The organism is Streptococcus sp. Marseille-Q0941 (assembly GCF_943736975.1).
Taxonomy (GTDB): domain Bacteria; phylum Bacillota; class Bacilli; order Lactobacillales; family Streptococcaceae; genus Streptococcus.
Genome location: NZ_CALSFO010000002.1, coordinates 1 through 57,671, shown reverse-complemented (window position 1 = coordinate 57,671; position 57,671 = coordinate 1). Strand labels below are relative to the sequence as shown.

52 protein-coding genes, 1 other RNA gene, 1 pseudogene and 1 riboswitch (1 of these 55 running past the window's edge) are annotated in these 57,671 nt (G+C 39.6%); of the genes and pseudogenes, 16 read left to right on the top strand and 38 right to left on the bottom strand.

What is annotated here, in order from left to right; translation table 11 throughout:
- The 3 genes from NGI26_RS01100 to NGI26_RS01090 all read left to right on the top strand — a co-directional run.
- Positions 1–203, top strand: partial view of a hypothetical protein gene (locus NGI26_RS01100; RefSeq protein ID WP_251934918.1) — the 3' portion only. Its footprint begins 121 nt before the window's first position; the window shows 203 of its 324 coding nt (coding positions 122–324); its start codon lies beyond the left edge, outside the window; it ends in the stop codon at positions 201–203.
- A 30-nt stretch (positions 204–233) separates the two neighbouring features.
- Positions 234–773: a DUF3278 domain-containing protein gene (locus NGI26_RS01095; RefSeq protein WP_251934915.1), complete on the top strand. Its 540-nt coding sequence runs from the start codon at positions 234–236 to the stop codon at positions 771–773.
- A 158-nt stretch (positions 774–931) separates the two neighbouring features.
- Positions 932–1,219: a hypothetical protein gene (locus tag NGI26_RS01090; RefSeq protein WP_251934913.1), complete on the top strand. Its 288-nt coding sequence runs from the start codon at positions 932–934 to the stop codon at positions 1,217–1,219.
- A 167-nt stretch (positions 1,220–1,386) separates the two neighbouring features.
- Here NGI26_RS01090 and NGI26_RS01085 read toward each other — a convergent pair whose 3' ends face one another.
- The 6 genes and pseudogenes from NGI26_RS01085 to zapA form a co-directional block, all read right to left on the bottom strand.
- Complete coding sequence (locus NGI26_RS01085) at positions 1,387–2,283, bottom strand: TDT family transporter (protein ID WP_251934910.1); 897 nt, start codon at positions 2,281–2,283, stop codon at positions 1,387–1,389.
- Between the two features lie 117 nt (positions 2,284–2,400).
- Positions 2,401–2,508, bottom strand: a pseudogene (locus tag NGI26_RS09285) (carboxymuconolactone decarboxylase family protein); the annotation flags it as partial.
- A 30-nt stretch (positions 2,509–2,538) separates the two neighbouring features.
- Positions 2,539–2,748, bottom strand: coding sequence for an alanine:cation symporter family protein (locus tag NGI26_RS01075; protein ID WP_286009819.1), 210 nt, complete (start codon positions 2,746–2,748; stop codon positions 2,539–2,541).
- A 32-nt stretch (positions 2,749–2,780) separates the two neighbouring features.
- Entirely contained in the window at positions 2,781–5,117 is a 2,337-nt protein-coding gene (locus tag NGI26_RS01070) for an endonuclease MutS2 (protein WP_251934908.1), read from the bottom strand.
- 107 nt (positions 5,118–5,224) lie between these two features.
- Positions 5,225–5,773, bottom strand: coding sequence for a CvpA family protein (locus NGI26_RS01065; protein WP_251934906.1), 549 nt, complete (start codon positions 5,771–5,773; stop codon positions 5,225–5,227).
- Positions 5,770–6,072 carry a cell division protein ZapA gene (gene zapA, locus NGI26_RS01060; RefSeq protein WP_251934904.1) on the bottom strand — a complete coding sequence of 101 codons (303 nt, stop codon included), beginning with the start codon at positions 6,070–6,072 and terminating at the stop codon, positions 5,770–5,772. Before zapA ends, NGI26_RS01065 begins: the two co-directional genes overlap by 4 nt.
- A gap of 86 nt (positions 6,073–6,158) precedes the next feature.
- Here zapA and rnhC point away from each other — a divergent pair, with 86 nt between their 5' ends.
- The 3 genes from rnhC (at position 6,159) to recD2 (ending at position 10,115) form a co-directional block, all read left to right on the top strand.
- Positions 6,159–7,034, top strand: a complete 876-nt coding sequence (rnhC, locus tag NGI26_RS01055) for a ribonuclease HIII (RefSeq protein ID WP_251934902.1) — start codon at positions 6,159–6,161, stop codon at positions 7,032–7,034.
- A 9-nt stretch (positions 7,035–7,043) separates the two neighbouring features.
- Complete coding sequence (gene lepB, locus NGI26_RS01050) at positions 7,044–7,658, top strand: signal peptidase I (protein WP_251934900.1); 615 nt, start codon at positions 7,044–7,046, stop codon at positions 7,656–7,658.
- A 90-nt stretch (positions 7,659–7,748) separates the two neighbouring features.
- Entirely contained in the window at positions 7,749–10,115 is a 2,367-nt protein-coding gene (gene recD2, locus NGI26_RS01045; RefSeq protein WP_251934889.1) for an SF1B family DNA helicase RecD2, read from the top strand.
- Between the two features lie 47 nt (positions 10,116–10,162).
- Here recD2 and tig read toward each other — a convergent pair whose 3' ends face one another.
- The 16 genes from tig to NGI26_RS00965 form a co-directional block, all read right to left on the bottom strand.
- Positions 10,163–11,446: a trigger factor gene (gene tig / locus NGI26_RS01040; RefSeq protein WP_251934887.1), complete on the bottom strand. Its 1,284-nt coding sequence runs from the start codon at positions 11,444–11,446 to the stop codon at positions 10,163–10,165.
- Between the two features lie 112 nt (positions 11,447–11,558).
- On the bottom strand, positions 11,559–12,191 hold the full coding sequence (locus NGI26_RS01035) for a response regulator transcription factor (protein WP_251934884.1): 633 nt from the start codon (positions 12,189–12,191) through the stop codon (positions 11,559–11,561).
- Positions 12,192–12,205: 14 nt separating this feature from the next.
- Positions 12,206–13,195: an envelope stress sensor histidine kinase LiaS gene (locus tag NGI26_RS01030; RefSeq protein WP_251934882.1), complete on the bottom strand. Its 990-nt coding sequence runs from the start codon at positions 13,193–13,195 to the stop codon at positions 12,206–12,208.
- Complete coding sequence (liaF, locus tag NGI26_RS01025; protein WP_251934880.1) at positions 13,192–13,890, bottom strand: cell wall-active antibiotics response protein LiaF; 699 nt, start codon at positions 13,888–13,890, stop codon at positions 13,192–13,194. Before liaF ends, NGI26_RS01030 begins: the two co-directional genes overlap by 4 nt.
- A gap of 245 nt (positions 13,891–14,135) precedes the next feature.
- Complete coding sequence (fni, locus tag NGI26_RS01020; RefSeq protein ID WP_251934878.1) at positions 14,136–15,137, bottom strand: type 2 isopentenyl-diphosphate Delta-isomerase; 1,002 nt, start codon at positions 15,135–15,137, stop codon at positions 14,136–14,138.
- Positions 15,115–16,128, bottom strand: a complete 1,014-nt coding sequence (locus NGI26_RS01015; protein ID WP_251934876.1) for a phosphomevalonate kinase — start codon at positions 16,126–16,128, stop codon at positions 15,115–15,117. Before NGI26_RS01015 ends, fni begins: the two co-directional genes overlap by 23 nt.
- Positions 16,115–17,068 (bottom strand): diphosphomevalonate decarboxylase, encoded by a 954-nt coding sequence (gene mvaD, locus NGI26_RS01010; RefSeq protein ID WP_251934874.1) that lies wholly within the window; start codon positions 17,066–17,068, stop codon positions 16,115–16,117. The genes NGI26_RS01015 and mvaD overlap by 14 nt, the downstream gene beginning before the upstream one ends.
- The gene (gene mvk / locus NGI26_RS01005; protein WP_251934863.1) at positions 17,050–17,928 is read right to left on the bottom strand and encodes a mevalonate kinase; all 879 of its coding nucleotides are present in this window, start codon (positions 17,926–17,928) and stop codon (positions 17,050–17,052) included. Before mvk ends, mvaD begins: the two co-directional genes overlap by 19 nt.
- Before the next feature lie 122 nt (positions 17,929–18,050).
- Complete coding sequence (locus NGI26_RS01000) at positions 18,051–19,031, bottom strand: PspC-like choline-binding domain-containing protein (RefSeq protein WP_251934861.1); 981 nt, start codon at positions 19,029–19,031, stop codon at positions 18,051–18,053.
- Between the two features lie 98 nt (positions 19,032–19,129).
- Complete coding sequence (locus NGI26_RS00995) at positions 19,130–19,819, bottom strand: response regulator transcription factor (protein ID WP_251934859.1); 690 nt, start codon at positions 19,817–19,819, stop codon at positions 19,130–19,132.
- An 11-nt stretch (positions 19,820–19,830) separates the two neighbouring features.
- The gene (gnd, locus tag NGI26_RS00990) at positions 19,831–21,255 is read right to left on the bottom strand and encodes an NADP-dependent phosphogluconate dehydrogenase (RefSeq protein ID WP_251934857.1); all 1,425 of its coding nucleotides are present in this window, start codon (positions 21,253–21,255) and stop codon (positions 19,831–19,833) included.
- Between the two features lie 76 nt (positions 21,256–21,331).
- Complete coding sequence (gene mapZ, locus NGI26_RS00985; RefSeq protein ID WP_251935337.1) at positions 21,332–22,783, bottom strand: cell division site-positioning protein MapZ; 1,452 nt, start codon at positions 22,781–22,783, stop codon at positions 21,332–21,334.
- Positions 22,776–23,954, bottom strand: coding sequence for a THUMP domain-containing class I SAM-dependent RNA methyltransferase (locus tag NGI26_RS00980; protein ID WP_251934855.1), 1,179 nt, complete (start codon positions 23,952–23,954; stop codon positions 22,776–22,778). Before NGI26_RS00980 ends, mapZ begins: the two co-directional genes overlap by 8 nt.
- Positions 23,955–24,036: 82 nt before the next feature.
- Positions 24,037–24,418, bottom strand: an RNA gene (rnpB, locus tag NGI26_RS00975) — RNase P RNA component class B.
- Positions 24,419–24,436: 18 nt separating this feature from the next.
- Positions 24,437–24,772 carry a cell division regulator GpsB gene (gene gpsB, locus NGI26_RS00970; RefSeq protein ID WP_286009818.1) on the bottom strand — a complete coding sequence of 112 codons (336 nt, stop codon included), beginning with the start codon at positions 24,770–24,772 and terminating at the stop codon, positions 24,437–24,439.
- Positions 24,773–24,841: 69 nt separating this feature from the next.
- On the bottom strand, positions 24,842–25,369 hold the full coding sequence (locus NGI26_RS00965) for an SLOG family protein (RefSeq protein ID WP_251934851.1): 528 nt from the start codon (positions 25,367–25,369) through the stop codon (positions 24,842–24,844).
- Between the two features lie 67 nt (positions 25,370–25,436).
- On the opposite strand from NGI26_RS00965, the gene recU reads away from it, so the two are divergent.
- Positions 25,437–26,033 carry a Holliday junction resolvase RecU gene (gene recU, locus NGI26_RS00960; protein ID WP_251934849.1) on the top strand — a complete coding sequence of 199 codons (597 nt, stop codon included), beginning with the start codon at positions 25,437–25,439 and terminating at the stop codon, positions 26,031–26,033.
- Positions 26,030–28,165 carry a penicillin-binding protein PBP1A gene (gene pbp1a / locus NGI26_RS00955; RefSeq protein WP_251934847.1) on the top strand — a complete coding sequence of 712 codons (2,136 nt, stop codon included), beginning with the start codon at positions 26,030–26,032 and terminating at the stop codon, positions 28,163–28,165. The genes recU and pbp1a overlap by 4 nt, the downstream gene beginning before the upstream one ends.
- 79 nt (positions 28,166–28,244) lie before the next feature.
- Here the strand turns inward: pbp1a and NGI26_RS00950 are convergent, their stop codons facing one another.
- Positions 28,245–30,224 carry a peptide ABC transporter substrate-binding protein gene (locus NGI26_RS00950; protein ID WP_251934845.1) on the bottom strand — a complete coding sequence of 660 codons (1,980 nt, stop codon included), beginning with the start codon at positions 30,222–30,224 and terminating at the stop codon, positions 28,245–28,247.
- 204 nt (positions 30,225–30,428) lie between these two features.
- Here NGI26_RS00950 and NGI26_RS00945 point away from each other — a divergent pair, with 204 nt between their 5' ends.
- Positions 30,429–30,911 (top strand): S-ribosylhomocysteine lyase, encoded by a 483-nt coding sequence (locus tag NGI26_RS00945; protein WP_000032544.1) that lies wholly within the window; start codon positions 30,429–30,431, stop codon positions 30,909–30,911.
- A gap of 56 nt (positions 30,912–30,967) precedes the next feature.
- Here the strand turns inward: NGI26_RS00945 and NGI26_RS00940 are convergent, their stop codons facing one another.
- Positions 30,968–33,070 carry an AAA family ATPase gene (locus tag NGI26_RS00940; RefSeq protein ID WP_251934843.1) on the bottom strand — a complete coding sequence of 701 codons (2,103 nt, stop codon included), beginning with the start codon at positions 33,068–33,070 and terminating at the stop codon, positions 30,968–30,970.
- Positions 33,071–33,474: 404 nt separating this feature from the next.
- Positions 33,475–35,790 carry a formate C-acetyltransferase gene (gene pflB, locus NGI26_RS00935; RefSeq protein ID WP_251934841.1) on the bottom strand — a complete coding sequence of 772 codons (2,316 nt, stop codon included), beginning with the start codon at positions 35,788–35,790 and terminating at the stop codon, positions 33,475–33,477.
- Between the two features lie 238 nt (positions 35,791–36,028).
- Between pflB and dinB the strand changes: the two genes are divergently transcribed.
- The gene (gene dinB, locus NGI26_RS00930) at positions 36,029–37,090 is read left to right on the top strand and encodes a DNA polymerase IV (RefSeq protein WP_251934839.1); all 1,062 of its coding nucleotides are present in this window, start codon (positions 36,029–36,031) and stop codon (positions 37,088–37,090) included.
- A gap of 35 nt (positions 37,091–37,125) precedes the next feature.
- On the opposite strand, the gene NGI26_RS00925 is transcribed toward dinB, so the two are convergent.
- Together NGI26_RS00925 and NGI26_RS00920 are read right to left on the bottom strand one after the other, a co-directional pair.
- Positions 37,126–37,971: an undecaprenyl-diphosphate phosphatase gene (locus NGI26_RS00925; protein WP_251934829.1), complete on the bottom strand. Its 846-nt coding sequence runs from the start codon at positions 37,969–37,971 to the stop codon at positions 37,126–37,128.
- Positions 37,972–38,033: 62 nt separating this feature from the next.
- Complete coding sequence (locus tag NGI26_RS00920) at positions 38,034–39,929, bottom strand: DUF2207 domain-containing protein (RefSeq protein ID WP_251934826.1); 1,896 nt, start codon at positions 39,927–39,929, stop codon at positions 38,034–38,036.
- 130 nt (positions 39,930–40,059) lie between these two features.
- On the opposite strand from NGI26_RS00920, the gene NGI26_RS00915 reads away from it, so the two are divergent.
- Both NGI26_RS00915 and NGI26_RS00910 read left to right on the top strand, forming a co-directional pair.
- Positions 40,060–41,625, top strand: a complete 1,566-nt coding sequence (locus NGI26_RS00915; RefSeq protein WP_251934824.1) for an ABC transporter substrate-binding protein/permease — start codon at positions 40,060–40,062, stop codon at positions 41,623–41,625.
- On the top strand, positions 41,625–42,365 hold the full coding sequence (locus tag NGI26_RS00910) for an amino acid ABC transporter ATP-binding protein (protein ID WP_251934822.1): 741 nt from the start codon (positions 41,625–41,627) through the stop codon (positions 42,363–42,365). The genes NGI26_RS00915 and NGI26_RS00910 overlap by 1 nt, the downstream gene beginning before the upstream one ends.
- A gap of 83 nt (positions 42,366–42,448) precedes the next feature.
- On the opposite strand, the gene NGI26_RS00905 is transcribed toward NGI26_RS00910, so the two are convergent.
- The 11 genes from NGI26_RS00905 to NGI26_RS00855 form a co-directional block, all read right to left on the bottom strand.
- Positions 42,449–42,664: a capsule biosynthesis transcriptional regulator gene (locus tag NGI26_RS00905; RefSeq protein ID WP_004251963.1), complete on the bottom strand. Its 216-nt coding sequence runs from the start codon at positions 42,662–42,664 to the stop codon at positions 42,449–42,451.
- A 106-nt stretch (positions 42,665–42,770) separates the two neighbouring features.
- Positions 42,771–43,667, bottom strand: coding sequence for an SPFH domain-containing protein (locus NGI26_RS00900; RefSeq protein WP_178895385.1), 897 nt, complete (start codon positions 43,665–43,667; stop codon positions 42,771–42,773).
- An 82-nt stretch (positions 43,668–43,749) separates the two neighbouring features.
- A complete protein-coding gene (ilvA, locus tag NGI26_RS00895; RefSeq protein WP_251934820.1) occupies positions 43,750–45,000 on the bottom strand; it encodes a threonine ammonia-lyase IlvA in 1,251 nt (416 codons plus the stop codon).
- A 79-nt stretch (positions 45,001–45,079) separates the two neighbouring features.
- Positions 45,080–46,102, bottom strand: coding sequence for a ketol-acid reductoisomerase (ilvC, locus tag NGI26_RS00890; RefSeq protein WP_251934818.1), 1,023 nt, complete (start codon positions 46,100–46,102; stop codon positions 45,080–45,082).
- Between the two features lie 213 nt (positions 46,103–46,315).
- A complete protein-coding gene (gene ilvN, locus NGI26_RS00885; RefSeq protein WP_251934816.1) occupies positions 46,316–46,792 on the bottom strand; it encodes an acetolactate synthase small subunit in 477 nt (158 codons plus the stop codon).
- The gene (locus NGI26_RS00880; RefSeq protein WP_251934805.1) at positions 46,785–48,485 is read right to left on the bottom strand and encodes an acetolactate synthase large subunit; all 1,701 of its coding nucleotides are present in this window, start codon (positions 48,483–48,485) and stop codon (positions 46,785–46,787) included. Before NGI26_RS00880 ends, ilvN begins: the two co-directional genes overlap by 8 nt.
- A gap of 218 nt (positions 48,486–48,703) precedes the next feature.
- The gene (gene rplA / locus NGI26_RS00875; RefSeq protein ID WP_001085672.1) at positions 48,704–49,393 is read right to left on the bottom strand and encodes a 50S ribosomal protein L1; all 690 of its coding nucleotides are present in this window, start codon (positions 49,391–49,393) and stop codon (positions 48,704–48,706) included.
- A gap of 96 nt (positions 49,394–49,489) precedes the next feature.
- Entirely contained in the window at positions 49,490–49,915 is a 426-nt protein-coding gene (gene rplK, locus NGI26_RS00870; protein WP_081570960.1) for a 50S ribosomal protein L11, read from the bottom strand.
- Positions 49,916–50,175: 260 nt separating this feature from the next.
- Complete coding sequence (locus NGI26_RS00865) at positions 50,176–50,826, bottom strand: phosphatase PAP2 family protein (RefSeq protein ID WP_251934803.1); 651 nt, start codon at positions 50,824–50,826, stop codon at positions 50,176–50,178.
- Positions 50,816–51,379 carry an ECF transporter S component gene (locus NGI26_RS00860; protein ID WP_251934801.1) on the bottom strand — a complete coding sequence of 188 codons (564 nt, stop codon included), beginning with the start codon at positions 51,377–51,379 and terminating at the stop codon, positions 50,816–50,818. The genes NGI26_RS00865 and NGI26_RS00860 overlap by 11 nt, the downstream gene beginning before the upstream one ends.
- A 148-nt stretch (positions 51,380–51,527) precedes the next feature.
- Positions 51,528–51,745: riboswitch (FMN riboswitch) on the bottom strand.
- Between the two features lie 53 nt (positions 51,746–51,798).
- A complete protein-coding gene (locus tag NGI26_RS00855) occupies positions 51,799–52,302 on the bottom strand; it encodes a tRNA (cytidine(34)-2'-O)-methyltransferase (RefSeq protein WP_251934799.1) in 504 nt (167 codons plus the stop codon).
- Between the two features lie 423 nt (positions 52,303–52,725).
- On the opposite strand from NGI26_RS00855, the gene trkA reads away from it, so the two are divergent.
- The 4 genes from trkA (at position 52,726) to NGI26_RS00835 (ending at position 57,076) form a co-directional block, all read left to right on the top strand.
- Positions 52,726–54,075 carry a Trk system potassium transporter TrkA gene (gene trkA, locus NGI26_RS00850; protein ID WP_251934796.1) on the top strand — a complete coding sequence of 450 codons (1,350 nt, stop codon included), beginning with the start codon at positions 52,726–52,728 and terminating at the stop codon, positions 54,073–54,075.
- Positions 54,076–54,078: 3 nt separating this feature from the next.
- Entirely contained in the window at positions 54,079–55,518 is a 1,440-nt protein-coding gene (locus NGI26_RS00845; protein WP_251934794.1) for a TrkH family potassium uptake protein, read from the top strand.
- Positions 55,519–55,684: 166 nt separating this feature from the next.
- On the top strand, positions 55,685–56,311 hold the full coding sequence (locus NGI26_RS00840; protein WP_251934792.1) for a hypothetical protein: 627 nt from the start codon (positions 55,685–55,687) through the stop codon (positions 56,309–56,311).
- A 60-nt stretch (positions 56,312–56,371) separates the two neighbouring features.
- Positions 56,372–57,076 carry a CPBP family intramembrane glutamic endopeptidase gene (locus NGI26_RS00835; RefSeq protein WP_251934790.1) on the top strand — a complete coding sequence of 235 codons (705 nt, stop codon included), beginning with the start codon at positions 56,372–56,374 and terminating at the stop codon, positions 57,074–57,076.
- Positions 57,077–57,671 lie beyond the last annotated feature (595 nt).

Here is a 57,671-nt window from a genome sequence, read left to right as displayed (position 1 = left end):
CACTCAACAAAGGACTGATTTATCTAAAGATAGACTCCCAAAAAACTCGCATACTTAACTTGGCACTATGTTTTATGATTATATCCCTACCACAATTGACGGTCATTTTAAGCAATTGGAAATATTATTTACTATTAACTATCGCTACTCTTTCTTCTATCACTTATCTTTATTATCTCTATCAATTCGTAAAAGAAAACTAAGTAACATCGTTCATTTAGGAGAAATCATCCATGAAAAAAGAAGACTTAACAACTCGCTTACTTCGAAATTTCTTTCATATCCAAGGTCCCTTTGATGAATGCCGACAAGAGGTTATCTATAAGGCTTGCGCCCGTTCCATGGTCCAAATCTTTTACTCTTCCTTCTTTCTCTTCCTGTTCTATATTTTGTTCGGACGCTTTATAGAAATTGTTCGATCGGTTATTCCCTACCTCTATTTTGGACTCATTTTGTTCATAAGTATAAAAGCCCAAAGAGCTGTCAAAGAGCTTCATCTTGAAAAGGATGATAAATCAGAAATCATTTACAAAACCTACAGCAAACACCAAATAAAAGTTCGTAGTTGGTTGGTATTTATAAGTATTGAGATTGGCTTATTTGCTCTGTTGCTCTTTCATAAACTCTTCGTTCAACAGATGTCCCTTTCAACTTTCTTGGAAAACATCATCCAAACAGAGATAATGATCCCCTTACTGGTCTTTGGTCTTAGTATTGGAGCCATCTTTGGGACTATGGTCTACAGCTTTTTATCACTACATGAGGAGAAGTAAGAAACTGCATTGTTTTTTTGGAGTTTCGGCATATGTTGTGCCAGTAAGTGAAAGAAGAGTTAGAAAGACAGTTATAAATAAAATAAGTTTTTTATAGCATTTCTCCTTTATTTTTTGTATGATTATGTCAGAATATTTTAAAAATGAAAGGGTTTTCCATGGAAAATGATGTGTTTTTTGATTATTTTTTAAAATTACTTAAGTTTCATTTACGTGATAGGTGTAAGGATATTGGATTTATAGAGTTTTTCAAAGATGAAAATAATTGTTTTATTACTATAGAGGATTATGTTTTGGAATCATTTGTAATATTGTCAAATATTTTGAGTGAGAAGAGGATTGTGTTTTCTTGTGGAATTATTTATAGTAAGGGAGTAGTTACTGGAGTAGAAGTATATATGAGTGTATCAGAGTTAGAAAGATTAAATCATTTGTATAAGATATAGTTTTGAAGAATATTAAAGAACATAAGGGAAACTGTCTATGTAGGATGTGTGGAATTGATAGTATCAATGTTTCATAGTTTCAGAATTGTCTTATTTCGAATGGTTCCAAAATCTTCTCAAACCAAATACAAAAGAGCCCCTAACACTTCTCCGTGCTAGGGGTTCTTTTAGTTCTTTAAATATCTCACATATTCTACTAATACGTAGATAAGGATTGTTAAACAAATGATAATCTCTAACCAAACGAGGAGGTTGAGAAACGGAAACTGCAGAATGTCTTGGGCCATTTTCAATGATGTTGCTGTGATGATGGTTGGAAAGGTTAGGGCTGAGAAGGCTGGTTGGAAACCTTGTTTTAAAATCCTTGGCAAGCGACTAAGGACAAAGAAAAAGAAGGTCTGTGATGCAAGGATCATAACTAGTAAAATCCAACTAGGAAGACTGTATCCTCCTACTCTCACTAATGCTGCCAAAAGGAGAGAAAATGGAGCGCAATAAATTCCTTCTTGTCCCAGCAAAGCGAGCGGTAATGGATTTTTCCTTAAATCTTGATAAATTATAGGGTAAAGGATAAGGGTTAAGATAAAACCAAAAATCCAAGCTCCATAGGCAATCCCAACAATGCCCACCACGGGGTAGGTCAAGCTCGCTACTGCTATTCCTACATAAAGAACCGTCCAAGTTGGTGTTGCACTGGCCCTTTGTTTAACCAAGGCATAGTTCTTTGTAAAGTATAAGATGAGGTAAACATCTAGAAGAAAAGCAAACCACCAGAGAATCTGTGCAACAATGCTCATGTTCGGGGGTAAGATTCGTAATAAATACGTCGATAAGATCATCCCTGCCATAGGAAAGGTTGCCATTCCTGATAAAACAGGCGCTTTCTTCAACTCTTGCTTACTTTCTTGCCAATCGCTGAGATGACTGTATAAAAAATAAAACCATAAAATCAAGCCTGACATACTGAAGACCTGTGATAATAACGGAAAAATATCCAAGATGAGATTTCCTGCACCAGCCAATCCCAATAAGCAACCTGAAAAAGCCAAGGGGAGTTTTTTCATACCAACCTCCAATAATCATGTTATTATCAGTATAACATAAAAGCGCTTTAAAAATCATTCAAAAATAGAGGCTGAAAGGTTCAGACTCTATTCTTTTTCTATATTTTATGCATAAGGTTATAATTCTGGATTGATCGGTGTATTAGCAAGGTTATTGGCATAGTTACAGAGGGTTGCCAAACTGACACCAAGAACGACATCCAAGGCATTATCTTGCGAGTAAGCAAGTTCAAAAATTAAGGAATGAGGGCTCTCTTATGATTTACCAAAATACTTCTTCGTCTCAGCAATAACGACTGGAGAAAAGGCCAAGAGCGCAATCAAGTTTGGTAGTGCCATGAGGGCATTGACAATATCTGCAATAATCCAGACCATATCCAACTCGATGAAACCACCTAGTAAGACCATAGCAACAAAGACCACACCATAGAACCAGATAAAGCAGCACTTGTCAATTGTTTTCAGAAAATTTTATTGGAATTTTCATCTAGTTCAATTTATCCTTTAAAGGTAACGATAGTCGCTCCAGATCCTCCAGCATTTTGAGGTGCATAGCCAAAGCTCTTGACTTGCTTGTTTCTTTGGAGATATTTGGTTACTCCTTCACGGATGACTCCTGTACCAATACCGTGAATAATGTCAACTTGGGCCATGTTGTTGAGTAGGGCTTGGTCGATAAAGGCATCCAAGGCTTCCATAGCTTCCTCATAACGTTTGCCACGAAGATCAAGTCTAGCCTGCGGTGCTTTACCAGCAGCACGCTTGACCACATTAACTTGTTTTTTCTTGACTGGTGCTTCTTGCTGAGCCTGAACTAAGTCAAACTCTTTTTCTTCGAGTGTCATCTTGATTAAGCCAACTTGAGCTTCCCAACGACCATCCTTGAGCTGATTGGTCAAGGTCCCTCGTTGACCATAGCTTAAAACGATAATGTCATCCCCAACTTTTGGAGCTCGTTTCTTCTTAGCTTTTTGAAGAACCTTGTTTTTAGAAAGGTCAACTTTTTCAGGGGCTAATTTTTTGAGTTTAGCCTTGGCTTCAATAATCTCATGTGGTTTTAGTTGAGATTTGCTGTGAAGATTTTTAAGAATAGCATCACTCTCTGCCAGAGCCAATTCAACAATCTCAGCAGCTTGCTCACGCGCCTTATTGAGTTCTGTTTCCTTCTCACGATTGAGCTCATTGTAAAGTTTTTTAAGGGCACGATTCATCTTGAGGTTTTCTTGCTCGACTTGGCGAATATTTTCAAGACGTTTTCGACTTTCAAGGGTCTGCTCTTCCAATTGCTCAATAATCCGATTGACATCATTGTCTTGGTCGATCTGCTTGCTGGCATCGCCTACGATGACATCTGACAATCCTAGACGTTTAGCAATCTCAAAGGCGTTGCTTCGACCCGGTACTCCTTGCATAAAGCGATAGGTTGGACGCAGGCTAGCTGTATCAAACTCCATGCTGGCATTCTGAACATAAGCCGTTTCAATTCCATAGGCCTTGAGTTCAGGATAGTGAGTGGTTGCCATAGTCTTGACCTGACGCAAGCGCAAGTCTTCTAGGATAGACATGGCAAGGGCAGCTCCTTCCTGAGGATCTGTACCTGCTCCAAGCTCATCCAGTAGCAAGAGCGAATGTTGGTTGACTTTACCCAGAATATCAACAATATTGGTCATGTGACTAGAGAAGGTTGAGAGGCTTTGTTCGATGGATTGTTCATCTCCGATATCTGCAAAGACCTCCTCAAAAATTCCCACACGACTGCCCTTATCGGCTAGAATTGGCAGACCAGACTGAGCCATCAATTGCGTCAATCCTAAGGTTTTTAGCATGATGGTCTTACCACCCGTATTGGGACCAGTGATAACGATAGCTGTTAGTTCCTTACCAAAGTGTACATCATTTGCAACGGCATTTTGCACCAAGGGATGACGAACATGGAGAAGTTGAATCTCCTGTCCCTCAGAGACTTGAGGAACTACTGCACCTGTCTCTTGGATAAAACGGACCTTTGCTCGAATCAAGTCTAAATGTCCAATAATCCAGGCATCATTTGCTATTTCAGCTGCATGTGGTCGTACACGCTCAGAAAGCTCTTGAAGGATACGCATCATCTCATAGCGTTCGTCTGCACGAAGACTAGCAATTTCCTCACTCAGCTTGACCACTTCACGCGGTTCAATATAAACAGTGTTCCCACTGGCAGAAATATCATGAACGACACCGGAAATCTTGTTACGATAGGTGTTTTTGACAGGAAGAACCTGGCGACCATTTCTACTAGCGATAATGCCTTCTGTCAACATCTGTGCCTTTTGTTTGAGAAGATCCTGCAAGACGTCACGAACTTGGCTCTCACTATCATGGATTTTACGACGGATTCGTGCTAGTTCCTCACTAGCAAAATTCTCAATAAATCCAGCTTCATTGATGGCCTGGAGATTGCCCTGTAAATGTGGTAAATCATGGAGTTTCTCAAACCAGTTTGCCAGATGGTCTAAGCGAACATTTTCAAGATTATCATAGAAATTTTTCAGTTCACGGCTGGCAAATATGACACGTTTGAGAAGGAGAAATTCCTCGATATTGAGATCTGCACCCATCTCCAAACGTTTGCAGGTAGCAGCAATGTCTTTGGTGCTTGAGATACTGAAATGTGGATGCTCGACAAAGAGTTCTTGCATCTCCTTCATCTCAGTGAAAGCTTGCTGAATCTTGTCTCCTCTATCACTCGGAACAAGTTCTTTTAATTGCTCTAATCCTTGTTCCGTCAAAAGATGGGGCTCAAATAAAGTCTTGACCTTATTAAATTCTAACGTTTCTAGTATTTTTGTATTCATCTTATTTCCTTAGTAAAAAAGTTATGCTTTCCTGTTTTCACCTTTTTAAATCAAGCTCATACTTTTCGAAATTGTAAACAAAAGGCTAGGAATAATTCCCGCCCTTTTTATCCGATTATTTTTGTAACCCAAAGCTGTTTGATTAACCCAGTTGTGATTGGGATGCTTTGAATAATATGTCGAGCTACAAAGCTATTTTCAAGTGAATTTTGAACAATTTGTAATGGTACAGTCGCAAGGATCGTTAGCATCATTTGGAGAACAAACAAGGTTACTCCGACTGATAGCACACCTGCACCGATACGATAGTATTTCCCTTCAAGTATCTTGGTCGGCACTAGGTTTAGAAATAGACCAAGCAAGCGACCGATACAATAAAAGACTGTAAAGGCTAAGAGAAAACCAATTCCTGCATAAAAGACTTTATCCAGTTGGAAAAGCTGATTGGATGAGAAAAAGAATGTTCCCTGTCCTTCCTGTGGGTTGGCATAGGGAATTAACAAGTTGAACTTCTGCCCTAAAGATAGGTAATAATTGCTTGCAAAATAAGCTGAGACAAACGTAGCCACAAGATAATAAGCTTGTAAAAGAATTCCTCTGCGGTAGCCGATATAAAAGCTCCAAGCAAGGATTAATAAGAGTAGGATGGAAATCATAGAGAATCCCCTATCTTACTCTGCTCTTGTTTAGCAGCGACCACTTTATAACGGAGCGATTCTAACTCTTGCTCCTTATCATCAAACTCAATCTCACGACTCAACTGTGTTGATAAACAATTGATTGCTAATAAAATAGCTAAAGTCTCATCATCAGCTCCAGGCATTTGTTCTTTGATTGCTTGGTATTTTTCAGTCGCAACCTTGGCAATTTCCTCCATAAAGAGGTTGTCATGCTCGGTTGTCAAGGTTAATGTCTTTTTCCCGAATGTAAACTTATATCGATTTAGATTTGCCATAAAATTCACCTCACGATATTATACCAAATTTCGCTAACTTTGTCAGTTTTTACAAATTCTCCTGCTTTTGTGGTACAATAGAGACTATGGCAAGTATCACATTAACACCGAGTGAAAAAGACATTCAAGCTTTTGTTCAAAAGCATGAAAAAGCCCTCACTCCAAGTAAAAACCCATATATTCGCTACTTTTTCAAGCTTCCTCAAGCCAGTGTTTCTGTCTATACATCTGGGAAAGTCCTCTTGCAAGGAGAAGCTGCTGAAAGCTATGCCAGCTTTTTTGGTTATCAAGTAGCGCAAGTTACTAGCGGGCAAAAATTCCCCTTAATCGGAACAGATGAAGTCGGAAATGGTTCTTACTTCGGTGGGCTCGCTGTAGTGGCGTCATTTGTGACTCCTGACCAGCATGATTTTTTAAGAAAACTCGGAGTTGGGGATTCCAAAACACTGACTGACCAAAAGATTCGTCAGCTTGCTCCACTTCTGAAGGAAAAAATCCAACATCAAGCACTACTGCTTTCTCCGAGTAAATATAATGAAGTCATTGGCGAACGCTACAATGCTGTTTCTGTAAAGGTTGCCTTACACAATCAAGCGATTTTTCTCCTTCTTCAAAAGGGTGTTGAGCCTGAGAAAATTGTTATCGACGCCTTTACCAGCTTACAAAATTATGAAAAGTATTTAAAAAATGAAGCCAACCATTTTCCCAATCCAGTCACGCTAGAGGAAAAAGCTGAGGGCAAATACTTGGCTGTTGCTGTTAGCTCCATCATCGCGCGTGATCTCTTCCTAGAAAATCTTGAAAATCTAGGCAAAGAGCTGGGCTATCAACTTCCAAGTGGTGCTGGAACGGCTTCTGACAAGGTGGCTAGCCAAATCCTTCAAGCATATGGCATGAAGGGGCTCAACTTCTGCGCCAAACTGCATTTTAAAAACACTGAAAAAGCCAAAAAACTTCTATAGAGGTATACCATGAAATATTTAAAATCGTTTATAAGAGAGTGGGGAGTTTTCTTCCTGATTATTGCCTTAGTGGGTCTCAGCCGTCTCTTTCTCTGGAGCAATGTCCGTGTAGAAGGACACTCTATGGATCCTACTCTAGCTGATGGAGAAATTCTCTTTGTTGTCAAACATCTCCCTATTGATCGCTTTGATATTGTTGTCGCTCATGAAGATGAGGGGAATAAAGATATTGTGAAACGGGTTATCGGATTGCCAGGTGATACCATCCGTTACGAAAATGATAAACTCTATGTCAACGATCAAGAAACTGATGAGCCTTATTTAGCAGATTACCTCAAACGTTTTAAAGAGGATAAACTTCAATCCACCTATACTGGAGATAGCTGGGATGGCAAAAAAGGCGAATATTTCAGAAGTCTTGCCAAAAAAGCTAATGCATTTACCTTAGATGTTAATTTCAATACTAGCTTTACCTTCACTGTTCCAGAGGGACAATATCTTCTACTTGGTGATGACCGTCTAGTATCTAGTGATAGCCGACATGTTGGTACCTTTAAAGCAAAAGATATCATCGGAGAGGCTAAATTCCGCTTCTGGCCACTCAAACGTATTGGTACAGTTTAAGAACACTAAGAGGCCGAGAAAACTAAATCTCAGCCTCTTCTCATTCTATTCTGAATGATTTGCTCTCATTCATGAATGTAAAGGAATTATATGGAAGTTTATTTTACAGGTACGATTGAACGTATTATTTTTGAAAATATCAGCAACTTTTACCGTATTCTCCTTTTAGATATCGAGGATACCAATGCCGAAAACTATGATGATTTTGAGATCATTGTTACAGGAACCATGGCTGATGTCATTGAGGGAGAGGAATACACTTTTTGGGGGCAGATTGTCCAACACTCCAAATACGGGGAACAACTCCAAATCACTCGCTACGAACGAGCAAAGCCAACTAGTAAAGGATTAGTCAAGTATTTCTCAAGTAGCCATTTCAAAGGAATTGGTCTTAAAACCGCCCAAAAGATTGTGGAACTCTACGGAGACAATACCATCGATGAAATTCTGGAGCACCCCGAGAAACTTCAAACCATCTCAGGTCTATCTTCCAAAAATCGTGAGGCCTTCGTTTCTACCCTCCGCCTCAACTACGGTACAGAAATGGTCTTGGCCAAACTTGCTAACTACGGGATTCCAAATAAATTAGCTATTCAAATTCAGGATACTTATAAAGAGGAAACCATCGATATTGTTGAAAATTATCCTTATCAGTTAGTAGAGGATATCAAAGGTTTGGGCTTTACCATCGCTGACCAATTAGCACAAGAATTGGGCATTGAAAGTCAGGCCCCCGAACGTTTCCGAGCAGGACTCATTCATAGCCTTTTAAACGCTTGTATGGAAAGTGGAGATACTTATGTTGAAGCTAGAGACTTATTAGAAAAGACTCTAAATCTACTGGAATCCTCACGTCCTGTAGAACTGGAACCAAGTCAACTTGCTCAAGAATTGTCTAATCTCATAGAAGAAGAAAAAGTTCAACAGGTTGACACTAAAATCTTTGAAAACAGTCTCTTTTTTGCAGAAGAAGGGATTCATAATCACCTCATTCGTATCCTTGAAAAAAAAGAAAGCGAACAACACGAAACCGAAATCATTCAGGAGCGTATCGTAAGGGTTGAGGAAGAATTAGGCATTCAATACGATACCATTCAAAAACAGGCCATCTGCGATGCTATCCAAAACAAGGTCTTTATCCTGACAGGTGGACCTGGTACGGGTAAAACCACTGTGATCAATGGTATTATTGCTGTCTATGCTCTATTAGAGGGACTGGACCTTAGAAAGAAAAGTAGTCTACCGATTCTCCTAGCTGCTCCGACTGGTCGTGCAGCACGACGCATGAATGAACTGACAGGCTTGCCTAGTGCAACCATTCACCGCCACTTGGGGATGACTGGAGACGACGACACTAGCCATTTGGAAGATTATCTAGATGCTGACTTTATCATCGTAGATGAGTTTTCCATGGTAGATACCTGGTTAGCCAATCAACTCTTCTCAAACATCTCCTCTAATAGTAAGATTCTCATCGTTGGAGATAGTGATCAGTTGCCATCAGTGAGACCTGGTCAAGTTCTGGCTGACTTACTCCAGATTCCAAGTATCCCGCAAACGCGTTTGGAACGAATTTATCGTCAGAGTGAAGAATCAACCATTGTTACTCTTGCTAGTCAGATTCGCCAGGGAATTTTGCCTGCAGATTTCACTCAGAAAAAAGCAGACCGTTCCTACTTTGAAATCTCTAGTAATCATATCCCTGCTACCATTGAAAAAATCCTAGACGCTGCCATTAGAAGTGGCATCCCTGCTCGAGACATCCAAGTTCTGGCTCCTATGTATCGTGGTGCAGCAGGAATCGATGCCATCAATCAACTCATGCAAGAACTGCTTAATCCTCTTCAAAAGGGACAGATTAGTTTTGAAGCAAGCCAGTTTCAGTATCGCACCGGAGATAAGGTCATTCATCTGGTCAACGATGCAGAAGTCAACGTCTTTAACGGAGACCTAGGCTACATCACGGACCTGATTCCTGCTAAATACACCGAATCCAAACAAGATGAAATGATGATTGACTTTGATGGAAACGAGATTTCCTATCCTCGAAATGAGTGGTACAAGATTCGTCTTGCTTATGCCATGAGTATCCATAAGTCACAAGGTAGTGAGTTTCCAGTTGTGATTCTTCCAATTACCAGTGCTAGCAAGCGCATGCTGGAACGCAATCTCATCTACACAGCTATTACACGGGCCAAGAGCAAGCTCATCCTTCTTGGTGAATTACAGGCCTTTGACTACGCAGTCAAACATATCGGAACTGCTCGCAAGACCTATCTGATTGAGCGTTTTCAGGATCTGGTCGAAGCCACTAACCAAACCAACCCAGCCCCAACTGAAACAACAAATCGAGAGGGAGCTCCTCTATCCTACATCCTCACCGAGGAAAACTGGTCAAGCATCCCAGCTATGATTGGGATTACAGATGCGGACCTCAAAGAGATTTTTGGAAAATAGACCAGCAGAAAACCCACCTAATCAGGTGGGCTTTTTATCTTTTAAGATTATTTTACTGTTGCAGTGCTTGTGATCAATTCAACAGCTTTCTTGATTGTGATATCGTGTTTCAACATATCTGCTGAAAGCAAGCTTTGTACTTGAGCAACTTCCATGTTGTAATCTGCAGCCAATTGCTCGATTTCTTTTTGGATTTCTTCTTCAGTAGCGTCAAATCCTTCAGCCTTCGCAACTGCTTCGATAACAAGGTTCGTCTTCGTGCGTGACTCAGCTTCTGCTTCGTATTGTTTGTGAAGGTCCTCTTGAGTAGTTCCAGTGATTTGGAAGTACATGTCTGGGTTGATACCTTGACGTTGCAAGTTTCCAAGGAACTCATTTACTGAGCGGTGAACTTCTTCGTGAATCATTTCTTCTGGAAGTTCTACAATTTCAGCATTTTCAACTGCTTTATCGATTGCTGCACCTTCAACAGCATCAGTGTATGCTTCTTCCTTAGCAGCAGCCAATTCTTTACGGTATTTTTCTTTCAATTCATCAAGAGTTTCAACTTCTTCATCGATATCTTTTGCAAGTTCATCGTCAAGAGCTGGAACTTCTTTAGCTTTAACTTCGTGGATCGTTGTTACGAATTTAGCTTCTTTACCAGCAAGGTCTTCTGCTTGGTAGTCTTCTGGGAATGTTACGATAACGTCAACAGTTTCACCAGCTGAGTGTCCAACCAATTGGTCTTCGAAACCAGGGATGAATTGACCTGAACCAAGTCCAAGTGAGAAGTTTTCACCTTTTCCACCGTCAAATTCAACACCGTCGATAGAACCAACAAAGTCGATTACAACAGTGTCGCCGTTTTCAGCAGCACCTTCTTTGATCACCAATTCAGCCAAGTTGTTGCGTTCACGTTCGATACGCTCTTCAACATCAGCGTCAGTTACTTCTTTATCTACATCAACTGATACTTCAAGGTTTTTGTATGCACCCAATTTTACTTCAGGTTTTGTAACAACTTCAGCAGTGATAACCCAATCTTGACCTTTTTCCATAGAAGTTACGTCAATTTTTGGTTGTGCAACAACTTCAAGACCAGCTTCTTTAACAGCTGCTTCATAAGCGTCTGGCAAAAGAGCGTTCAATGCATCTTGGTAAAGTGCTTCTTCACCAAATTTTTGGTCGAAGATAGGACGTGGAAGGTGACCTTTACGGAAACCGGGAACGTTAAGAGTTTTCTTTACTGAGTTAAATACACGGTCCAATTCTGGTTTGATTTGGTCTTGAGAGATAGTGAAAGTCAAGACACCACGGTTTGTTTCTTTGTTTTCAAATGATACAGACATTCTGTCATTTCTCCTTAAAATTTTTAATACAGTCCATTATACCATATAGTAGCGAATTTTTTCAAGTAATGGATGCGCTTTTCGTCCATGCTTCAGTTACATTCGATGTCCCCTAAAATTCATCCGGACCTACCAAATGATGTTGAAAGGCATAGACAGCTGCCTGGGTACGATCACTAACTTCCAGTTTTGCAAGAATATTAGAAACATGGGTTTTAACTGTCTTGAGGGAGATGAACAATTCATCAGCAATACGCTGATTTTCATAGCCCTTGGCGATTAATTGAAGAACCTCCCGTTCACGCGCAGTTAATTCTTCATGAAGTTCCATATGATTGCGGTGGTATTCTACTTTCTTACTCACTTCTTGTTCAATGGCTAGCTCTCCAGCCGCTACCTTTTGAACAGCATGGAACAATTCATCAGCACTTGATGTCTTGAGCATATAGCCTTTCGCACCAGCATTTAAAACTGGCATAATTTTTTCATTGTCTAGATAAGATGATACAATCAAGATTTTAGCCTCTGGCCATTCTTTGAGAATAGCTAGTGTTGCGTCAATCCCGTTGACTTCTGGCATCACAATATCCATCACAATCACATCGGGGCGAAGATCTAAAGCCATTGCAATTCCTTCGGCTCCATTAGTTGCCTCTCCAACAACTTCTACACCATCTTGTAATTCAAAATAACTTTTTAAACCAAGACGCACCATTTGGTGGTCATCTACTAATAATAGTTTCATTTTATTTCCTTTTGTTAGTCAATCAAGGGGATGCGGATATCCACTGCCAAACCCTGCTTTGGTGCTGTTAATAGTTGGATGCTTCCTGCCATATCTTCCACACGTTCTTTAATATTCCGTAGTCCATAGCTCAGATCATCTACGTCAGCCGGCTCGAAACCTCTGCCATTGTCCACTACTTTCAACTGTAACTCTGTTTCCGTTTGATAAAGATAAACATCCAGACAAGAAGCTTGGGCATGACGAAGCGTATTACTAATCAATTCTTGGACGATACGGAAGATATGTTCCTCAATCTTTTTAGGTAGTTGGTCTACCTGATGTTTAAAGCTGACTTTGAGTTCACTTTTTTCTTCCAATTCTTTGAGAAGAAACTGAATCCCCTCGACCAGACTCTTTTGTTCCAGTTCGATTGGTCGTAAATGTAAGAGTAGAATACGCAAATCTCTTTGGGCTGTCTCCAAAATAGCTGTCACACTCTGGAGTTGTGTCTGCATCTTCTCTTTGTCTAATTTGGAAGCTTGTTGACTGAGTCCTGATAAGATCATATGGGCCGCAAAAATTTCCTGACTAACTGTGTCATGCAAGTCACGCGCAATTCGCTTGCGCTCCTTTTCAATAACCTGCTCTTCCTTGACCAAAGCTTGATTATCTGCTTTTTGAATAGCTTCTGTCAACAAAGCAAGCTTGCCTGATAAATTTTTAAAACTTGCGTCTAAGTCGGCATCCCCAAGACTTTTAATCTCTTTACCAGCCAGCAGATTTTTAAGATTTGCTTGGATTTTTCTACGTGAAATTTCATCAACCATTCTCCAAAATAGGACTAATAAAAAGGCTAGAGCAAGACTAAACATCAAAGCCAGAAATAGAATTTTTTCTGTCTTCTCTAAATCTTGGAAAAGAGAAGTCCATTCCAAATCCAAGACCTTAAAAATACTTCGAAACAGAAAGGCAACAAAGAGAACAGAGGTGAGCCCAATTAAAATATAAGGTTGCTTTTTCATCCTCTCACCACCTCAACATCTCCAACCATAGTTGTCAAAAGAATCTTCACACTTTTAGGACTCTTGAGATAATCTCTGGTTTCTTGATGAAATTGCTCATTACGCAAAGCACGTTTAGGCTGGTCAAAGAAGGTTAAATCTCCGTACAGAGAATTGACACTTAGGCTGACTTCAACATCTACTGGTACGATAATTCTTGTCGTACCTACTAGTTTTCTCAAGATGATGACATTGTCATGATTGCTCAAAATCACATGCTCCAAATGAATGGTATCTTTTCCCATAAGTCGAAAGAGATTGATATCATCAAAACGACAAGTCTGGTAGCTTGAGAAGTGATGAAGATTTCCAAACCAGCGATTTTTCTCCCTCTTTACAGTTATGACATCTTCAAAGACTAGGTTGGTATCTTCTCTCTCCTGATTCATCATGGGATAAAGCAGAAATAGGCTGTATATCAAGGCCACAAAGATAGCTAAAATAACAAAGGGATTGAGCATGATGATAAAGAAAAATAGGATGCTCACTGCTACTAAAATGACATTATTCCCCTGTTTTCCAGTATAATATCGAATCAGGAGTAAAAACAAGAGTAACATCAGTAGAAAACGGGAAAAATGCTCTGATACCATCATAATCAGAGCTCCTGTCAGCAAACAAGCTTCAATAAATAGAAAAATTTGAAATTTTCGCATGTAACCGTCCTCTCTACTTTATTGTATCACAAATCCCAAAAGTCACATCAGTCTGAGGAATGATAAAGAGGCTAGGACAAAAGTCTTAGCCTCTTTATTGTCTTTGGATTGTCGAGCAAAACGCAGTGGTTGAGTGGGCTCTACTAGGCTGATTTCATCAGCTTTTACAGCCCTACTCAACTGTGCGGAGGCGGGACGACGAAATCGAATTCTAACGAATTACCGATTTCTGTCCCACTCTCTCCTTACATTTGGTCTTTTGCTTCTTTTAATCTTCCATATAGGAGATAGTCGACCTCTTGCAAATCCTCAATCTTTGCACAATTAAGGGCACACATGATCAACCGTAGATCTTCCTTCCATCCTTCAACAACGGAAATCACGACATCAACAGAGTAATTTTCAACCAGCTCTAACATCGTGCGGGATAAACCAACCGCCTTGGCTCCAAAGACCAAGCATTTGATGATATCTAGTGGATTGCGAACTCCTCCACTAACCAGAAGTTCCATCTTGTCTTTCCAGTCTTGGGCATTCAGAAGAGCCTGCATAGTCGATTGACCCCAGTCATTGAGGTAGTCACGTTGACCACCGCGACGGTTTTCGATATAGGCAAAGCTCGTCCCTCCACGGCCAGACAAATCAACGGTTCGTATCCCCATCTCATAAGCCTTAGCAATGGTCTTCACATCCATGCCAAAGCCGACCTCTTTTAAAACTAGAGGCACCGAGATCTGATGAACATAATCTTTCAGATTGCTTTGCCACAATCTAAATTGACGCTCACCTTCTGGCATAAGCAATTCTTGCATAACATTGACATGCACCTGTAAAAGAAGGGGATTCATCTCCTTGACTGTTTGCAGCCCTAATTCAACAGGCTTGTCCAAGCCAATGTTGGTCCCAAGAAGAAGGTTAGGATGACTAGTTTTAACTGAGAAAGAATCATCTGATGGATCCTTCAGAGCAGCACTGTAGGAACCTGTTACAAATAAAATTCCACAAGCCTCTGCTATCTGGGCTAATTTTTGATTGATTTCTCTCCCCTTGTCACTCCCACCTGTCATAGCATTGATATAAAAGGGAAAATCCCATTTTCGACCAGCAAATTCTGTCGATAGGTCAATTTCATCTATGTCATATAAGGGTAGCGAGGAGTGAATTAATTCAACTTCATCAAAACTATTATAAGAACTTTTTTGTTCAAGGGCATAGCGGATGTGTTCATCCTTCCGATTTGTCGTCATATCCTATCCTTTCTTGATATAAGAGCTCAATTCCTAAATCAGCCCAACGTTTCTTCAGTAATATTGTCGAATCTTGGTCAAAGCTGAGAGCAATCCCACAGTCTCCACCGCCAGCACCACTACTCTTCGCAACAACTTTCAAGCCTCGACTAGCATTCTTTAGTTGTCTGAGCGAAGGTGTGTAAATATCTGAACTCAAGGCTTCTAAGAGCAGGCTAGCTTGTTCTAGTTGCTCAACAATTTTTTCTTCTTGACCTGTCTGCAAAGCATTCACTAAGGTAGCGACTGTTTCCTTTGAAACTTGCAAAAATCTGGCATCCATATGATTCTTAATTCGCTTAACCATGTGACTAGATACAGCCACTTCCTTGGTCCAACCAACCAGAAAGTCAAATTCCAAGGCCGGTTCAACGCTCGTGATTGAAAAGCCCCACTCACGACCTAATACAGTCTGCAAGTCTTCCTTTTCTAGCCAATGTGCCACTTTTTCCCGGTCAAATGACTGATAGAGGACTAGGTCTTCGGAAACGATACAGGCAATGTCACCCATGGAGCCATTGTCTCCACGTTTAAGAAGTACAGCACTCGCCAATTTAAACAAGAGATCTCTGTCAGCTGGTCTTTCATAGAAAGCAAGCATGGCCTTGATGACCAAGACAACTACGCTACCACTAGAACCCAGACCAAATTTCTTACCCTCGCGCTCCATTTTCCCACGAACGTCTAAAGAAAAAGGTTGCAATTTAACTCCCTGTGCAGTTAGATACTCCTCCACCAAGGCAACTGTTTCTTGAATCAAGGCATATGAAGAATCCGGACGCAAATCCACACTATAGGTAAACATATCTGAGTAAAGGCGATACTCATCAGACGCTTTAATCTCAGCCGTCATATAGATAGGAATAGCTTTTAATAGTGCCAACTGTCCTGGTTCTAAAATGGCATATTCACCAGCCCAATAGAGCTTCCCACAAGTCTTAACAAGCGTCATCTTGGCTCAAATCCTTTGTCTTTGAAACGATCAAGCGATAGCGTTGACCTAAGAGTTCTGATAGGTGGTCCAAGTCTTTCTCTAGACAAAGAACCTTGACATTAGGGCCCGCATCCATGGTAAAGTAGCAAGATTCCCCTTGTTCTCTCAGCTGACGAACAAAATCCATAGCCTCATAACTAGCATCTGTCAGATACGAGAAGGATGGAGTGGCAGTCTTTGTCGTAGCATGCATAGCAAGGGCGTTCTTCTCTGTCAATTCTCCAACTTTCTTAAAGTCATTTTCCTTGAGGTAGACCAACATATCCTTGTAGTCTTGTTCAGACTGACGAACCCAGTCTTCAAAGGTCGTCGAAGTTTCTACACAGAGCTTCATCCCATCTCGACTAGAGATTGGTTTTTTTTGGTCTTCCAAGACCAACATAATCATAGCAAGTTTCAAGTCAGTTTCAACTGGATAAATCTCTCCACTGTCCTTGTCCCAAGCTGCCAAGGGGCCATAAAAACTACGAGATGAAGAACCCGATGCAAACTTAGCTTCCATAGCCAATTCTTTGCGATTCAATCCAAGCTGGAAATATGCATTACAAGCTTTGACCAGAGCAGACAAACCGCTAGAACTCGAAGAAAGACCTGCTGCTGTTGGCATATTGTTCTTAGTATCGATACGAACAAAACCTGCTCCTTCAGGGCGGTAGCGATCAATGATTTTACTCATCTTGGCATGCTCTGCTTCGTTTTGCAATTGACCATTGATATAAAATGTATCTGCGGTTTCATCTGCTGGTAAAGGAGAAAGTGTCGTCTCCGTATACATATTTTCTAAAGTCAGAGAGATACTGCTAGTCGCGGGAACCATCTCTTTTTCTGCTTTCTTCCCCCAATATTTAATAATAGCAATATTGGCATAGGAACATACTGTTACAGGCTTTCGATCCATGTCTGAACAGCTCCTTTCTCTTCTAATCTTTCTGCTAAATCTTGAGCTTGAGGATAGTCGGCTACCAAAGTAATGATACAACCACCTAGACCACCACCACTCATCTTGGCGCCTAGAGCGCCATGGTCAAGAGCAGTTTCAACCAAGGCATCTGCCTCAGGGCTACTAACTCCTATTTCTTTTAGATTTCCATGTGCTTTTGTTAAAATTTTTCCCAGAAACACAGCATCTTTTGTTTTTATGGCTTCTTCTGCTTGCTGGGTCAACTCTCCTAGTGCATGCAAGAAAGGTAAAGCATTCTTACCCTTACTCTGTACAACTTGGATAGCTTCACGAGTATGTCCATAGACTCCTGTATCTGCAATAACCAGATAAGCCGACAAGTCCATGGCTAGTTCTTCAAAACCAACATTCTTGATAAAACGAATAGGCTGGTCACTAAGACAGGTCTTGGCATCCAAACCACTCGGATTCATATGGGCAATCATCTCAGCCCGATTGACCAAGATTTCTAACACATCATACGGAAGTTCTGCTTCAAAATAATCAAATACTGCACGAATAGCTGCAATGCTAATAGCTGCTGAAGACCCCATCCCCCGTTTTTCAGGAATAGCCGAGTCAATTTGACAACGAATGCACGCTTCTTTGATATTCAGATACTCGAGAGAAGCATAGACCGCCATCGACAAGGTGTCCTCTTCAAATAGACGCCACGGTGTAGTTGCCGTTACAACCCGACAAGTCACTTCAACCTCTAAAAGAGGCAAAGAGATGGCTGGATAGCCATAAACCACTGCATGCTCCCCTATTAAAATAATTTTACTATGTGCCTGACCGACACCAACTTCTTTTGTCATTGAATCCTACTATCAGACGAACACCGTCTTTTTCTAGATAACATTTTAGAACTTTATTCCTTTCTATTTTATTATATTTTCACAAAAAAAGCGATTGTTTCCTTCACAATCGCTTGTTTTCATTACTGTACCCACTCGCCATTATAGTTGACGTAGTAGCCATCTACTCTTGTATTCACAGCTAAGGCACCTGAACTATAAGCATAGTACCAGTTGCCGTTAACTTGGAACCATCCTGTCTTCATATCGCCATTACTTGCATTGAGGTAGTACCAAGTTGAGCCGTCTTGAAGCCAACCTATCGCCATAGCTCCTGATGAACGGAGGTAATACCAATAGCCATTGATAAAAGCCCAACCTGTCTTCATATCGCCATTTTCAGCGTCAAGATAATACCAAGTTGTACCATCTTGATACCAGCCAGTTGCCATAGCTCCTGATAAACGGAGATAGTACCACTTGTTACCAAGATATTGCCAACCCGTTTGCATTGCACCAGTTGTTGGATCTAGATAGTACCAGGTTGAATCATCGTTTATCCAACTAGCACGTCTTTCCCCACCAAGATAGCTTTCTCCGCTAATGTCTGTTTCAACTAGATAATACCAGTTAGACTTATCATAAAGCCAACCTGTTTTTAATGAATGATCTTGATTAAAGTAGTAGTTTGCTAATTTAAGAACTTCTGGGCGTTCAAAACCTTCACCATGTTTTTTGCCAACAGTTAACGAATCCTTAAGTTCTAATTGTTGCCAGCCAACAAATTCTTGTAATACCCCATCCTGTCCAAAATAGTACCACTTCTGTTGAAGACCAATTTCGAAGATTGGACGATTATCAAACAAATCATCACGATAACCTGTCCCAGGAATTTCTAAGTATTGCCAACCAACTACCATTTCTCCACTATCACCAAAATAGTAAGTTTTACCGTCTATTTTATGCCAATAGATTGCTTTATGGTCATCTTTTATATAATATTTTCTATTATCCTTATCGACAAACTGTCCACCTGCAGTATCCGCAAATACTGTATTTGTCGCTAGCAAAGCAAAGAAAAAGACTGCGAGACCAACTTGCAACATTTTTTTCAAAAATTTCATTAGATCTTCCTCCATAACTGATTGTAGCAAAGAGTTGACTGTATGTCAATATATAGAAACTTCTCAAAAAAAGCAGTTACATAACTGCAACTACTTTCCTATTCTTGCATAGTGTAACCTACACCACGAACTGTTTTAATGTAACTTTTTTGACCTTTTACGTCAAGTTTACTACGTAGATAACGGATATAAACATCCACGATATTGGTTTCGGTCGCACTTTCATACTTCCAAACACTTTCCAACAACTGCTCACGAGTTAAAACCTTCTTGCTTCCCATAAGAGTCGCTAAAAGATCATATTCGCGGCGTGTCAAAGCAATCATCTCCTCGCCACGATAAACGGTATGATGTTCTACATCCATACGTAGGTTGCGGTATGACGTTGGAACCTTCATCTGACCACAGTGTTGGTCAATGAAGTCCCGACCTCGAAAAATGGCTGAAATTCTTTCGACCAAATTTTCTATAATCACTGGCTTGTAGATGTATGAAACAGCAAAACGCTGGATAGTTTCAAGTTGGTCTTGCAATTCTTCTCGGTGGTCCAAGACTATAATAACCGAAGCTGGCTTAGTCCGACTCAACTGTTCTGCAAAACCCTGAGCTGTCATATCTCCTAGATGAGCATTCAGTAAAATCAAGTCATAGTCAGTCTGAAGAGCCATGGAGAGGGCTTTTTGACCCTCTTCTACCTGATCAACTCGGTATTGCTCTTTTTGGAGTTCCAGACTTAAAAAATGAGCTAGATTTCTTTCTTTCTCAAGTAATAAAATCCGTTTCCCCATGGCTGACCTACTTATTTCTCGTCATACCAAGAGTAGTGGAATGTTCCTTCTTTGTCTTTACGTTGGTATGTATGGGCACCAAAGTAGTCACGTTGTGCTTGAATCAAGTTAGCTGGAAGATCCGCTGAACGGTAGCTATCAAAGTAAGTAATAGCTGCTGAGAAGGTTGGCACTGGTACACCAGCTTGAACAGCAAGAGCTACGATATCACGCACTGCTTGTTGGTACTTAGCAGTAACATCTAGGAAGTACTCATCCAAAAGAAGGTTAGCAAGGTCTGCATCACGGTTGTATGCATCTGTGATCTTTTGCAAGAAACGTGAACGGATGATACAGCCATCACGCCAGATAGATGCGATGTCCGCAAATGGCAAGTTCCAGTTGTTTTCTTTAGAAGCTACACGCAATTGAGCAAAACCTTGTGCGTAAGAAATGATTTTTGAGAAGTAAAGAGCTTGACGGATCTTTTCGATCAACTCAGCCTTATCTCCTTCAAATTTGAAAGCAGCTGGTTTTGGAAGAACCTTGCTAGCGTGTACACGTTCCTCTTTGTATGTAGAGATGTAACGTGCGAATACTGACTCAGTAATGAGTGACAATGGCACGCCAAGGTCAAGCGCTGATTGGCTAGTCCATTTACCAGTTCCCTTGTTTCCTGCAGCATCCAAGATGTAGTCTACGATTGGTCCATCTTGACCTTCATCATCTTTACGTCCAAGGATGTCCGCAGTGATTTCGATCAAGTAGCTGTCCAATTCGCCCTTATTCCACTCAGTAAAGATTTCAGCCATTTCTGGAGCTGAAAGTCCAAGTAAGTGTTGCATCAAATCATAGCTTTCAGCGATCAATTGCATATCACCGTACTCGATACCGTTGTGAACCATTTTCACATAGTGACCAGCTCCGTCAGGACCGATGTAAGTCACACATGGTTTTCCATCTTCTGGCGCTTTTGCAGAGATTTCTTCGAGAACATCAGCAACCAATTCGTAGGCTTCTTTTTGGCCACCAGGCATGATAGAAGGACCTTCAAGGGCACCTTTTTCACCACCAGAAACCCCAGTACCGATAAAGTTGATGCCAGAATTTGCCAATTCTTCATTACGACGGATGGTATCTTTGTAGAAAGTGTTTCCTCCGTCAATCAAGATATCGCCTTTATCCAAGTGTGGAAGAAGGGCTTGGATGGTTGCATCTGTACCAGGACCAGCTTGAACCATAAGCATGATACGACGTGGTTTTTCAATTGAGTTTACGAAGCTTTCGATATCATAGCTTGGCACAAAGTTCTTTTCAGGATGGCAAGCAATTACATCTTCTGTTTTTTCTTTACTACGGTTATAAATAGCTACTGTGTAACCACGAGATTCAATATTAAGGGCAAGGTTACGACCCATTACGGCCATACCTACGACACCAAAGTTAGCTTTTGTCATGTGACACTCCTCTTGTTTAATATGTTTTATTTTATCATGTTTATTTGTGAAAAGAAAGAATTTTATAACGATTTGACTAGTAGTCTAAATCATCAGCATAGCCAGAACCATTCCCTACAAAGTATCCAGTCTTACAGTTTAGAGTAAAGAGATAAGTTCCATCTGGTTTATAAAGATTATAATATCCATTGCCATTCACAATGTTTACACGTTCCAAGATATATTTGTTTCCAGTGATATATCCACGTGCACGGGATGTCTCAAGAATTCTTTCAAGAACACCATCTGCAAAGGTCCAGGCAGGATTACTAGTGTCATTAACTGCTGATTGATTATACGGCACTCGGCTAACACTTCTTTGCAAATTAACTCCTTCACTTGATAAGCCACCATTCCCGGCATTAGTAGATGCTGCGGTTTCGTTTGTTGAAGTAGATGGACTACTTTCTGTAGTTGGGCTTGAAGCTTCTTGACTAGCAGCTGTCGTTGAAGCCGCACTTGTTGTACTTGTTAATTGACTCTTACCGAGACTAATTGCCTTATCTAGCAGTTTATCAATTTCTGTATTACCAGTCTTGATATCCGTAAATTTGGCATCCGCTTTGATTTTTGCATTTGTATCTAAGATGCCATCTGTAATAGCTGGGGTCTCAAATTGAGCATTCACTTCTTGGATAGCCTTTATTTGTGTTTCTAAGCTATCGTATTTTGATTTAGCAAGAGTATACTCTCTCGCTCCTTCAAGTTTGTCTAGAAGTTCCTTCAATTGATTTAGTTGACTAAACTGGCTATTTTTAAGGGCCGTTTTGTTTTCATCAGTATAAAATGTGTCATAGAGCGTATTAAATTGTTCATAGACTGACTGATTGCTTACCAGACCTGAATCTGCTGCCTTAGTTTGAAGCTCTTGAGAAGAACGCGTAATCTGACGATAAACGTAATAGCTACCTCCCAAAATTAAGAGGACTACTAAAATAATAGCTGATAAAATCGCCCATTTCTTTTTATTTTGTGGTTGATTATCTGCTTGAGCATAACGAGACAAGGGTTGCAGTTGATCTTCATTTTCCTCATAAATTACTGTAGCTTCGGAGTTATCAACCCCAGCCATTTCCACAGCTTTCAATTCATCCTTAAAAGGTTGCTCGAGAACTCTCGTTTCCTCTTCTTCAACTTCTTTAGCTAGAATTTCAGTTGTCTCTGCAGCTTCCGCAAGTGCAATGGCTTCCTCATCCGGATTTAGTGTATTTTCTTGTTCAGTAGTTTCTCTCACTTCCTGAATCATCTCATCCAGGCTTTGTGTAACTTCATCTTTTTTCGTTTGTAGATTTTCGAACTTGTCGGCTTCAATTTCTTCACGGTGTTGCTTGATATATTTATCCAAGATGGTATCATCCGAAGTCACACCAGCCTCAACTTCTTCGTTCTTACGAATAGCCTGACCAACCGTTAAATCTTTAGCTTCTTCAAATTCAAATTTAGATTCTTGCTCACCCTTGTGATGGCGATTGCGTCTTTTCTCACTCATTTGCATTCCTTTCTGTTTTGACATCTTGTCTTTTCACTCGTTGACCAAAAAATTGATATAAATCAACTTTCAAAGTACCGTTATAGAGTTTCCGCTTTTTATCAGCCTGACTACCATATTTACTTTCAAAAGCTTCATCACTGGTCAGGATGAATTTACTCCAGGTTTTGAGTGGTGCAAATACGTCTCCCATCTCAGCATAGAGCTTCGTGACTCCAGCGTCATCGGATAAACGTTCTCCATATGGAGGATTGGAGATGATGACTCCATTAATCTTGTCTGAACGCAAGTCCTGCACACGCATTTGCTTAAATAGAATATCATTAGCTACTCCTGCTGCCTTAGCATTTGCCTTAGCAATTTCCACCATGCGTCCATCAATATCACATCCCATGATGTCTAGCTCAATGTCACGATTAATCTTTTTGCTAGCTTCAGTACGGACTTCTTGAATCAAACGATCGCTAATCCAGTTCCAATCCTCAAAAGCAAAGGAACGGCGTAAGCCTGGCGCCATATTACGAGCAATCATAGTTGCCTCAATACAGAAGGTTCCTGAACCACAGGTTGGGTCAATCAGAGGTTTATCTGGATACCAGTTAGACAATTGTATAATAGCTGCAGCCATGTTTTCTTTGATTGGTGCTCCACCTTTTTCAGTACGATATCCTCGTTTGAAAAGACTAGAGCCACTTGTGTCAATCATGACAGTCGCAACATCTTTAAGAATCGAAACCTCTATTTTAAACTCTGGGCCATTTTCCATCAGGGGAACGCCTTCTGGTCGAGCATAATGTTTCTGCAATTTCTTGACAACTGCCTTTTTAGAAATAGCTTGAACACTAGGTTCATTATGAAGTTTTGATTTGACACACTTAGCCTTTGAAATCGGGAAACGCGCTCCAAGTGGTAGATAGTTTTCCCAATCTAAGGCAAAAACTCCTTGAAAAAGTTCTTCAAATGTTTTTGCAGGGAAAGTTCCAACAACAATCTTAATCCTATCTGCAGCTCGAAGCCACAAATTGGTTTCAATAATTGCCTTTACATCTCCTTCAAAGCGAACGCGACCATTCTCAACTTGACAGTCATAGCCAAGTGCACGCACTTCACGACCTACAACGGCCTCTAAGCCTGCTGCAGCAGTCGCGATTAAATTAAATGTTTGTTTCATGTCAGTCTTTAAAGACCTTTCTCTTGTTCACCTTTAAAAAATGAGGTTGAGAAAATTTCTCAGCCCCAACCTATATGCAATTTTCTATAAGCCATGTTTTGTTCCAGAAGTGACTAGGACCACTTCTTTCGATAATCATCTGTCTACCACTAACAGCAAAATGCTGCTAGCAGTCAGAGTACTACGTTCGTTTCCGCGCACTCCATGCCCCGACCAAAATTTGGGTTGCTAGCTTGAGGGGTTTACCGCGTTCCACTCTCTCTGTTTCCAGAGAGACTCCGTCACTGTGGCACTTTCAGAGCTACTAAAACATATCCGAAAACTTAGTCTATTCACTCGCCGTAACGATTTCTCGTCCCTAGGCTTATGGTTTCGCCTAGCACAAACACTACAGGCATCACAGCCTGTGCTAGCATGGACTTTCCTCATGAAAAGATAAACCCTCCACGCGATTATCCAAAAATTGCACAACTGTATGATTCTTAGAAATCAGAATTTTCTGCGATTTGTTTACCAAATACTTCTTTTTCCAAACGATTCAAGCGTTTCAAGATATCAAAGTTAGTCATAGAAGTCGTACTTCCAAGCTCGGCAGGTTCAGAAGTTACAGACACAGGTGCTACCTGAGGTTTTTTCGCCAATTCTTCTTTCAATTCTGCGACTTCCAAGCGTAGTGATTTCACTAGTGCAGCATAAGTTTCATAATCCTTGATAACGTCATCCAAGAACTCATCGACCTCTGCTTTACTATATCCACGTACCTCTCTTCCGAAATCCTGTTCAAAAATATCCTTCGCTGTAAAAATAATACTTGCCATGTCTCTCTCCATTCTCAGTTACTAGTATTATTATATAAAAAAAGGCAAACAAAAAGCAAGGTCAAAGCCTCAATTTTCGGAAAAATTTTCGGACATTTCGTTTAAATCCTCAAATGTTAATCTTTTTGTCATATAGTTGTCTTTCTTTTTCATCAGTTCGTAAAAAAATTTCAGTTTTGTTTCGTTTTCTTCATCGTAAAAAAGATAGGCTCCATCTGTGTTTTCGAGCAAAAAAATTTGATAATCTCTCAGTTGACCTTTATGCTTATACGTCGGATAGGCATACTTAATAAAATCAACCTGTTTAAAATCACTCAGTTTGACCTGGTTAGCATCATTCCAATTCGATCCATGAGTCTCAAAGTCAAAAATGGTCGCTAGTTGAAATCCATAGTCTTCTTTCATGTCTTTAGCCACTTCTAAGACCCAGTGTTCAAAACCCAGAGAACCCGTAAATACTAGCCATTGCAAGTCTTCCTCAGCCAATCTTTCCAAATCTCTACGAATGGCTTTTTTGATAATTTTTAAGCGAATATCCTTTTCATTAAACAATCCTAAATCAAAAGCTGAGTATCCTAAAACCAAGGCTGTATGCATTTTTTCACCCTTTCTGAAGACCTTTGTGGTATAATAGAGTGATGTTATTGTACCAATAAGGAGGACTATGGTCAACTATCCACATAAACTTTCATCTAAACCAAGTAAAAATTCTCTACCTCAAACTAAAAATTTCGCAAATCGAGGAATGAGCTTTGAAAAGATGATAAATGCTACGAACGACTACTATCTATCACATGGAATAGCGGTTATTCATAAAAAGCCAACCCCAGTTCAAATTGTTCGGGTCGACTATCCTCAGCGGAGTCGGGCTAAAATTGTTGAAGCCTATTTTAGACAGGCCTCAACCACTGACTACTCGGGTGTTTATGAAGGATTCTACATTGATTTTGAAGCAAAGGAAACCCGACAAAAAAAAGCCTTCCCGATGAAGAACTTCCATTCTCATCAGATTCAGCATATGGAACAGGTTCTTGAACAACAGGGGATTTGCTTCGTCCTCATCCATTTTTCTTCTTATCAAGAAACATATTTATTACCGGCGATTGACCTCATCCGTTTTTATCAAAAGGATATGGGGAAAAAATCAATGCCGCTTGATTATATTCGAGAGCATGGTTATGTCATTGAACAACAAGCTTTTCCTCAAATACCTTATCTCGATATCGTCAAACTACATTTACTAGGTGGTAAAACAATATGAATAAACAACTTATCTGGCGCATCGCTAAATATCTAGGAATTGGATTCTTAGCAGCCTTTATTGCTTCAATATTGATTGGTGGTAGTGTCTTCTTCTACTACGTATCTAAAGCACCAGAACTTTCCGAAAGCAAACTTGTCGCAACAACTTCAAGTAAAATTTACGATAGTAAAAACGAATTGATTGCTGACTTAGGGGCCGAGCGTCGTGTCAATGCTCAAAGCAGTGATATTCCTATTGAACTTGTCAATGCAATTGTCTCTATCGAGGATCACCGTTTCTTTAACCATAGAGGAATTGATAGCATTCGAATAGCTGGAGCTTTCCTACGAAACTTAAGTAGTAGAGGTGGTCTTCAAGGCGGTTCAACTTTGACTCAACAGTTGATTAAGCTAACTTATTTTTCAACTTCTTCGTCAGACCAAACTATCTCTCGTAAGGCTCAGGAAGCTTGGCTAGCAATTCAGTTAGAAAGAACTGCAACCAAACAAGAAATTTTGACATATTACATCAATAAAGTGTACATGTCAAATGGTAATTATGGTATGCAGACTGCTGCGGAAAACTATTATGGTAAAGATCTAAAAGAATTATCCATCCCTCAGCTAGCACTCTTAGCAGGTATGCCACAGGCTCCAAACCAATACGATCCTTATTCTCACCCTGAAGCAGCTCTTGAAAGACGAAACCTCGTTTTGTCAGAAATGCAAAAACAAGGTTACCTTACAGCCGAGCAATATGAAAAAGCCATCAATACTCCTATCACTGATGGTTTACAAAGCCTCAAAGGAAGTAACACCTATCCTCCATATTTAGACAATTACCTTAAAGAAGTGATTAAACAAGTTGAAACAGAGACAGGCTATAATCTATTAACAACAGGTATGGAAGTCTATACCAACGTTGACCAAGAAGTACAAAAACACCTTTGGGACGTCTATAACACTGATCAATACGTAAACTATCCAGATGATGAAATTCAAGCAGCTTCTACCATCATTGATGTATCAAATGGAAAAGTTATTGCTCAACTCGGATCTCGGCACCAAGCTAGCAACGTATCTTTCGGTATTAACCAAGCCGTCGAAACCAACCGTGACTGGGGTTCTACCATGAAACCAATCACAGACTATGCCCCTGCATTGGAGTATGATATTTATGACTCTACTGCCTACATGCTCAAGGATGTCCCTTACAACTATCCAGGTACTAATATTCCTGTTTATAACTGGGATAGGGGTTATTATGGTAATATTACTCTTCAAACTGCCATCCAACAATCACGTAATGTTCCAGCGGTTGAAACATTAAATAAGGTTGGACTTGATAAAGCAAAAGGTTTTCTAAATGGATTAGGCATTGATTATCCAACCATGGTATACGCAAACGCAATTTCAAGTAACACAACTGAATCAGGTAAACAATACGGTGCAAGTAGTGAGAAAATGGCCGCTGCCTATGCTGCTTTTGCTAACGGTGGTATCTATTATACACCAATGTACATCAATAAAATTGTCTTCAGTGATGGTAGTTCAAAAGATTTCTCTGATCAAGGTACTCGTGCCATGAAAGAAACAACTGCCTACATGATGACAGAAATGATGAAAACTGTATTATATTCTGGTACAGGACGAGACGCTTATATATCATGGCTTCCACAAGCTGGTAAAACTGGTACCTCAAACTATACTGACGAAGAGATTGAAAATCAAATCAAAACAAGTCAATTTGTTGCTCCAGACGAAATGTTTGTAGGTTACACCCGTAAATATTCAATGGCCGTCTGGACCGGTTACTCAAACCGCCTTACTCCAATTGTTGGTGATGGTTTCAATGTCGCTACTAGTATTTATCGTTCTATGATGCAGTATCTTTCAGAGAATGACCATCCTGGTGATTGGACAATGCCTGAGGGCTTGTATCGTAATGGTGAGTATGTCTTCAAAGTCGGCGCTCGTAACAACTGGGTTCCTCAAACTACTCAACAGGCTACAACAGAGGCTCCTACTACAACGACTGAAAATCAAACTTCAGTTGCTGAAACTACTAACCCAAATACCCCACAGAACCCAACTACTCAAAATGCCAATCAAAACCCTCAACAAAATACAAATCCGCAAGGACAACAATAACCATAAAAGACCTAGGAAGATTTTTCCTAGGCTTTTTTCTATCGAAAAAAGCGGAGTTAATCACTAACTCCACCTTATTTTATTTCACATGTTTTGCGAGCTCTTCTTGCGCTTTTTTATTGGATTCTTCTTTTTCTTTCATCCATTTATCTTGAGCTTTTTGATATTCATCTGCAGTGACTGCCTTGTCTTGAAGTTCAAGATATTTGTATCGAAGCGGATCGCTTGTCCCCTTGTTACCTGCGAAAGCGAAAGGTAAAGTAAATGGTACCATCTTAGACAAGATTGGACGCCCTGTACGAGATGTCGTTGGAATGACTAGGGCACTATCTGTCAACCATGCTTGAGCTTCGGCATACTTGTTATAACGTTTTGTCACATCTGTAGTTTCTTCCCCTGCTTCATTGACCATTTTATCATAATCATTGAGACCAACCTTCTTAGCCGCCTCATTGTCTTTTCCTGAATCAAATCCTAGATAAGTTCTCGTATTTTCCCCTACAGAAGGTTTGATGATGTCAAGATAAGTTGATGGATCTGAGAAGTCTGGTCCCCATCCAACGTTATCAGAAAGATCCCAATCCTCACCAGCAGCAGTTTGTGCAAATAAAGTTACATTAAGCACTTCATCTTTTTGTAATTGTTGGATATCAATAATGACATTATCAGTTCCTAAAGTTGCTTCCAAGGATTGTTTCATAGATTGGACGCGCTGAACTTTTGTAGTTGCTGTTTGGTCAACAGGCATGTCTAGGTGAATTGGGAATTGTACTCCCTCAGCTTGCAAAGCTGATTTAGCTTTAGCAAATTCTGCTTTGGCTTTCTCTGGATTATAGAGACCGTCTTGAGCATCAGCAAGGTTGATATCCTTCCATTCATCCCCATAAGTCACCAATTTTTCTTTGACCATATCACCAAAGTTCTTACCATCTGCTTGAACAAATGTCGGTGGAACAAAGATATTACGTAAGATTTTGCTTGCACCGTTTTGTCCATTGAGTTGAGAGGCATAGGCTGTACGATCAAATCCAAAGGCAATAGCCTGACGAAAATCCTTATTCAAGAGAGCCTTTTTAGTAGATGTCTTTTGTTCTTCGCTAGTCTTAGAAGTATATTTATAGGACTGACGGTCGATGTTTGTCCCCACTACATATGTAGTCGAATCTTGTTGCGTATAGACAATATTGTCCTTCATTGATTTTTCAAGCTCTGAAAAACTTGCACTTGTTGGATAGAGACGAGCTGCTGTTAAGCTACCATCTTTAAAGTTTTCGGCTGGTTTACTAGTATCTTGACCATCCCAGAATGACAACTTGACTTTGTCAATATGAACATTATCCTTATCCCAATAATTTGGATTCTTTTCAAATTCTACTGAAGATTTAGTTACCAATGATTTCAACAAGTAAGGACCGTTATAAAGGATACTGCTTGGATCTGTTGCTTTGGCAAAGTCACTTCCTTTTGAAGTAAGAAATTCTTCATTGACCGGTGCAAGAACACCCATAGTTGTCTTAGAGTTCCAGAAGCTTTCTGGTTTGTTCAAAGTGTATTGAACTGTCTGATCATCAATTGCCTTAATTCCAACTTCTGAGAAGTCTTTAACTTCACCTTTCACATATGCATCAAGACCCTTAATAGAATCTTGGACGAGATAAAGGGCTTCTGATTTATTGTCAGCTGCATATTTAAGACCTGTTACAAAGTCTTGAGCTTTCACAGCAGCATACTCTTCTCCCTCAGATGTATACCACTTGGCATCCTGACGAATCTTATAAGTATAAGTCAAGCCATCCTTAGAAACTGACCAGTCCTCTGCCATTGAGGGAATAAGGTTCCCGTATCTATCATTTTCAAGCAATCCATCAATCACATTACTAGTAATGTCGGCAGTTGCTGCCTTACCAGTTGTTAAGTAGTTGAGATTATCTGGGTCTGTCTCGTAGGTAAATGCAAAAGTCTGCTCACCTTTAGCTCCTGAGCCTCCAGAACAGGCTGCCAAAACACCTGACGCTAACAGAGTCACTCCTGCTAGGGCCATTACTTTTGATAATTTCATAATAAACTCCTTTATGACTTTTTATACATTATAATCCCTTTTTAGCTCAGTGTCAATACAATTTTCAGAATTTTTCAAATTGATTTAAAAATCTTTCTTCCTATATTTCAAATATGAAAATCTTTTTAGGAAAATTTCTATCATTTACATTTATCAAATATATCTTTATGATATAATGAAAGGAGAAAGTTGAAAGGAAATACCATGTCAAAAGAAGTTATTGTTGAAAGTTTTGAACTTGATCACACCATTGTCAAAGCACCTTATGTCCGTTTAATCGGAGAAGAAACAGGTCCTAAGGGAGATATCATTTCTAACTTTGATATTCGCTTGGTTCAACCAAACGAGGACTCAATCCCAACTGCAGGCCTTCACACAATTGAGCACCTCTTGGCTAAGCTAATTCGTACTCGTATTGACGGTATGATTGACTGCTCACCATTTGGTTGTCGTACAGGTTTCCACATGATTATGTGGGGACGTCATACCAGCGCTGAAATCGCAGCAGTTATCAAGGATTCATTGAAAGAAATCGCTGAAACAACAACTTGGGAAGATGTCCCAGGAACAACCATTGAATCTTGTGGCAACTACAAGGATCACAGCCTCTTTTCTGCTAAGGAATGGGCAAAATTGATTTTGGAACAAGGAATCTCAGACGATGCCTTTGAACGTCATGTCATTTAATAATAAAAAGGAACCAGCTTTTCATCTGGTTCCTTTTTCATTCTCAAAATCTTGATTTAGGCTTTTTCACGAATGACCAAAACACCATCTTCCATATCAGCTTCTAGGTGTTTAGCATCCAAGTTATCCAAGTGGAAGTCTGTGACTTTGTCACGGATTTGTTGTTCTACTACACGACGGAGTGGACGAACACCCATGACTTCATCGTAACCTTCTTCGGTCATATATTCTTTGGCTGCATCGCTCACTGCTAGGTCGATTTCTTTCTTAGAAAGAGTCTTATTGACATCCACTAACATCAAATCAACAATCTTAGAAAGATCTTCCTTGCTTAAGTGTGAGAATTCAATCACAGCATTGAAACGGTTGAGGAATTCTGGACGGAAGTAAGGTTTCAAACGTTCCATGAGTTCTGGTTTGTCCGCATCTTCTGTCAAATTCGCTTCATAACCAAAGCCAGCGTTTGAAGTTGCGATAATCACAGTATTCTTGAAGTTTACTGTATTCCCTTGACCGTCTGTCAAACGACCATCATCCAAGACTTGAAGGAGAAGAGTAATCACTTGAGGATCTGCCTTTTCAATCTCGTCAAGAAGGACGATTGAGTATGGATTACGACGAACACGTTCAGTCAAAGTATTGTTGTTGTCATCGTAACCAACATAACCTGCAGTTGTACCGATTAATTTAGAAACGGCTGTGCGGTCGCTGTATTCTGACATATCCAAACGGATGATGGCATCTTTAGTACCAAACATATCAAGAGCCAATTGTTTAGCCAACTCAGTTTTACCAACACCAGTAGGTCCTACAAATAGGAAGCTACCGATTGGACGGTTACCTTCGTCAAAGCCTGCACGGTTCCGACGGATCGCTTTCGCAACGGCTTCAACGGCCTTATCTTGACCAATAACTTTGGTTTGCAAACGGTGCCCCATATCTTTCAAACGTTCAATATCGGTTGCACCCATTTGAGAAACTGGAATGCCAGTCATACGTTCTACAGACTCAGCTATATCATTGACTGTTGCAGTTATCTTGTGATCCTCAGTATGGTTGGCAATTTTCTTTTCAAGTTCTTCAATACGAACCTTAGCATTAAGGGCTGCTTCATAGTCTTCTTTAGCGGCAGCTTCTTCTTGTTTGGTTTTTTCCGCTTGAATTTCGTGCTCAACCGCATGTACATCTGTCACAGGGTGTTGAGCCGCCAAGTGAGCAGCTGTTACATCGACCAAGTCAATCGCCTTATCTGGCAAGCTGCGTTGTGGAATGTATTGAACAGAATAATCTACTGCTGCTTTCAAGACTTCATCTGGCAAGACAACATTGTGGTGTTGTTGATAAAGATCACGAATCCCTTGGAGGATCTTGAAGGTATCTTCAGCAGATGGAGCATTGACCTTCACTTCGTTGAAACGTCGAGCAAGGGCAGCATTTTTCAAAATAGTGTTACGATATTCATCTTGAGTTGTTGCACCAATCACAGTCAATTCACCACGTGAAAGTGCTGGTTTCAAAATATCCGCAAGACCTTTAGACCCTTGGCCATCACCTGTGCTACCTGCACCCAGGATTTGATGAATTTCATCGAAGAAGAGGATAATGTTTCCAGCTTCTTTAACCTCATTTACCAAGTTTTGAATGTTTTCTTCAAAGCTACCACGGTATTGAGTACCAGCTTCAAGTCCTGAAATATCAATAGAGATAATTTCTTTATTCTTGATGGCTGCTGGAACATCACCATTCACGATAGCTTGAGCAAGACCTTCTACTACCGCTGTTTTACCAACACCAGCATCACCAACAAGAACAGGATTGTTCTTAGTACGGCGAGAAAGAATTTCAGAAGTTTCTTGAATTTCTTTATTACGTCCAATAACTGGATCCAACTTACCTTCACGAGCTTCTGCTGTTAAGTTTCGTCCAAGTTTTGCAAGAATCCCATCTTGTTTCATAGCTTTGCCTTGAACGTACTGAGCTTGTTCACTACCTTCGCTTGGAAGTTGACCTGTTTGACGGTAAATAGCAAATTCTTCAGGTGTTACTTCACGACCGTTAATCAAGTAACGACGGTTTTCTGAACTATATCCACGCATACCACCCATCAATTGGTTAAATAAATCATCCATGTTGTTAAAGTTATTAAAGTTGTTATTCATATTTCATACCTCGTTTAATTAAAAATTTACTCAGTCAAAAGAATTTGACTTTCTCTGACCTTTGTTTTAAAAAATTTAGACTAGCTGTTAGCTACTCTACGAATAATTTCTGGTTTTTCTTTATTTATTACGATTTTTGCAATTGGACTTTTAAAAATATTAATGTTAGACATAGGTTTTACCTCTTTTCTAGGTTTTAACCATACTTGATTTCAATATGAAACATTATATCCCTTTGAAATCAATGTTTTCTAAGGATTTTCTTATCCTTATGTTCTTAGTATATCACTTTGGTCAATTTTAGTCAAGAGGTTTGACTAAAATTGACCAATTTTTTTTTAAAAAAATTTTATAACAAAAAAACCAGCCATGTTGACTGGTTTTTAAATTGTTATTTATGAATCTTAGCTCAATGCATCATCCATTGAAAGTACTTCGTGGAAGACACGTTGTGTCAATTCAGTTTTTTGCTCTGGAGTGAGGTATTTAGTGTTTACACAGTATCCAGAGATACGTACGATTACGTCTTCACCTGACATGATCTTTTCATAAACATCGTTCAAGTCCATAACGTTCAAGTTAACGTGTTGTCCACCGTTTTCGAAGTAACCATCAAGGATTGTTACCAAGTTATCCACTTGTTCGTCACGAGTCTTACCAAGAGCACGTGGAGAAACTTGAGTTGTCAATGAGATACCGTCAGCTGCGTAACCAAAGTCTAGGCTAGCAAGTGAGTTCAAGTTTTGCAACCATCCACCTTTAGCTTTGTTAGATGGGTTCGCACCTGGTGAGAAGAATTCAAGTTTAGACAAGTTCACAGAACCATCTTCGTTGAGGTATACACCTTTGTGGACTGGTGAGTTACCAGTTTGTTTAGAGTAAGCAACGTTAGATGTGATTGTCAAAAGTGATACTGTAGCTTCTGCATCTTTGTAGAGTTTGTGGCTACGTAGACGAGTCGTATAAGCTTCGATCAACCATTCTGCCAATTCGTTTGAACGTGGGTCATCTTCACCCCAACGTGGGTATTCACCGATTGTTTCGTAATCGTAGATATAGCCATTTTCATCACGGATTGGTTTAACTGTAGCGTACTTGATAGCTGACAATGTATCAACAGTGTTAGCGAATCCACAGATACCGAATCCCATGTTAGCACGTTGTTTAGTTGGCAAGAAGGCCATTTGAACAGCTTCGTAGTTGTACTTGTCAGTCATGTAGTGGATGATGTTCAAAGCATCTACGTAAGTGTCAGTCAACCAGTCAAGAGATTTTTCAAAGTTAGCTTTAACTGATTCGAATTCAAGCACTTCGTCACGGATTGGTTCGATGTCAAATACTTTGTAGTCTTTATGAACATCGTCGTAACCACCGTTCAAACCAGTAAGAAGAGCTTTAAGAACGTTAACGCGAGCACCGAAGTACTGGATGTTGTGACGTTGTTCTTCGTTTTCTGGGTCAAGTGGAGATACACAACATGAGATACAGCTCATTTCACCGTATCCGTCTTTAGCCATTGTTGTAACACCTTCATATTGGATTGAAGAGTGTTTGTGGCTCATGTGCATACAGTAACGACGGAAGTTGTATGGCAATTTGTCAGTCCAAAGAACTGTCAAGTTTGGTTCTGGTGAGTTACCGATGTTGTCAAGAGTGTTCAAGAAACGGTAGTCCATCTTAGTAACACGGTGACGACCATCGTTACCCATACCAGCCATAGAAGTTGTGATGAAGGTTGGGTCACCTGAGTACAATTGGTCATAAGCTTTTGTACGAGCAAATTTAACTGTACGAAGTTTCATAACGAAATCATCAACAAATTCTTGGATTTCTGATTCAGTAAATGTACCACGAGCAAGGTCACGTTCTGCAAAAATATCCAATACGATTGGCACACGTCCAAGAGATGTAGCCGCACCGTTGATAACACGGCAGACAGCCATGAAGGCAATGTTTACCCATTGGATAGCTTCTTTAACGTTCATCGCTGGTTTGCGAACGTCAACTCCGTAAAGATCACCCAAGCGTACAACTTGTTGCAATGCTTGGTATTGAAGGTTGATTTCTTCACGAAGACGGATTGTTTCTTCATCGATTTCTTCGATTGCGTTCCAATCGTTAACTTTTTCTTGCATCAAGTAGTCTGCACCGTAAAGAGCAAGACGTGCGTAAACACCGATGATACGTCCACGTGAGTATGCATCTGGAAGACCAGTTACAGTGTGAGCGTGGCGAGCGCGACGAATGTTTGAAGTGTAAGCACGGAAAATACCGTCGTTAACAGTTGTTACGTATTTAGTGAAAATTTCGTGAACAGCTGGATCTGGTTCGTATCCATTTTCTTTCAAAGTAGTTTCAGCCATACGGATACCACCTTTTGGCATGAAGTTCAATTTGAAGAGTTCGTCGTTTTGGATACCATAAATAACTTCGTTTTCTTTGTCGATAAATCCAGCAGGAATATCAGCAATAGAAGTTGGACGAGTGTCCATTGGGAAACGAGTTTCTTCGTAGTGTGCTTTAGTTTCTTCTACGATTTTTTTGATGTGAAGTGAACGTTCTGTTGGTCCTGCAAGGAAGCTTTCATCTCCATCATAAGGTGTGTAGTTAGCTTGTACAAAGCGTGATACACTTGCTTTTTCCTTCCAGTCAACACCTTTAAAGCCTTCCCAGGCTTTGTCAAAAATGTCCTGTGCTTCAACAACTGTCTTAACAACCATGTTAATGTCCTCTTTTATCTTTCTAGTAACAGTCATCTGTTACATTCATATATTCAGTATAACACACAGTAAACGATTTCAACAAGTGAAATCACACTTTTTAACCACTTTCTTTTATAATACAGTTGTGTTTTTATCATGAACTGTAGTATAGTTTTGAAAAAAGATTGACTATTTCCTATTTTTTCAGAAAAGGGGTATAATAAAGATATAAAATCTGTCAAAGAAAGGCTATCTCATGCTTATATTTCCACTGATGAATGATTTATCTCGTAAAATTATCCACATTGACATGGATGCCTTTTTTGCTGCTGTAGAAATTCGGGATAATCCTAAACTTAAAGGGAAACCAGTTATTATTGGTAACGATCCAAGGAAAACAGGTGGTCGAGGTGTTGTTTCAACCTGTAGTTATGAAGCGAGAGCATTCGGCATCCACTCAGCTATGAGTTCCAAAGAGGCATATGAACGCTGTCCTCAAGCTATTTTTATTTCTGGGAACTACGAAAAATATACTACTGTTGGCCAACAGATTCGGGACATTTTTAAACGATATACGGATAAGATTGAACCAATGAGTATCGATGAAGCCTATCTAGATGTGACCGAAAACAAGCTTGGTATTAAATCTGCTGTTAAAATCGCTCGTTTAATCCAGCAGGATATTTGGCAAGAATTACAATTAACAGCATCAGCTGGTGTATCATACAATAAATTTTTAGCTAAAATGGCCAGTGACTTTCAAAAACCTAAAGGTTTGACTGTCATTTTACCTGATGAAGCTGAAGTTTTTCTCAAACAAATGGATATCGCTAAATTCCACGGTGTTGGCAAAAAAACAGTCGAGAAATTGCATCATATGGGTGTAGTTACGGGAGCTGATCTCCTAGAAATCTCTGAAATTACTCTTATTGATCGTTTCGGTCGCCTCGGCTTTGACCTATACCGTAAAGCTCGTGGCATCGATAATTCTCCAGTCAAAGTAAATCGTATCCGTAAGTCCATCGGTAAAGAAAAAACCTACAGCAAAATTCTCAATATTGAAGAAGATATCAAAAAAGAGCTAACTCTCCTTTCGGAAAAAGTCGCCCTTAATCTTCAAAAACACGAGAAATCTGGAAAGATTGTCATTTTAAAAATTCGCTACTCTGATTTTTCCACCTTGACGAAACGAAAAACTTTGGAGCAGCAAACACAAGACCCTGAACAAATTGCTCAAAGTATTATCCAACTCTACGAAACACTGAGTGATAAAGACAAGGGGGTTCGCTTATTGGGAGTCACTGTGACTGGATTTTAAAAACCTTGAAGGAGTCTACCCTCAAGGCTGTTTTCTTATATAAATAATCGAACGAAGCTATAAAGTAGTAAGACACTACCAAGGACAATACGGTATTTACCAAACACCGTAAAGTCGTGTTTTTTCACATAGCTGGTCAAGAAACGGATGGCTACCATGCTAACTACAAAAGCAACTACCATGGCTACCAAGAGCAAGAAGAATTGACCAAAGCTCAAGACTTCTCCAGCCTTGATGAATTTAAAAATCTTCAAAGCACTAGCTCCAAACATAACTGGAATTCCTAGATAGAAGGTAAATTCGGTCACCACTGAACGACTAGTACCGTTCAACAAACCACCTACGATAGTGGCACCTGAACGACTAGTACCTGGCAAAAGGGCCAAGACTTGGAAAAGTCCAATATAGAGGGCTGTTTTATACGGTAATTTGTCTAACTCAGTAACTGTTGGCTCAATGGCTTGCGCTTTATTGCGTTTTTCAAGATAGATAAAGGCAACCCCATAAACAATCAACATAATGGCTACTGATACCATATTGTGAAAGTGAGTGTCAAACCAATCATCAAACTTAAAGACTAGAAGCAGAGGTAAAGTCGCAACAAGAACTTTGGACCATAACTGCCAAGTTCTACGAACTTGTACCTTATCCTTACCTGGCTTGAAGGGATTAAGTTTATTAAAGTAGATAACCACAACTGCAAAGATGGCACCAAGTTGAATGACTACGTTAAACATAGACATAAAGGTTTCATTTTGATCTTTAAACTGGATAAACTCTTGTGCTAAAATCAAGTGGCCAGTGCTTGAAATCGGCAGCCACTCCGTGATTCCTTCAACAATTCCAAAAAAGATAGCTTTTAAAATTTCAAAAAAATACATAGATTACTCCTTTTTTCTATCCTCCATTATATCATACTTTTAAAGGATGTGTTTAGTTTTCTTTAGAAAGCACCAATACTTCCACCACCGCCACCGCCTGAGAAACCTCCACCAGAGCTACCACTTCCAGATGATACAGAGAAGGTACTTGCTGTATTTGCGACCGAAGTGTATTGATGAATGTGAGCAGTAGACGTATGAAACTGTTTATCCCATCCAGCAGACACATAAAGATTCATATCTGCATTTTCAAGTTGGATATTGAGAAGCTTCATGATTTTATTCACTTTCTTGGCGTATCCATAGAGAGTCGCATAGACCAAAAGGCGATTCCAAAGTGCAATGCTCTCTAGTTCAGCCTTATCAAGATGAGCTATATCCCGAAGCATGTTTTCAAAACTTGTCCAGAGATAAAAGGCTTCTGCACCCTCTTCATTTAAGACTCCATCACGAGACGGTCCTCGGGTCACAAAATGAACTAAAATACTAGCTAGCAAGCCCATTAAACCGAGTGACAGTAAAGGAAGTGAGAAATAACCATGTGTTCGTAAACTATAGTAGAAGATGAGAAGGCCTAGAATACCTGTTACAGCCGAACAGACTTTCATTTTTTTGACAAGATTATTTTCTTGTTCCGTCAAAGGACGATAATAACTTGGAATTCGTAAAATGTTCACCTTGTCTCGAACACAACCTTGCATACGTTCAAGTCGTCTCTCGAAGGAACGTTTGAGGTGAAAGCCAAATTCTCGAATATGCTTCTCATCAGCTTCCTTAGCCCCATGGAACAAAACTGAAGAAACTTGATACTCAGGGAAAAGATCTGAAAGAGGCAGTTCTTTATTTGTAGAAAGAGTCATCCGCAGGCATTCCTTCTCAAAATTGGACAAACCCTTTTCACTGTTAATTTTGATCCACGGCTCTTCTTCACCTTGAAAAATGGATAAATTCCCGCGATCGACTAAATCTAACAAGGTTGCCTGGATTAGTTGTTCAAAACTGAATTTACCAAACTTCTGCTTGTTTAGAGGGCTAACTTCCTCTAAGGATGTTGAATAGATTGCTTCTGCCAAAACCATTGGAGGTAGGTCCATAGGGGGTTCGTAAAGACGATGATTCTTTGGATATACCTTTTTAAGAGTCGTATGCTGACGAAATTCTCTATAATAGTGGATTGTTACTAGCAACAGAGTCGTAAAGAAGATTGGAAAAATCCATTTTATCATGACGTTAGCCTGGACTTTTTCAGCCTTTATTTCTACCTCAACTCTTTTAAAGTTACTTAGATTATCTTCATTCAGTCCTTGGCTTGGAGCACTTGAGAAAACTTCTCTCGGCCAATAGGCATGCAGCTCAACTTGACGGTTTCTAGGAAGATTTTTCATTTTCACCCAGTAGATATCATTTACTTTTGCAACATTCCCCTCATCGAGGAGTTTACCAGTATGGAAAAAGAGTTTCTCGGCTGGTTTATCCGATGTTACTCGAAATTCTAAATCTTTAATATCCCCTGAACTATCTGTCAGTGGTTGCCAATTCAGCTCAGCAATATCCTGATATAAGAAAAGAAGATTTTTCAATTGCCAAGTAACAGTTACCCGAACAGTATCCCCTGCATTTCCCGGATTAAAAATTGTGACCTTGTAGCCTTCCTCTTCCTCCTTAGTATACGAGAGGACATCTTGAACAATTTGGCCATTTTTGGATACTAAGACAGTTGGTTCATCGTCAATTTCAAATCCGCTGGGCATTTTCCCTGCTTTTCCGAGTCCAATCAATTGACCATTAAAATCATCTTTAAAGTGGTAGGTGATTGTTTCTTTGAAAACTGCTGTATTATCTGCATGAATATTCAAATCACCTTTATAGGATAGAATATCGAAGTCTACTGCAAAAACAAGGCTCGGTATGAATAGTAAAAAAGTAAATACCAGGCCAAGTAACCATCTCTTTTTCATTTTACATTCCCTTTCACGTTTTTTCACTATTATATCATTTTTTAGAACTTAAGGTTTGCTTGTGTTGAAAATCTCACTATTTTTAGATACAATAGAAGGAGTCATTTTTAGACTAGAAATAGGAGAAAATATGAAAAAAATATGCTTAACTATCCTTGCTAGCCTAGCCCTGACCCTAGGACTAGTTAGCCAGGTCCAAGCCGATGAATATTTACGCATCGGGATGGAAGCAGCTTACGCACCTTTTAACTGGACTCAAGACGACGATAGCAACGGTGCTGTCAAGATTGACGGAACCAACCAGTACGCCAATGGTTATGATGTTCAAATTGCAAAAAAAATCGCTAAAGACCTCGGCAAAGAACCACTTATTGTGAAAACAAAATGGGAAGGACTCGTTCCAGCTCTGACTTCTGGCAAAATTGATATGATTATTGCAGGTATGAGCCCAACTGCTGAACGAAAGCAAGAAATTGCCTTCTCAAGCAGTTACTACACTAGTGAACCTGTTCTCTTAGTAAAAAAAGACTCTAGCTATGCTAATGCTACTAGCTTAAATGACTTTGAAGGTGCTAAAATCACTTCTCAACAAGGTGTTTATCTTTATGATTTGATTTCACAAATCACAGGAGCTAAAAAAGAAACAGCTATGGGCGATTTTGCACAAATGCGTCAAGCTCTTGAAGCTGGTGTCATCGACGCCTATGTTTCTGAACGTCCTGAGGCTCTAACTGCCGAGTCAGCCAACGCCAAGTTCAAAATGATTCAACCTGAACCTGGTTTTAAAAATGGAGAAGAAGATACCTCTATCGCTATCGGTCTTCGTAAAGATGATGACCGTATCAGCCAAATCAACGCTAGTATCGAAACCATTTCTAAAGATGAGCAAGTTTCGCTCATGGACCGTATGATAAAGGAGCAACCTGCCGAATCTACAACGACAGAAGAAAACAGTAATAATTTCTTTAGCCAAGTTGCTAAAATTCTAACTGAAAACTGGCAACAACTCTTGCGTGGTGCTGGAATCACACTTTTAATTTCAATTATCGGTACCATCGTTGGTCTCGTTATTGGTCTTGCTATCGGTGTTTTCCGTACTGCGCCTCAATCTGAAAATCAATTTATCTACGTCATTCAAAATATAGTTGGTTGGATTCTCAATATCTATATTGAAATTTTCCGTGGAACTCCTATGATTGTACAATCTATGGTTATATACTATGGAACTGCCCAGGCTTTCGGAATCAACCTAGATCGTACTCTGGCTGCTATCTTTATCGTTTCGATCAATACTGGTGCCTACATGACAGAAATCGTTCGTGGTGGTATCCTGGCAGTTGATAAGGGACAATTTGAAGCAGCAACTGCACTTGGTATGACTCACAATCAAACCATGCGTAAGATCGTTCTACCTCAAGTAGTTCGCAACATCCTACCTGCAACTGGTAATGAGTTTGTTATCAATATCAAGGATACTTCTGTATTGAATGTTATCTCTGTTGTAGAACTTTACTTCTCAGGAAATACGGTAGCGACACAAACCTACCAATACTTCCAAACCTTTACCATCATCGCAGTTATTTACTTTGTCCTCACCTTTACAGTGACACGTATCCTCCGCTATATCGAAAAACGGATGGATATGGATACCTATACTACAGGTGCTAACCAAATGCAAACGGAGGATTTGAAATAATGAATCAACCCATTCTTGAAATCAAACACCTCAAAAAATCCTATGGACAAAACGAGGTCCTAAAAGATATCTCTCTCACTATTCATAAAGGTGAAGTTATTTCTATCATTGGAAGTTCTGGTAGTGGTAAATCAACCTTCCTACGTTCGATCAACTTACTTGAAACACCAACCGAAGGTGAAATCCTTTATCACGGCGAAAACGTCCTTGAAAAAGGCTATAACCTCACTCACTATCGTGAAAAATTAGGAATGGTCTTTCAGTCCTTCAACCTCTTTGAAAATCTCAACGTGCTTGAAAATACAATCGTTGCCCAAACAACTGTACTCAAACGCGATCGCTCAGAAGCAGAGAAAATTGCAAAAGAAAATCTTGAAAAAGTTGGCATGGGAGAACGTTACTGGCAAGCCAAACCAAAACAACTTTCCGGTGGTCAAAAGCAACGTGTTGCTATTGCTCGTGCACTTTCTATGAATCCTGATGCCATTCTCTTTGATGAGCCTACATCAGCCCTTGACCCTGAAATGGTCGGTGAAGTTCTCAAAATCATGCAAGATTTAGCTCAAGAAGGCTTGACCATGATCGTCGTAACCCACGAAATGGAATTTGCTCGCGATGTATCACACCGTGTCATCTTTATGGATAAGGGTGTCATTGCAGAAGAAGGCAAACCAGAAGATCTATTTACTAATCCCAAAGAAGAACGTACAAGAGAATTTTTACAACGCTATCTTCGATAAGAAAAAAGACTGCCATTGCAGTCTTTTTTCTATTCCTACAAATGAAAAGGCAGATTCTTTTCGAACCTGCCTATATCCAAAGACTAATCTTCAAATTTTTCATGATTTTTATTGTAGAAATCAATTAAGCCGAGGGCTGTTTCAAAGGAAATGTTTTTAACTTTTGCACGTCCTTGAGCCAAAGCAATGATAGACATCTCACGCGCATTCGTTTCCTTAGAAATACGATACCCTGTGATTTTCTTATCACGAACCCAGCTAACAACTGCTTCTACTTTTTCAAAGTTAGACTTAGCCATGTAATTCTCCTATATTTTTTCTTTACGCAATCTCATTCTATATGTTTTTATAGTGTTTATCAAACAAAACACATATATTAATAACGTTATTGCGTTAAGATTGTAATTATTTAGCTTTCAAAGCTGATAATATATGGGTTCGAATATCTTCAACTCCATTAGGATTTGCTGGCAAGAATATTGTATTATTTCCTTGTTTATCTGCAAAATTATTCAATGTATCCAAATACTGATTGGTTAATAGGATTGACATAATTTGTTCTTCAGTTAATTCGACATTGGCTCCTTTTAACTCTTTAATAGAATCAGCAAGTCCATCAACAATTGCTTTTCGCTGCTCTGCGATCCCCACACCATGGAGGCGATCTTTTTCTGCCTCAGCTTCTGCCGCTGTAACGATCTTAATCTTATCTGCTTCAGCCAATTCTTGAGCTGCCACTCTCTTACGTTGGGCAGCATTAATCTCGTTCATGGATTGTTTGACTTCTGCATCCGGCTCAACTTTGGTAATGAGCGTCTTAACGATAATATACCCATACGTCGACATTTCTTCTGCTACTTGCTTTTGAACTTCTAATGCAATTTCATCTTTTTTCTCAAACAATTCATCCAAAGTTAACTTAGGAACAGATGAGCGCAATGCATCTTCAATATAAGATTTAATTTGAGCTTCAGGTCTCATCAATTTATAGTAAGCGTCTGTAACGTTTAACTCATTGACACGGTACTGAGTTGCGACATTCATCGTCACAAAAACGTTATCTTGGGTTTTGGTTTCAACCACGATCTCACTCTGTAAAAGGCGTAGCTGCACACGAGCCGCAATTTTGTCAATGCCAAATGGTGCCCGTAGATGAATACCACTATTACTTAACTTTTGATACTTACCAAATCGTTCGATAATTGCAACAGACTGTTGACGAACGACATAAACAGAGCTCACTAACACAGCTCCCACAATAAGCATTAGAATAACTAGAACAAGTAAAACTTGTAAAACCATGGGAATCTCCCCCTTTCTTCACTTACATTATAGCACTCGTATATAGGTTAGGCAAATAATATGATAAAAATTTAATAGGATTTTAAACAAGCATATTATATAGGGTCTCGTTCCCATTCAAATTAATATAAGACGGGTCGAACTTCTCCATACGGTGGATCAACCCAGCATAGTCATGCTTGTTGGCAAGGGCGATTCCGATTAAGACGGGTCCTGTTCCCTTACTAGCACGTTTAATATACTCAAAACGAGTGATATCATCATTCGGCCCCAAGATATCATTTACAAATTCTCGAAGAGCCCCTGGACGTTGTGGGAAATTAACGACAAAGTAATGCTTGATGCCATCATAAATCAAGGCACGTTCTTCCATCTCTGGCATACGGTTGATGTCATTATTTCCACCTGAAATAATACAACAAATAGTCTTACCCTTGATGTAGTCGGACAACACTTCCAAGGCAGCAATGCTGGCAGCTCCTGCAGGCTCTGCTACAATACCTTGTTTAGAGTATAGGTCAATTAAAGTTTCAGAAATCAAACCTTCATCCACTCCGATCAGCGTTTCAACGTTTTTACGAGTCGCTTCATAGGTCAACTGTCCAACCTTCTGCACAGCAATCCCATCCGCAAACTTATCAATTTCTTTGAGTTTGACTGGACCACCAGCCTCAAAAGCTGCCTTCATGGACCGAGCTCCGTTAGCTTCTACTCCTATCACTTCAATTGTTGGGTTTGTTTCTTTAATATATGTAGAAACTCCCGCAATGAGCCCTCCACCACCTACAGGCACCAAGACAGTATCAAAATCAATAGATTCTTTACGGGCTTCTTCAAGAATTTCATAGGCTACAGTCCCTTGTCCTGCCTGGACATGGGCATCATCAAAAGGATCGATAAAGGTTCTATTTTCTGAAACGGTGAATTCTTGGGCCGCCTTAGCCGAAGCGTCAAAAGTATCTCCGACCAATTTGATCGTCACATAGTCACCACCAAAGAAACGAACTTGTCCAATCTTCTGTTGAGGTGTTGTAATGGGCATGAAAATAGTTGCAGGAATTTTCATCTCCTTACAAGTGTAAGCAACACCTTGAGCGTGATTCCCCGCCGATGCACAGACCACACCACGTTCTCGTTCTTCTTTTGTCAATTGTGAAATAGCGTAATAAGCTCCACGAATTTTAAAAGAACGAACTCGTTGAGCATTTTCCTTTTTCAGATATATCTTAGCTCCATACTTTTCTGATAAGTAATGATCATATTCTAGTGGTGTATTCACTACTACACCACTTAAAACTTTGTGAGCTTTCACCACATCTTTTGCACTTAGCATATCTCCTCCTCAAATACTTTACAAGATAAAAAGCGAGTTAGGTACCCCCCAACTCGCCTTCTGTTTTTATTTTCAAGAATTAGTTATAGATTTTGAAAGCATCGTCATCGTTTTTACCAACGAATGGCATTGCTTTACGTAATTCAGCACCAACTTTTTCAATTTCAAGATTAGCTGCTTGTTCACGGTAAGCAGTGAGTTTTGGACGACCAGCCTTGTAGTCATTTACAAAGTCATTTGCAAATTTACCATTTTGGATGTCTGCCAAAACAGCTTTCATGTTTTCTTTCACTTGTTCAGTGATGACACGTGGGCCTGAAACGTAGTCACCGTATTCAGCAGTGTTTGAAATAGATTGACGCATTTTCTTGAATCCACCCTCATAGATCAAGTCAACGATCAATTTCATTTCATGAAGAACTTCAAAGTAAGCCAATTCTGGAGCATATCCAGCTTCAGTCAAGACTTCAAAACCAGCTTCGATAAGGGCAGTCAAACCACCACAAAGAACTGCTTGTTCACCAAACAAATCTTCTTCAGTTTCTTCTTTGTAAGTTGTTTCCAAAAGACCAACGCGTGCTGCACCAACACCTTTACACCAGTCCATAGCAATGTTTTTAGCATTTCCTGTTGCATCTTGGTAGACAGCGTAAAGTGCTGGAACACCAAAGCCTTCTTCGTAAGTACGACGTACCAAGTGTCCTGGCCCTTTAGGAGCACACATGAAGACATCTACATCTGCAGGAACTTTGATGAATTCAAAGTGAATGTTGAAACCATGAGCAAAACCAACCGCATTTCCAGCTTCAAGGTTTGGAGCAATTTCTGCCTCGTACAATTCTTGTTGGATTTCATCTGGAGCCAAGATCATGATAACATCTGCCAATTTAGTTGCTTCTGCTACTGTGTAAGTGTCAAAACCATCTTCTTTTGCTTTGTCAAAAGATTTACCTGAACGAACACCGATGATCACATCGTGACCTGAATCACGCAAGTTTTGAGCGTGAGCATGACCTTGTGAACCATAACCGATAACGGCGATTTTTTTGCCGTCAAGTGCTGCTACTTTAACATCTTTTTCGTATTCCATTTGAACTGCCATAGTTTTTTCTCTCTTTTCTATTTTTATTGCCTATTAGGCTGTTTTAACAAATTTAGGTTATTTTTTACTCAATGAAAATCAAAGAGCAAATTAGGAAACTAGCCGCAGGTTGCTCAAAGCACTGCTTTGAGGTTGTAGATAAGACTGACGAAGTCAGTCACATATATAATCCAAGGCGAAGCTGACATGATTTGAAGAGATTTTCGAAGAGTTTTAGTCTCGGGTAAATCCAGTTGCACCCGTACGAGCAATATTTTTAATACCGTATGGTCGAATCACTCGCAATAAAGCTTCACTCTTTTCTGCGTTCCCAGTCATCTGGATCGTAATCGAGCTTGGAGCCACATCCACCACCGTTGCACGGAAAGGCTGGATAATCGCTAAGATTTCTGCTCGCTTTTCAGCGGGAGCAGATACCTTCACCAAGATAACTTCGCGCTCTAAGTGCGGTTTATCTGTGATATCACGAACACGAATCACATCGACCTGGCGGTTGAGTTGCTTGATGATTTGTTCCACTTCATCCTGAGATGCGACATCAATGATAATCGTAATCCGTGACACATTGGGATTTTCTGTCGCCCCTACCGAAATACTCTCAATGTTAACCTGGCGTCTAGACAAGACACCAGTAAAGCGATTGAGAACTCCGGATCGGTTTTGAAGTTTGGCTGTTAACATTCTACGCATTAAACTTCACCCCCAACATTTCATGGTTACTCTTACCAGCTGGTACCATCGGTAAAACATGCTCTTTCCGAGAAATGTCTATTTCAATAAACATCGGTACATCTTCCATGATAACTTCCAGATCCTTCTCTAATGTTTCAGGATTGTCAAATTTATAATTCTTAATCCCGTAGGCTTGAGCCATCAATTGGAAGTCAGGAAGACTGTCAAAGACTGACTCTGAAGTTCTACCCTCATAGAAAGCTTCTTGCCATTGACGAACCATACCTAGTGAATGGTTATTAAGCATGATGACCTTGATTGGAATCTTGTAGATATTTAAGATTGCCAATTCCTGATTGGTCATTTGGAAACCACCATCACCGACAAAGAGAACAACTTCTTTATCTGGATTGGCAATTTTTGCTCCGATGGCTGCAGGAACTCCGAACCCCATAGTCCCTAGGCCACCTGAAGTTACCAACTGCCGTTCATTTTGGTAGGGATAGTATTGAGCTGTCCACATTTGATGTTGCCCAACGTCTGTTACGACAATGGCATCACCCTTAGTTAATTCACCAATGCGTTCAATAACTGCTTGTGGTTGGACGACACGTTCTTTCTTATCATAAGAACGGACACGATTCTTATCTTTGGTAACTTTTTCAATCCATTTTTCCGTATTGTTACGAACGATTGGTTCAGCTAGTAACTGCTGCAAGGCCTTTTTCGCATCACCAACAACTGGAATATCAACTGCGATAATCTTACCAATCTCTGCAGGATCGATATCTATATGCGCTACTTTAGCATTCTTTGCAAATGTCTTTGGATTTCCAGTCAAACGGTCATCAAAACGGCAACCAATAGAAATCATAAAATCTGCTTCAGTCATAGCAATGTTGGCTGCAAAGGAACCGTGCATTCCACCCATTCCCAAAAATAGTGGATGGCTAGTTGCAATTGTTCCCTGTCCCAAAAGACTTGTCACAACTGGAATTTGATAACGCTCTGCAAATACATTTAACTCCGCAGCAGCCTCAGCGTAACTAATACCACCACCAGCTAGTAAGACTGGTTTCTTAGCCTTAGAGAGTTGTTTCAAGATTTTCTTGATTTGCATCTCATTTGGCTCTAGAGTTGGTTGATAACTTGGTAAATCTATCTCCGATGAATAGACGAAGTCCGTTTCAAGAGCAGAAACATCTTTTGGCAAATCAATCACAACTGGTCCCGGACGACCCGTAGTTGCAATATGTACGGCCTCTGCAATTACACGTGGGATATCCGCTGTCTCTCGAACCTGGTAGTTATACTTGGTAATTGGCATGGTAATTCCAACAATATCTGCTTCTTGGAAAGCATCCTTACCGATTCCGGCTCTTGCGACTTGTCCTGTGAAGACCAAAAGGGGAACACTGTCACTCATGGCATCTGCAATACCTGTAATGGCATTAGTAGCTCCTGGTCCACTTGTGACGACTGCGACACCAAGTTTTCCTGTTGACTTAGCATAACCTTCAGCTTCATGAAGACAACCTTGTTCATGACGACCTAGAATATGACGGATACCTTTAAAATTATAAATAGCATCATATAAAGGTAATACAGCTCCGCCTGGATAACCGAAGATCGTGTCGATTCCTAAATCACGGAGTGTTTCCAAAACAAGTTCTGATCCCGACTTTGGTGAATCTAAAATGATTTTCTCCATCGTTCCCCTTTCTCTTCTCTTAAAATGACTTGTTTCTATAATACCATTTTTTCAAAAATTTTCAAGACAAAAGAAACAATTTTCTGAATTTTCTATCTAGATATTTTTTCACACACTTCTACTTGGTTATCTATAAACTCGATTTCTTTATTTTGAGAAGAATAAAAAGGTTGAAGACAAGTCTGTCTCAACCTTTTTTGTTTTAAATTTTGTACTGATTAAAGTGAGTTAACGTCAACCTTGATACCCACACCTTGAGTAGTTGTGATTGTCAAGCTTGTTACGTAAGTTCCTTTAGCAGTAGCTGGTTTAGCTTTTTGGATTGTTTCGTTGAATGCTTTGAAGTTTTCAACCAACTTGTCAGCCTCAAATGAAACTTTACCGATGATTGCTTGTACGATACCTGCACGGTCTGCACGGTAAGTGATTTTACCACCTTTAGACTCTTCAACTGCTTTCGCAACATCCATTGTTACAGTACCAGTTTTAGGGTTTGGCATCAAGTTACGTGGTCCAAGGACACGTCCAAGACGTCCAACAAGAGCCATCATGTCAGGTGTAGCGATAACTACATCGAAGTCCAACCAACCGTCGTTGATTTTAGCAACAAGGTCGTCTTCACCAACGAAGTCTGCACCAGCAGCTTTAGCTTCTTCAGCTTTTGCACCACGCGCAAATACAAGAACGCGAGCTGTTTTACCAGTACCGTTTGGCAATACCATTGCTCCACGGATTTGTTGGTCAGCTTTTTTCACGTCAATGTTCAAGTTGTATGCAACTTCTACAGTTGCGTCAAATTTTGCAAAGTTAGTTTCTTTTGCAAGAGCTACAGCTTCTTCTACGCTGTATGCTTTTGTGCTGTCGATTTTCTCAAGAGCAGCACGAAGTTGTTTGCTTTTTTTAGCCATTTTCTATTCTCCTTGTAAGTGGTTCAATCGATTTTCATCTCCCACGTCACTTCTCGAAATGATGAAGTCTTGCGGGTTATATAGGGAAGTTATTGATTAGTCAACAACAGTGAATCCCATAGAACGAGCAGTACCTTCGATCATACGCATTGCAGACTCAAGGTTTGCAGCGTTCAAATCTGGCATCTTAGTTTCTGCAATTTCTTGTACTTGCGCACGAGTAACTGAAGCAACTTTTGTTTTGTTAGGTGTACCTGATCCTTTTTCAACACCTGCAGCTTTTTTCAAAAGAACAGCAGCTGGTGGTGTCTTTGTAACGAAAGTAAATGATTTATCTTCGTAAACTGAGATAACAACTGGAATGATCATACCAGCTTGGTCAGCTGTACGAGCGTTGAACTCTTTTGTGAATCCCATGATGTTGATACCAGCTTGACCAAGAGCAGGTCCAACCGGTGGAGCTGGTGTAGCTTTACCAGCAGGGATTTGCAATTTTACAAGTTTTTCGACTTTTTTAGCCATTTTTAAATCCTCCTTTGTGGTTTTGGCGGTAATGTAAGATTTTTACCTCCCACAAGTATGTTTTACACATACCCATCTATTATACACTAATCTGTTCAAAATTCAAGTAGGAAAACTATTTTTTAGAAATTTTTTTCAATTAAATAATAATCTAAGATTTATTTATTTTTAAAAGCGTTTACCATAAGATTCCGTACTTTTTCGTCAAAAAAAGCACTCATTTTGAGTGCCTTTTTAATCTGATGTTAGAACTCTCATAATTATTTCTGCTTGCCTGTAAAGCGCCATTGAAATCGAAGTTTGTCATAAAAAGGAAATTCTATGAAGAGAATTCCAAGACCCAGACAGAGACTGGCAAGAACATCCGACGGATAGTGAACGCCCAGATAGACTCTGGAAATGATTACACTTACTAGGTAGATTCCCAGTAAAATCTGGAGAATAAGTCTTACAGTCCTATCTTTCACTCTCTGTCCCACAATGATAATTAGTGAACCGATTAAGAGGGTTACTGCTAGCGAGTGACCACTAGGGAAAGAAAAGCCCTCTTCTTCGACCAAGTGTAAAATTTCAGGTCGCAGACGTTGATAGAGGTGTTTTAAGGACACAATTAAAATTCCAGCCAAACTAAGATTTCCAGCTACTAAAAGGCTTTCTGACTTCCACTTTTTCAGATAAAAAATAACAGTCAATAGAATTGCCCAAGAAATAACGATTGGTAAGTCAATCAGACGGGTAATCCCACGAAAGATAGTTGTCAATATAGCTGGTAAATCTCCACGGATTGCTGTCTGGATAGACGAATCAAATGGTATCAATTGTTCTGGATAAAACTTAACGACATAACCCAGAATTACAAATAGTAAAAGGGCAAAAGAGCCCTTTGTTAAATATGTTTGTTTATCTTTCATAGTATTTCAAAGTTGGTTTCAAGAGGACAAATAATAACCAGAATGAGATGGCAAAGATAATACCTTCAATCAAATTAAATGGTAAGACCATTGCCAACAAGTAATTACTAAGTCCTAGAATATTCTCTATATCGAAGTTAGCAAATTTTGCGTACAAAGGTACAGCATAAACGTAGTTTAGAACTAACATGGCTAAAGTAAGACCAATAGTCCCTGCTAATGAAGCTAGGACAAAACGCATGGTTGTACGCTCTTTTTTCCAAATCAGACCAAAAGCAAGAACAAAGACTCCTAAGGCTACGATATTCATCGGCAAACCAATATAGGTGCTAACTCCTTGATTGTTCAGAAGAAGTTTTAACAAGGAGCGAAGAAAAAGCACGCCTAAAGCTGCTGGTAAATCCAAGACCACCAAACCCACAAGGACAGGCAAGATACTGAACTCAACCCTCAAAAAGGACGCCGCAGGCAAGAGTGGAAAGTCTAAGTACATCAACACAAAAGAAAGTGCTGATAAAATTGCAATGGTCGAAAGTCGACGTGTATTTGTCATAACAGGTTCCTCCAATTTTCTATAAAATCAGAAGAAGTTGGAAAGTTTCTCTCTATCTACTCTCTTAACTATCTCAAAAAACAACCTAAGCTTACAAAGAAACTGGTTTTATTTCTATTATAATGAAGCAGAATAGACAAAGCTATCCTTTCGTCTTCTCCCATCCAGACTATACTGTCGGTTGTGGAATCTCACCACATCAGCTTGCGCTCGCGGACTTCTTTAACTAAGATATTTTGGATTAATCTAGGCGTCGCAGTCGAAGATAATACTTAAGTATATCAAGACAAGACAACGAAGAGTAAGACAAAATAGCTTGTTAAAGTCACCGCCGGTCGGGAATCTCACCCAGCCCTGAAGACCCCTTTATGATAACAAAAAAAGCTTGCAAGCGCAAGCATTTTATCTCTTATCAGTGTTTATTTCAACTTATCCGTTTCGTAAGTATGAACCAGTTCGAGACCCGCAAAATTTTGTTGACGAAGGGCCTCATAGACTATCATACATACTGTATTGGATACATTGAGACTACGGACATGTTCATCATTCATAGGAATTCTGAGAGCTTTTTCAGGATGTTCCCGCATAAATTCCTCAGGCAAACCTTTATCTTCACGTCCAAAAAGAAAATAATGATTTCCTTCTATCGTGAAGTCAGCATCTGAATAGACCTTTTCTGCAAACTTAGAAATCAAGTAGACTTGACCATCCATTTTTTTCATAAATTCATCTAAACTATCATAAAAATAGATCTCAAGTTTATCCCAATAGTCTAGTCCGGCTCGCTTCATTTTACGATCATCAATTGGGAATCCCATAGGTCTAATAATATGAAGGGGTGCATTCGTCGCTGCACAGGTACGTGCAATATTCCCCGTATTTTGTGGAATTTGTGGTTCAAACAATACAATATGATTTACCATGTCTTGCTTCCTCTCACTGGTGCAAAAAAATAGCCACACTGCCCGGAGTCAAGCTCAGCAAACAGCGTGGTTAAGGCATCGTTAACTTACCTCACAACAGGTTTGAAGTAAATCAGCGAAACTACTGTTTTAGTATATCACTTTCAGCCTGATTGTCAATAGAAATGACTTGATTTTTTCATTTTTTTTACAAGCATATTTACAAAAGTTAAAAATCCAACTTAAAACCACCAATATCATAAAATTTACCTAGATTGGGAATTTTCGGAACAAGTTTTTTCATAAATAGATGATGTTTGAAGCAAAATAGTTCTTCAAATTCCCGAATCCCTTTACTGAAGAAGGAAAGAGTCAGTTGTTGAGTGCATTTTTTTCTAAAAAAAGGTATGATAGAGACATATTGAAAAAGTAGGTTAACTAACTATGAAGATTATTCTTGTCGGAGGGGGAAAAGTAGGTTCTGCCCTCTGTCGTTCACTTGTTGCTGACAATCATGATGTTGTCTTAATTGAACAGAACGAAACTGTTCTCAAATACTTGACCAGCCGTTTTGACATTATGGGTATCTCAGGTAACGGAGCTGACTTCGCTATGTTAGAGGCAGCCAATGTTCAAGATTGTGATATTTTCATTGCCATGACTCAATACGACGAGGTCAACATGGTTTCGGCTGTTCTAGCCAAAAAAATGGGAGCAAAAGAAACCATCGTTCGTGTTCGCAACCCTGAATATTCCAACCCTTACTTTAAAGAAAAAAATATTCTTGGATTTTCACTCATTGTAAACCCTGAACTCCTAGCAGCTCGTGCTATCGCTAATATTATAGACTTCCCCAATGCTCTTTCTGTTGAGCGTTTTGCAGGTGGATTAGTCAGCTTAATGGAATTCAAGGTACGAAATTTCAGTAATATTTGTCAGATGTCTATTGCTGATTTCCGTAAAAAGTTTGGCAATGTAATCGTCTGTGCTGTCGAACGCAACCACAAACTCATGATTCCTAGTGGAGATATGATTTTAGAAGATAAAGACCGTATCTTTGTGACAGGAAGTCGTGTCGATATGATGCTCTTTCACAACTATATCAAATCTCGAGTCGTTAAGAGTTTACTCATCATAGGAGCCGGGAAAATTGCTTACTATCTTTTAGGTATTTTAAAAGACAGTCGTATCGATACCAAGGTTATTGAGGTCAGTCCTGAAAGAGCCGCCTTTTTCAGTGAAAAATTCCCTAAACTTTATATAGTCCAAGGTGATGGAACAACCAAGGACACCCTCTTAGAAGAAAGTGCACAAAACTACGATGCTGTTGCCACTTTGACAGGAGTCGACGAGGAAAATATCATTACCTCTATGTTTTTGGATAACATAGGTGTTCAAAAGAATATTACTAAGGTAAACCGAACAAGCCTATTGGAAATCATTCATGCGACAGATTTCTCGAGTATCATCACCCCTAAAACAATCGCTGTTGATACCATCATGCACTTTATCCATGGTCGTGTAAATGCGCAATATTCTGACCTTCAAGCTATGCACCATCTAGCAAATGGACAGGTAGAAACTCTTCAATTCCTGATCAAGGAAGCCAATAAAATGACTGGCAAGCCTTTATCTCAATTGAAACTCAAAAAGGATGTCTTGATTGCTGCTATTATCCGCAATGGAAAAACGATCTTCCCAACAGGAGAAGATACCCTCCAGGTCGGTGATAAGCTTGTGGTTATCACTTTGCTATCAAACATCACCAAGATTTATGATTTGTTAGAGAGGTAAGTTATGAATAGAAGTATGGTACGCTTTCTTCTTGCAAAACTACTCTTGATTGAAGCTGGGCTACTTTTAGTTCCGGTTGGCATTGCTCTTTACTATCGAGAATCTAGTCAAGTTTTTACAGCTCTTTTCTCTACCATCGGGATTCTTGTTGTCCTAGGTCTACTCGGAATCATCAGTAAACCTAAAAAACAACGTATCTATGCTAAAGAAGGAGTCTTAATTGTTGCCCTATGTTGGATCCTCTGGTCTTTCTTTGGCTCCCTTCCCTTCGTCTTTTCAGGTCAAATCCCCAATTTTATCGATGCCTTCTTCGAAACTAGTTCAGGCTTCACTACTACGGGAGCCACTATCTTAAATGACGTTTCTATATTAAGTCGCTCCCTTCTATTTTGGCGAAGTTTTACCCACCTCATTGGAGGGATGGGGGTGCTGGTTTTTGCCCTAGCTATTATGGACAATGCGAAAAATAGTCACCTTGAGGTTATGAAGGCTGAGGTTCCTGGACCAGTATTTGGTAAGGTAGTATCTAAGCTAAAAAATACAGCACAAATCCTCTACATCCTGTATCTGGCAATGTTCGCCCTCTTTGTAGTGATTTATTATCTTGCCGGTATGCCACTCTACGATAGTTTTGTTATCGCTATGGGAACTGCTGGGACTGGTGGTTTCACTGTTTACAATGATGGAATCGCCCACTATAATAGTTCTCTTATTACCTATCTGACGAGTGTTGGGGTCTTGATGTTTGGTGTCAATTTCAACCTCTACTACTATCTCATGCTTCGTCGAGTAAAGGAATTCTTTTTCGATGAGGAGCTTCGTGCTTATCTCTTGATTGTCATCGTTTCTACCGGCTTAATTACTCTCAATACACTCCACCTTTATAGTGGCGTTTCACAAAGTTTTGAGATGGCCTTCTTCCAAGTCTCTAATATCATTACGACAACTGGTTTTGGTTACGGAAACATAACCAATTGGCCTTTATTTTCTCAGTATATTTTACTGATGCTGATGGCGATTGGTGGTTCTGCTGGATCTACTGCTGGTGGTCTCAAAGTGATGCGTGGAGTTATTCTAGCTAAAATTGCTAAAAATCAATTTTTGTCTACCATATCCCCTCACCGTGTTTTAACTCTCCATGTTAACCAAACGGTAATTGATAAGGACACCCAACACAAGATTCTCAAGTACTTTGTAGTTTACATTATGATTCTACTCAGCTTAATTTTCATTATCAGTTTAGATGCTAATAATTTAATGATTGTTACGAGTGCCGTTTTCAGTTGCTTTAACAATATCGGCCCAATTCTCGGAACAACTGCAAGTTTCTCAATTTTTAGTCCATTTTCAAAACTCCTCCTATCCTTTGCAATGATTGCAGGACGTCTTGAAATTTATCCAATCATACTACTCTTTATGAAGCGAACCTGGTCTAAACGTTAGAAATTGTATTATCAAAAGCACATCCCTCAACAAATGAGAGATGTGCTTTTTCTGTTGGATAAGATTTTTTAAAAGACAGTTGAGATTCAAAAAATAACACTTGGGAAACAGTTGATTTTTCGTGAATCATTTTAGTTATAATTTTAAAAAAACGTAGGGGTATTATATGGAAAAAATGAACAAATCAATCCAACTTCTTTTATTGACTTCCTTGGTATACTTAGGATTCTGTAGTTGCTTATTTTGGCCTGGCATTATTTTAACTCTCAAACAATCCTGCTTTTACTTTTTACTTATCTTACTGTTTTTAGCAGGTATCTGTACATTTATCCACTATCTTTCAGGACATGAACATGTGAAAAGTCAGCTACACAATCGTAGTCGATCCTTCTTTTTATTGTATGCTAGCATGGTGATCATTAATGTTGCTGGAGCAAGTTTTATTTTATTTGAAAGCATAAGCACTGACAGTCTATTAAAAAAAGAAATAGTGGACTTGTTACTCATCTCTTTCTTTTTCCTTTTCGGACTTGATATTGCTACTTTTCTGCCGTTAAACAAATGGAAAAAATTACCAACTCATAAAAAGACAGGCAAGCTAACGACCCTTATCTTTTTTAGTTTATTTTTTCTGCACAATCCTTTAACCATACTTTCTGTCGGCTTTTATATCCTTTTGGGAGCCAGCTTTCTAAACTTTTTATTCCCTAAAACCTTAAGACAAGATTTATCCTTTTATAGTCATCTCATCCGAAATATCTTACTTGCATTATCAACACTTATGTTCTGGTAGTTATTAGAATTCCTGTCAGAAATATGCTATAATGAAATAAATTTTTTAGGAGATATATGAATGAATTTTTTTAAAGATTATCGTAAACGATTGATTTGGCTAGGAATCTTTCTTGTAGCAATGTGCCTATCGCAAGTTCCTATCGTGACTTTAATGTTACTTCAGAAAACTCAACTTGGATCTATCTGGTCATCTCTAATAGTGGGGCTTGTCTCTACCGCTATTGTGACACTCTTTTTATACGGTGCTCACAAAAGTAAGTTATTAAATTTAAAATCGAAACTCTTTACCATTAATGACGCCCCTCGAATCGCTCTTAGTTATATAGCCATTGTCGCTGGAAATATGATTGGTGCGATTTGGTTGCAACTTCTGAAGCAAACAACTACTTCGAATCAAGAGGCTATCAATAGCATCATGTCAGGAAGTTCTCTAATTTCTAGCATTTTCGTGGTTGCAATAGTGGCACCTATTTGTGAGGAAATTATCTGTCGAGGTATTATACCTAAAAAGCTCTTCGAAGGATACGAAAAAATTGGATATGTTTTCGGTTGGTTTCTCTTCACTATAGCGCATATACCAAATAATCTTCCTTCTTTCTTGATCTATGGCTGGATGTCTGCTGTCCTAACTTGGACTGCTTATCGCACCAAACGTCTAGAGATGTCTATCCTACTGCACCTAGTGAATAATGGAGTCAGCATTCTATTGCTTATCCTTCTGACAATTCTTATCAAGGTTGTTGGCCTAGATGTTATTCAATAAATGAAGGTCCCACTACTAATAAAAAGACTAGAAATCTATTTAATTTCTAGTCTTTTTTGTCTATTTAAGAACAAAACATGCATTAAGTGCGAGATATTACGACACTGAGTTTGACAAATCGATTTCATTTGTAAAACTCAGTTAGTGAGGCAGTATGCTAGGCTACTTTTAACCCGTTTCGACGTAAAGTTTTACGAATCGATACTATTCGTAAAACTTTACTAGTGGAGCGCCTAGCCAAGTTCCATAGAAACTTGGCGTTAGTTACTTAGATTGTTACACAATCATCAAAATTCAGTTTCCTACGACACGAAGAGGCGAAAATGTTTATTTTTCGCCGATGAGTTAGTAAGGCAGTTAGCTAGTTCGCTTCCTTTCCGTTACGACGGAAAAGCCCACGAATTAATACCATTCGTGGACTTTTCCTAGTGAAGCGTTTAGGTAAGCTCATTTTTACACTACGACACCGAGTTTGACAAATCGATTTCATTTGTAAAACTCAGTTAGTGAGGCAGTATGCTAGGCTACTTTTAACCCGTTTCGACGTAAAGTTTTACGAATCGATACTATTCGTAAAACTTTACTAGTGGAGCGC

What these genes read in the sequence shown, in the direction of transcription:
- NGI26_RS01095 (WP_251934915.1), top strand. Translation starts at nt 234, where the DNA reads ATGAAAAAAGAAGACTTAACAACTCGCTTACTTCGAAATTTCTTTCAT.
- NGI26_RS01090 (WP_251934913.1), top strand. Translation starts at nt 932, where the DNA reads ATGGAAAATGATGTGTTTTTTGATTATTTTTTAAAATTACTTAAGTTT.
- NGI26_RS01085 (WP_251934910.1), bottom strand. Translation starts at nt 2,283, where the DNA reads ATGAAAAAACTCCCCTTGGCTTTTTCAGGTTGCTTATTGGGATTGGCT.
- NGI26_RS01070 (WP_251934908.1), bottom strand. Translation starts at nt 5,117, where the DNA reads ATGAATACAAAAATACTAGAAACGTTAGAATTTAATAAGGTCAAGACT.
- NGI26_RS01065 (WP_251934906.1), bottom strand. Translation starts at nt 5,773, where the DNA reads ATGATTTCCATCCTACTCTTATTAATCCTTGCTTGGAGCTTTTATATC.
- zapA (WP_251934904.1), bottom strand. Translation starts at nt 6,072, where the DNA reads ATGGCAAATCTAAATCGATATAAGTTTACATTCGGGAAAAAGACATTA.
- rnhC (WP_251934902.1), top strand. Translation starts at nt 6,159, where the DNA reads ATGGCAAGTATCACATTAACACCGAGTGAAAAAGACATTCAAGCTTTT.
- lepB (WP_251934900.1), top strand. Translation starts at nt 7,044, where the DNA reads ATGAAATATTTAAAATCGTTTATAAGAGAGTGGGGAGTTTTCTTCCTG.
- recD2 (WP_251934889.1), top strand. Translation starts at nt 7,749, where the DNA reads ATGGAAGTTTATTTTACAGGTACGATTGAACGTATTATTTTTGAAAAT.
- tig (WP_251934887.1), bottom strand. Translation starts at nt 11,446, where the DNA reads ATGTCTGTATCATTTGAAAACAAAGAAACAAACCGTGGTGTCTTGACT.
- NGI26_RS01035 (WP_251934884.1), bottom strand. Translation starts at nt 12,191, where the DNA reads ATGAAACTATTATTAGTAGATGACCACCAAATGGTGCGTCTTGGTTTA.
- NGI26_RS01030 (WP_251934882.1), bottom strand. Translation starts at nt 13,195, where the DNA reads ATGAAAAAGCAACCTTATATTTTAATTGGGCTCACCTCTGTTCTCTTT.
- liaF (WP_251934880.1), bottom strand. Translation starts at nt 13,890, where the DNA reads ATGCGAAAATTTCAAATTTTTCTATTTATTGAAGCTTGTTTGCTGACA.
- fni (WP_251934878.1), bottom strand. Translation starts at nt 15,137, where the DNA reads ATGACGACAAATCGGAAGGATGAACACATCCGCTATGCCCTTGAACAA.
- NGI26_RS01015 (WP_251934876.1), bottom strand. Translation starts at nt 16,128, where the DNA reads ATGACGCTTGTTAAGACTTGTGGGAAGCTCTATTGGGCTGGTGAATAT.
- mvaD (WP_251934874.1), bottom strand. Translation starts at nt 17,068, where the DNA reads ATGGATCGAAAGCCTGTAACAGTATGTTCCTATGCCAATATTGCTATT.
- mvk (WP_251934863.1), bottom strand. Translation starts at nt 17,928, where the DNA reads ATGACAAAAGAAGTTGGTGTCGGTCAGGCACATAGTAAAATTATTTTA.
- NGI26_RS01000 (WP_251934861.1), bottom strand. Translation starts at nt 19,031, where the DNA reads ATGAAATTTTTGAAAAAAATGTTGCAAGTTGGTCTCGCAGTCTTTTTC.
- NGI26_RS00995 (WP_251934859.1), bottom strand. Translation starts at nt 19,819, where the DNA reads ATGGGGAAACGGATTTTATTACTTGAGAAAGAAAGAAATCTAGCTCAT.
- gnd (WP_251934857.1), bottom strand. Translation starts at nt 21,255, where the DNA reads ATGACAAAAGCTAACTTTGGTGTCGTAGGTATGGCCGTAATGGGTCGT.
- mapZ (WP_251935337.1), bottom strand. Translation starts at nt 22,783, where the DNA reads ATGAGTGAGAAAAGACGCAATCGCCATCACAAGGGTGAGCAAGAATCT.
- NGI26_RS00980 (WP_251934855.1), bottom strand. Translation starts at nt 23,954, where the DNA reads ATGAAACAAACATTTAATTTAATCGCGACTGCTGCAGCAGGCTTAGAG.
- gpsB (WP_286009818.1), bottom strand. Translation starts at nt 24,772, where the DNA reads ATGGCAAGTATTATTTTTACAGCGAAGGATATTTTTGAACAGGATTTC.
- NGI26_RS00965 (WP_251934851.1), bottom strand. Translation starts at nt 25,369, where the DNA reads ATGCATACAGCCTTGGTTTTAGGATACTCAGCTTTTGATTTAGGATTG.
- recU (WP_251934849.1), top strand. Translation starts at nt 25,437, where the DNA reads ATGGTCAACTATCCACATAAACTTTCATCTAAACCAAGTAAAAATTCT.
- pbp1a (WP_251934847.1), top strand. Translation starts at nt 26,030, where the DNA reads ATGAATAAACAACTTATCTGGCGCATCGCTAAATATCTAGGAATTGGA.
- NGI26_RS00950 (WP_251934845.1), bottom strand. Translation starts at nt 30,224, where the DNA reads ATGAAATTATCAAAAGTAATGGCCCTAGCAGGAGTGACTCTGTTAGCG.
- NGI26_RS00945 (WP_000032544.1), top strand. Translation starts at nt 30,429, where the DNA reads ATGTCAAAAGAAGTTATTGTTGAAAGTTTTGAACTTGATCACACCATT.
- NGI26_RS00940 (WP_251934843.1), bottom strand. Translation starts at nt 33,070, where the DNA reads ATGAATAACAACTTTAATAACTTTAACAACATGGATGATTTATTTAAC.
- pflB (WP_251934841.1), bottom strand. Translation starts at nt 35,790, where the DNA reads ATGGTTGTTAAGACAGTTGTTGAAGCACAGGACATTTTTGACAAAGCC.
- dinB (WP_251934839.1), top strand. Translation starts at nt 36,029, where the DNA reads ATGCTTATATTTCCACTGATGAATGATTTATCTCGTAAAATTATCCAC.
- NGI26_RS00925 (WP_251934829.1), bottom strand. Translation starts at nt 37,971, where the DNA reads ATGTATTTTTTTGAAATTTTAAAAGCTATCTTTTTTGGAATTGTTGAA.
- NGI26_RS00920 (WP_251934826.1), bottom strand. Translation starts at nt 39,929, where the DNA reads ATGAAAAAGAGATGGTTACTTGGCCTGGTATTTACTTTTTTACTATTC.
- NGI26_RS00915 (WP_251934824.1), top strand. Translation starts at nt 40,060, where the DNA reads ATGAAAAAAATATGCTTAACTATCCTTGCTAGCCTAGCCCTGACCCTA.
- NGI26_RS00910 (WP_251934822.1), top strand. Translation starts at nt 41,625, where the DNA reads ATGAATCAACCCATTCTTGAAATCAAACACCTCAAAAAATCCTATGGA.
- NGI26_RS00905 (WP_004251963.1), bottom strand. Translation starts at nt 42,664, where the DNA reads ATGGCTAAGTCTAACTTTGAAAAAGTAGAAGCAGTTGTTAGCTGGGTT.
- NGI26_RS00900 (WP_178895385.1), bottom strand. Translation starts at nt 43,667, where the DNA reads ATGGTTTTACAAGTTTTACTTGTTCTAGTTATTCTAATGCTTATTGTG.
- ilvA (WP_251934820.1), bottom strand. Translation starts at nt 45,000, where the DNA reads ATGCTAAGTGCAAAAGATGTGGTGAAAGCTCACAAAGTTTTAAGTGGT.
- ilvC (WP_251934818.1), bottom strand. Translation starts at nt 46,102, where the DNA reads ATGGCAGTTCAAATGGAATACGAAAAAGATGTTAAAGTAGCAGCACTT.
- ilvN (WP_251934816.1), bottom strand. Translation starts at nt 46,792, where the DNA reads ATGCGTAGAATGTTAACAGCCAAACTTCAAAACCGATCCGGAGTTCTC.
- NGI26_RS00880 (WP_251934805.1), bottom strand. Translation starts at nt 48,485, where the DNA reads ATGGAGAAAATCATTTTAGATTCACCAAAGTCGGGATCAGAACTTGTT.
- rplA (WP_001085672.1), bottom strand. Translation starts at nt 49,393, where the DNA reads ATGGCTAAAAAAAGCAAACAACTTCGTGCTGCTCTTGAGAAAATCGAC.
- rplK (WP_081570960.1), bottom strand. Translation starts at nt 49,915, where the DNA reads ATGGCTAAAAAAGTCGAAAAACTTGTAAAATTGCAAATCCCTGCTGGT.
- NGI26_RS00865 (WP_251934803.1), bottom strand. Translation starts at nt 50,826, where the DNA reads ATGAAAGATAAACAAACATATTTAACAAAGGGCTCTTTTGCCCTTTTA.
- NGI26_RS00860 (WP_251934801.1), bottom strand. Translation starts at nt 51,379, where the DNA reads ATGACAAATACACGTCGACTTTCGACCATTGCAATTTTATCAGCACTT.
- NGI26_RS00855 (WP_251934799.1), bottom strand. Translation starts at nt 52,302, where the DNA reads ATGGTAAATCATATTGTATTGTTTGAACCACAAATTCCACAAAATACG.
- trkA (WP_251934796.1), top strand. Translation starts at nt 52,726, where the DNA reads ATGAAGATTATTCTTGTCGGAGGGGGAAAAGTAGGTTCTGCCCTCTGT.
- NGI26_RS00845 (WP_251934794.1), top strand. Translation starts at nt 54,079, where the DNA reads ATGAATAGAAGTATGGTACGCTTTCTTCTTGCAAAACTACTCTTGATT.
- NGI26_RS00840 (WP_251934792.1), top strand. Translation starts at nt 55,685, where the DNA reads ATGGAAAAAATGAACAAATCAATCCAACTTCTTTTATTGACTTCCTTG.
- NGI26_RS00835 (WP_251934790.1), top strand. Translation starts at nt 56,372, where the DNA reads ATGAATTTTTTTAAAGATTATCGTAAACGATTGATTTGGCTAGGAATC.